Origin of the sequence: Nocardiopsis sp. NPDC006139, assembly GCF_040614155.1 — a bacterium.
GTDB classification, from domain to species: Bacteria; Actinomycetota; Actinomycetes; order Streptosporangiales; family Streptosporangiaceae; genus Nocardiopsis; species Nocardiopsis changdeensis.
Map to the genome: position 1 here is coordinate 115,006 of NZ_JBEXTT010000007.1, position 57,671 is coordinate 172,676.

At 72.2% G+C, this 57,671-nt stretch carries 50 protein-coding genes and 1 tRNA gene (2 of these 51 only partly in view); 23 read left to right on the plus strand and 28 right to left on the minus strand.

The features are described 5' to 3' along the window. The 4 genes from recF to dnaA all read right to left on the minus strand — a co-directional run. Positions 1-815, minus strand: the 5' portion of a protein-coding gene (gene recF / locus ABZ249_RS11265) for a DNA replication/repair protein RecF (protein ID WP_355260515.1). It extends 334 nt beyond the left edge of the window; 815 of the gene's 1,149 nt are visible here — the first part of the coding sequence; the start codon lies at positions 813-815; the stop codon falls past the left edge of the window. A gap of 127 nt (positions 816-942) precedes the next feature. Continuing rightward, on the minus strand, positions 943-1,842 hold the full coding sequence (gene gnd, locus ABZ249_RS11270; protein WP_355260518.1) for a phosphogluconate dehydrogenase (NAD(+)-dependent, decarboxylating): 900 nt from the start codon (positions 1,840-1,842) through the stop codon (positions 943-945). 118 nt (positions 1,843-1,960) lie between these two features. Then, positions 1,961-3,100 carry a DNA polymerase III subunit beta gene (gene dnaN, locus ABZ249_RS11275; protein ID WP_220563999.1) on the minus strand — a complete coding sequence of 380 codons (1,140 nt, stop codon included), beginning with the start codon at positions 3,098-3,100 and terminating at the stop codon, positions 1,961-1,963. Positions 3,101-4,494: 1,394 nt separating this feature from the next. Beyond that, positions 4,495-6,543 (minus strand): chromosomal replication initiator protein DnaA, encoded by a 2,049-nt coding sequence (dnaA, locus tag ABZ249_RS11280; protein ID WP_355260521.1) that lies wholly within the window; start codon positions 6,541-6,543, stop codon positions 4,495-4,497. A 728-nt stretch (positions 6,544-7,271) separates the two neighbouring features. Here dnaA and rpmH point away from each other — a divergent pair. From rpmH to ABZ249_RS11320, 8 genes are all read left to right on the plus strand, one after another. Beyond that, on the plus strand, positions 7,272-7,415 hold the full coding sequence (gene rpmH / locus ABZ249_RS11285; protein WP_014909187.1) for a 50S ribosomal protein L34: 144 nt from the start codon (positions 7,272-7,274) through the stop codon (positions 7,413-7,415). A gap of 74 nt (positions 7,416-7,489) precedes the next feature. Next, on the plus strand, positions 7,490-7,990 hold the full coding sequence (rnpA, locus tag ABZ249_RS11290) for a ribonuclease P protein component (RefSeq protein WP_355260524.1): 501 nt from the start codon (positions 7,490-7,492) through the stop codon (positions 7,988-7,990). Next, positions 7,987-8,298, plus strand: a complete 312-nt coding sequence (gene yidD, locus ABZ249_RS11295) for a membrane protein insertion efficiency factor YidD (protein ID WP_220563996.1) — start codon at positions 7,987-7,989, stop codon at positions 8,296-8,298. Before rnpA ends, yidD begins: the two co-directional genes overlap by 4 nt. A gap of 28 nt (positions 8,299-8,326) precedes the next feature. Next, positions 8,327-9,268: a membrane protein insertase YidC gene (gene yidC, locus ABZ249_RS11300; RefSeq protein ID WP_355260527.1), complete on the plus strand. Its 942-nt coding sequence runs from the start codon at positions 8,327-8,329 to the stop codon at positions 9,266-9,268. A 77-nt stretch (positions 9,269-9,345) separates the two neighbouring features. Further along, positions 9,346-9,825 carry a R3H domain-containing nucleic acid-binding protein gene (locus tag ABZ249_RS11305; RefSeq protein ID WP_220563994.1) on the plus strand — a complete coding sequence of 160 codons (480 nt, stop codon included), beginning with the start codon at positions 9,346-9,348 and terminating at the stop codon, positions 9,823-9,825. Between the two features lie 786 nt (positions 9,826-10,611). Then, positions 10,612-11,328: a 16S rRNA (guanine(527)-N(7))-methyltransferase RsmG gene (gene rsmG / locus ABZ249_RS11310; protein ID WP_355260530.1), complete on the plus strand. Its 717-nt coding sequence runs from the start codon at positions 10,612-10,614 to the stop codon at positions 11,326-11,328. A 128-nt stretch (positions 11,329-11,456) separates the two neighbouring features. Beyond that, the gene (locus tag ABZ249_RS11315) at positions 11,457-12,272 is read left to right on the plus strand and encodes an AAA family ATPase (RefSeq protein WP_355260532.1); all 816 of its coding nucleotides are present in this window, start codon (positions 11,457-11,459) and stop codon (positions 12,270-12,272) included. 60 nt (positions 12,273-12,332) lie between these two features. Then, entirely contained in the window at positions 12,333-13,298 is a 966-nt protein-coding gene (locus ABZ249_RS11320; protein WP_355260535.1) for a ParB/RepB/Spo0J family partition protein, read from the plus strand. Between the two features lie 281 nt (positions 13,299-13,579). Here ABZ249_RS11320 and trxA read toward each other — a convergent pair whose 3' ends face one another. The 8 genes from trxA to ABZ249_RS11360 form a co-directional block, all read right to left on the minus strand. Then, the gene (trxA, locus tag ABZ249_RS11325; protein ID WP_220563990.1) at positions 13,580-13,903 is read right to left on the minus strand and encodes a thioredoxin; all 324 of its coding nucleotides are present in this window, start codon (positions 13,901-13,903) and stop codon (positions 13,580-13,582) included. Between the two features lie 74 nt (positions 13,904-13,977). Continuing rightward, positions 13,978-14,910, minus strand: a complete 933-nt coding sequence (gene trxB / locus ABZ249_RS11330; protein WP_355260539.1) for a thioredoxin-disulfide reductase — start codon at positions 14,908-14,910, stop codon at positions 13,978-13,980. Positions 14,911-15,097: 187 nt separating this feature from the next. After that, positions 15,098-15,940 carry a hypothetical protein gene (locus tag ABZ249_RS11335; protein ID WP_355260542.1) on the minus strand — a complete coding sequence of 281 codons (843 nt, stop codon included), beginning with the start codon at positions 15,938-15,940 and terminating at the stop codon, positions 15,098-15,100. Continuing rightward, the gene (sigM, locus tag ABZ249_RS11340) at positions 15,937-16,563 is read right to left on the minus strand and encodes an RNA polymerase sigma factor SigM (RefSeq protein ID WP_220563988.1); all 627 of its coding nucleotides are present in this window, start codon (positions 16,561-16,563) and stop codon (positions 15,937-15,939) included. Before sigM ends, ABZ249_RS11335 begins: the two co-directional genes overlap by 4 nt. 25 nt (positions 16,564-16,588) lie before the next feature. Beyond that, positions 16,589-18,193 carry a protein kinase family protein gene (locus tag ABZ249_RS11345; RefSeq protein ID WP_355260546.1) on the minus strand — a complete coding sequence of 535 codons (1,605 nt, stop codon included), beginning with the start codon at positions 18,191-18,193 and terminating at the stop codon, positions 16,589-16,591. Between the two features lie 275 nt (positions 18,194-18,468). Beyond that, positions 18,469-20,259 carry a murein biosynthesis integral membrane protein MurJ gene (gene murJ / locus ABZ249_RS11350; RefSeq protein WP_355261028.1) on the minus strand — a complete coding sequence of 597 codons (1,791 nt, stop codon included), beginning with the start codon at positions 20,257-20,259 and terminating at the stop codon, positions 18,469-18,471. Positions 20,260-20,415: 156 nt separating this feature from the next. After that, positions 20,416-22,254, minus strand: a complete 1,839-nt coding sequence (murJ, locus tag ABZ249_RS11355; protein ID WP_355260549.1) for a murein biosynthesis integral membrane protein MurJ — start codon at positions 22,252-22,254, stop codon at positions 20,416-20,418. Positions 22,255-22,422: 168 nt separating this feature from the next. Further along, a complete protein-coding gene (locus ABZ249_RS11360) occupies positions 22,423-24,957 on the minus strand; it encodes a DUF6049 family protein (protein WP_355260552.1) in 2,535 nt (844 codons plus the stop codon). Positions 24,958-25,348: 391 nt separating this feature from the next. On the opposite strand from ABZ249_RS11360, the gene ABZ249_RS11365 reads away from it, so the two are divergent. Continuing rightward, complete coding sequence (locus ABZ249_RS11365) at positions 25,349-26,797, plus strand: CCA tRNA nucleotidyltransferase (RefSeq protein ID WP_355261031.1); 1,449 nt, start codon at positions 25,349-25,351, stop codon at positions 26,795-26,797. An 18-nt stretch (positions 26,798-26,815) separates the two neighbouring features. On the opposite strand, the gene ABZ249_RS11370 is transcribed toward ABZ249_RS11365, so the two are convergent. Then, entirely contained in the window at positions 26,816-27,541 is a 726-nt protein-coding gene (locus tag ABZ249_RS11370) for a class I SAM-dependent methyltransferase (protein ID WP_355260555.1), read from the minus strand. 151 nt (positions 27,542-27,692) lie between these two features. Next, the gene (locus tag ABZ249_RS11375; RefSeq protein WP_355260558.1) at positions 27,693-28,142 is read right to left on the minus strand and encodes a rhodanese-like domain-containing protein; all 450 of its coding nucleotides are present in this window, start codon (positions 28,140-28,142) and stop codon (positions 27,693-27,695) included. Between the two features lie 93 nt (positions 28,143-28,235). On the opposite strand from ABZ249_RS11375, the gene ABZ249_RS11380 reads away from it, so the two are divergent. Further along, complete coding sequence (locus ABZ249_RS11380; RefSeq protein WP_355260561.1) at positions 28,236-28,727, plus strand: Lrp/AsnC family transcriptional regulator; 492 nt, start codon at positions 28,236-28,238, stop codon at positions 28,725-28,727. Between the two features lie 10 nt (positions 28,728-28,737). After that, positions 28,738-29,292 (plus strand): GNAT family N-acetyltransferase, encoded by a 555-nt coding sequence (locus ABZ249_RS11385; protein WP_355260564.1) that lies wholly within the window; start codon positions 28,738-28,740, stop codon positions 29,290-29,292. On the opposite strand, the gene ABZ249_RS11390 is transcribed toward ABZ249_RS11385, so the two are convergent. Beyond that, positions 29,289-30,575, minus strand: coding sequence for an MFS transporter (locus tag ABZ249_RS11390; protein ID WP_355260567.1), 1,287 nt, complete (start codon positions 30,573-30,575; stop codon positions 29,289-29,291). The genes ABZ249_RS11385 and ABZ249_RS11390 overlap by 4 nt on opposite strands. 58 nt (positions 30,576-30,633) lie before the next feature. Continuing rightward, on the minus strand, positions 30,634-31,704 hold the full coding sequence (locus tag ABZ249_RS11395; RefSeq protein WP_355260570.1) for an inositol-3-phosphate synthase: 1,071 nt from the start codon (positions 31,702-31,704) through the stop codon (positions 30,634-30,636). Between the two features lie 1,043 nt (positions 31,705-32,747). Here ABZ249_RS11395 and ABZ249_RS11400 point away from each other — a divergent pair. The 6 genes from ABZ249_RS11400 (at position 32,748) to ABZ249_RS11425 (ending at position 38,562) form a co-directional block, all read left to right on the plus strand. Beyond that, positions 32,748-35,468: a transglycosylase domain-containing protein gene (locus tag ABZ249_RS11400; protein WP_355260573.1), complete on the plus strand. Its 2,721-nt coding sequence runs from the start codon at positions 32,748-32,750 to the stop codon at positions 35,466-35,468. A gap of 241 nt (positions 35,469-35,709) precedes the next feature. After that, positions 35,710-36,000 (plus strand): 30S ribosomal protein S6, encoded by a 291-nt coding sequence (gene rpsF / locus ABZ249_RS11405; RefSeq protein WP_220563978.1) that lies wholly within the window; start codon positions 35,710-35,712, stop codon positions 35,998-36,000. Positions 36,001-36,126: 126 nt separating this feature from the next. Then, on the plus strand, positions 36,127-36,720 hold the full coding sequence (locus ABZ249_RS11410; RefSeq protein WP_220563977.1) for a single-stranded DNA-binding protein: 594 nt from the start codon (positions 36,127-36,129) through the stop codon (positions 36,718-36,720). Positions 36,721-36,854: 134 nt separating this feature from the next. Next, a complete protein-coding gene (rpsR, locus tag ABZ249_RS11415; protein WP_073381321.1) occupies positions 36,855-37,091 on the plus strand; it encodes a 30S ribosomal protein S18 in 237 nt (78 codons plus the stop codon). A 28-nt stretch (positions 37,092-37,119) separates the two neighbouring features. Continuing rightward, positions 37,120-37,566 (plus strand): 50S ribosomal protein L9, encoded by a 447-nt coding sequence (gene rplI / locus ABZ249_RS11420; protein ID WP_355260577.1) that lies wholly within the window; start codon positions 37,120-37,122, stop codon positions 37,564-37,566. A gap of 180 nt (positions 37,567-37,746) precedes the next feature. Further along, positions 37,747-38,562, plus strand: coding sequence for a peptidoglycan recognition family protein (locus ABZ249_RS11425; protein WP_355260580.1), 816 nt, complete (start codon positions 37,747-37,749; stop codon positions 38,560-38,562). 51 nt (positions 38,563-38,613) lie between these two features. On the opposite strand, the gene ABZ249_RS11430 is transcribed toward ABZ249_RS11425, so the two are convergent. Beyond that, positions 38,614-39,963, minus strand: a complete 1,350-nt coding sequence (locus tag ABZ249_RS11430; protein WP_355260587.1) for an MATE family efflux transporter — start codon at positions 39,961-39,963, stop codon at positions 38,614-38,616. A gap of 347 nt (positions 39,964-40,310) precedes the next feature. Here ABZ249_RS11430 and dnaB point away from each other — a divergent pair, with 347 nt between their 5' ends. After that, positions 40,311-42,896, plus strand: coding sequence for a replicative DNA helicase (gene dnaB, locus ABZ249_RS11435; protein WP_355260590.1), 2,586 nt, complete (start codon positions 40,311-40,313; stop codon positions 42,894-42,896). A gap of 28 nt (positions 42,897-42,924) precedes the next feature. Here dnaB and ABZ249_RS11440 read toward each other — a convergent pair whose 3' ends face one another. From ABZ249_RS11440 to upp, 8 genes are all read right to left on the minus strand, one after another. Beyond that, positions 42,925-43,926 carry an NADP-dependent oxidoreductase gene (locus ABZ249_RS11440; RefSeq protein WP_355260593.1) on the minus strand — a complete coding sequence of 334 codons (1,002 nt, stop codon included), beginning with the start codon at positions 43,924-43,926 and terminating at the stop codon, positions 42,925-42,927. Positions 43,927-43,976: 50 nt separating this feature from the next. Continuing rightward, entirely contained in the window at positions 43,977-45,035 is a 1,059-nt protein-coding gene (locus ABZ249_RS11445) for an AraC family transcriptional regulator ligand-binding domain-containing protein (RefSeq protein ID WP_355260595.1), read from the minus strand. A 142-nt stretch (positions 45,036-45,177) separates the two neighbouring features. Continuing rightward, positions 45,178-46,827, minus strand: coding sequence for a ribosomal protection-like ABC-F family protein (abc-f, locus tag ABZ249_RS11450; RefSeq protein ID WP_355260598.1), 1,650 nt, complete (start codon positions 46,825-46,827; stop codon positions 45,178-45,180). 718 nt (positions 46,828-47,545) lie between these two features. Then, on the minus strand, positions 47,546-47,776 hold the full coding sequence (locus tag ABZ249_RS11455) for a hypothetical protein (RefSeq protein ID WP_220563969.1): 231 nt from the start codon (positions 47,774-47,776) through the stop codon (positions 47,546-47,548). Between the two features lie 324 nt (positions 47,777-48,100). Further along, complete coding sequence (locus tag ABZ249_RS11460; protein ID WP_220563968.1) at positions 48,101-48,610, minus strand: PH domain-containing protein; 510 nt, start codon at positions 48,608-48,610, stop codon at positions 48,101-48,103. A gap of 18 nt (positions 48,611-48,628) precedes the next feature. Beyond that, complete coding sequence (locus ABZ249_RS11465) at positions 48,629-48,793, minus strand: hypothetical protein (RefSeq protein WP_211715575.1); 165 nt, start codon at positions 48,791-48,793, stop codon at positions 48,629-48,631. A 330-nt stretch (positions 48,794-49,123) separates the two neighbouring features. Continuing rightward, positions 49,124-49,357: a hypothetical protein gene (locus ABZ249_RS11470; protein ID WP_220563967.1), complete on the minus strand. Its 234-nt coding sequence runs from the start codon at positions 49,355-49,357 to the stop codon at positions 49,124-49,126. Positions 49,358-49,760: 403 nt separating this feature from the next. Continuing rightward, positions 49,761-50,414, minus strand: a complete 654-nt coding sequence (gene upp, locus ABZ249_RS11475) for a uracil phosphoribosyltransferase (RefSeq protein WP_355260603.1) — start codon at positions 50,412-50,414, stop codon at positions 49,761-49,763. 280 nt (positions 50,415-50,694) lie between these two features. Between upp and ABZ249_RS11480 the strand changes: the two genes are divergently transcribed. The 4 genes from ABZ249_RS11480 to ABZ249_RS11495 all read left to right on the plus strand — a co-directional run bounded on the left by ABZ249_RS11480 (position 50,695) and on the right by ABZ249_RS11495 (position 52,311). Further along, positions 50,695-51,192, plus strand: a complete 498-nt coding sequence (locus tag ABZ249_RS11480) for a tRNA adenosine deaminase-associated protein (RefSeq protein ID WP_220563965.1) — start codon at positions 50,695-50,697, stop codon at positions 51,190-51,192. A gap of 43 nt (positions 51,193-51,235) precedes the next feature. Next, positions 51,236-51,712: a tRNA adenosine deaminase-associated protein gene (locus ABZ249_RS11485; protein ID WP_355260606.1), complete on the plus strand. Its 477-nt coding sequence runs from the start codon at positions 51,236-51,238 to the stop codon at positions 51,710-51,712. Next, positions 51,709-52,182: a nucleoside deaminase gene (locus ABZ249_RS11490; protein ID WP_355260609.1), complete on the plus strand. Its 474-nt coding sequence runs from the start codon at positions 51,709-51,711 to the stop codon at positions 52,180-52,182. The genes ABZ249_RS11485 and ABZ249_RS11490 overlap by 4 nt, the downstream gene beginning before the upstream one ends. A gap of 41 nt (positions 52,183-52,223) precedes the next feature. Then, positions 52,224-52,311: transfer RNA gene (locus tag ABZ249_RS11495), tRNA-Ser, on the plus strand. Between the two features lie 194 nt (positions 52,312-52,505). Here ABZ249_RS11495 and ABZ249_RS11500 read toward each other — a convergent pair. Together ABZ249_RS11500 and ABZ249_RS11505 are read right to left on the minus strand one after the other, a co-directional pair. Further along, entirely contained in the window at positions 52,506-53,357 is an 852-nt protein-coding gene (locus ABZ249_RS11500) for a substrate-binding domain-containing protein (RefSeq protein ID WP_355260612.1), read from the minus strand. Further along, entirely contained in the window at positions 53,354-55,819 is a 2,466-nt protein-coding gene (locus ABZ249_RS11505; protein WP_355260615.1) for a glycoside hydrolase family 2 protein, read from the minus strand. Before ABZ249_RS11505 ends, ABZ249_RS11500 begins: the two co-directional genes overlap by 4 nt. A 120-nt stretch (positions 55,820-55,939) precedes the next feature. Here ABZ249_RS11505 and ABZ249_RS11510 point away from each other — a divergent pair, with 120 nt between their 5' ends. Further along, positions 55,940-57,136 (plus strand): ROK family transcriptional regulator, encoded by a 1,197-nt coding sequence (locus ABZ249_RS11510; RefSeq protein WP_355260618.1) that lies wholly within the window; start codon positions 55,940-55,942, stop codon positions 57,134-57,136. Here the strand turns inward: ABZ249_RS11510 and ABZ249_RS11515 are convergent. Continuing rightward, positions 57,113-57,671 carry the 3' portion of a PadR family transcriptional regulator gene (locus tag ABZ249_RS11515; protein WP_355260621.1) on the minus strand. Its footprint extends 17 nt past the window's final position, so 559 of the gene's 576 nt are visible here — the last part of the coding sequence; its start codon lies off the right edge, out of view — the gene reads right to left on this strand; its stop codon occupies positions 57,113-57,115. The two genes, ABZ249_RS11510 and ABZ249_RS11515, sit on opposite strands and share 24 nt — an antisense overlap.

The window sequence follows — 57,671 nt, forward strand, 5'->3', positions numbered from 1 at the left end:
ACCAGGCTCACCCCGCGCTGCAGCTCGCGGTCGCGCTGCCCGGCCATCGCCTCGCGCAGGGCCCGGGCCAGGTCCGCGCGCCCGCGCGGCGGCTCCCCGCCGTCCTCGGCCAGGGAGCTGCGGTAGGCGGGCACCGCCGGGCCGCCGGAGTCGGTGAGCCCCGCGTAGGAGGCGCCGACCAGCGGGCGCAGCGCCTCCACCAGGTCCAGCCGGGCGGCCAGCAGCTCCGCGCCGGCCTCCGCCAGGTGGGCGTCCCAGACCTCCAGCGTGCTCAGGTCGGGGGCCGAGCGCTGCCGGAACATCCTCCCCGACGCCGTCTTGAGCAGGGCGTTGCGCTGCTTGAGGACCCGGTCGTAGTCCGCGCGGACCCCCGCCATCCGCGGGGAGCGGGCCACCAGCAGGTCGTCGAGGAAGCGGCGGCGCTCCCCGGGATCGCCCTTGACCAGGGCCAGGTCCTCGGGGGCGAAGAGCACCGTGCGCAGGATCCCCAGCACGTCGCGCGGACGCCCGGCGGCGGCGCGGTTGATCCGGGCGCGGTTGGCGCGTCCCGGGTTGATCTCCAGGTCGACCAGCATGTCCCGTTCGTCGCGCACCACCCGGGCGCGCACGATGGCGCGGGCCGCCCCCTGGCGGACCAGCGGGGTGTCGGAGGAGACGCGGTGGCTGCCGAGGGTGGCGACGTAGCCGATCGCCTCGACCAGGTTGGTCTTGCCCTGGCCGTTGGACCCGACGAACACGCTCACGCCCGGGCCCAGTTCGACGAGGGCCTCCGGGTAGGAACGGAAGTCGGCCAGTTGCAGATGGGAAACGTACATCCGGCCTTCCTCCTGGTCAGGGGAACGGACGGTGGGAAGGGGAAAGGAGGGCGCGGCGGGGGAGCGCAGTGCGCCGCGGGGCGCGTCCCGGACCCGGGCGGGTCCGGGACGGACGGACGGGCCGGGGTCAGTCCCGGGCCGCGGTGGCGCCGTCGGCCTTGGTGACCGCGTGGCCGCCGAACTGGTTGCGCAGCGCGGCGACGACCTTCATCGCCGGGCTGTCGTCCTGGCGGGAGGCGAAGCGGGCGAAGAGCGAGGCGGTGATGGCCGGGGCCGGGACCGCCAGGTCCACGGCGGCCTGGACCGTCCAGCGGCCCTCGCCGGAGTCCTGGGCGTAGCCGCGCAGGCCCGACAGGTCCGGGTCCTCCTCCAGCGCCCGCGACAGCAGGTCGAGCAGCCAGGAGCGCACCACGGTGCCCTCGCGCCAGCTCTCGAAGGTGCCCGGGACGTCGTCCACGATGCCGGAGGCGGCCATGAGCTCGAAGCCCTCGCCGAAGGCCTGCATCATGCCGTACTCGATGCCGTTGTGGACCATCTTGACGAAGTGGCCCGCCCCGACCGCGCCGGCGTGCACGAAGCCGCCGCCCTCGTCGGGGGTGAGGGAGTCGAAGACCGGCCGGGCCCGCTCGACGTCGGCGGCCTCGCCGCCGACCATGATCCCGTAGCCGTTCCGGCGGCCCCAGACGCCGCCGCTGACCCCGGCGTCGATGTAGCCGATGCCCTTCGCGGCGAGGCGGTCGGCGCGGGGGCGGTCGTCCACGTAGTGGGTGTTGCCGCCCTCGATGACGAGGTCGCCCTCCTCCAGGAGGTCGGCCAGCGCGGAGACGGTGGACTCGGTGGGCTCCCCGGCCGGGACCATCACCCAGACGACCCGGGGGGCGGCCAGTCGGGCCACCAGGGTCTTCAGGTCGTCGACGTCGCGCTCGGGGGAGGCGACGTCGAAGCCGACCACCTCGTGCCCCTTCTCGCGGAGCCGGGCGGCCATGTTGCCGCCCATCTTCCCCAGGCCGACCATTCCGAGCTGCATGCTCTCGCTCCCCCTTGTACGCCGTCTGCGGGCGGGTTCTTGTGACCGTGGATGGTGACCGCGGGACGGCCCGGCCGGGCGTGTCGGGGACGCCGCCGGCCGGGCCGCAACGCCCGGATCAGTTCGGCTGTCGTACCGGCATGATCAGGTAGCGGTACTCGGGCTCGGCCCCCTCGGCGGCCGGCTTCCCGGTGAGGATCGACGGCCGGGTGGAGGTCGTGAAGTTCAGGCGGGCCACGTCGGTGCCGATGGCGCCGAGGCCGTCGAGCAGGTAGCCGGAGTTGAAGGCGATCTGGATGTCGTCGCCCTCGAGCTCGGCCTCCAGGACCTCGACCGCCTGGGCCTCCTCGCCGGTCCCGGCCTCCAGGACCAGCCGGCCCGGGGTGAAGGACAGGCGCAGCGGCGTGTTGCGCTCGGCGACCAGGGAGACGCGCTTGACGGCCTCGACGAACTCGGAGCGGGAGACCTCGGCGACGGAGTTGAAGGTGTCCGGCAGCAGGGCGCGGTACTTGGGGAACTCGCCGTCGAGCAGGCGGGTGGTGGTGCGGCGGCCGCCGCCCTCGAAACCGATCATGCCCTCGCCGGCGTCGCTGCCCGAGAGCGCGATGGAGACCTCGGCGCCGGAGGTGAGCGACTTGGCGGTGTCGTGCAGGGTCTTGGCCGGGACCAGGGCGACCGCGGACAGGCCCGGGTCCTCCGGCTTCCAGGTGAGCTCGCGCACCGCGAGGCGGTAGCGGTCGGTGGAGGCCAGGGTGATGGTCTCGCCCTCGATCTCGACGCGCACGCCGGTGAGCATCGGCAGGGTGTCGTCGCGCCCGGCGGCGACCGCCACCTGGCTGACCGCGGCGGCGAAGGCGTCGCTGCCGACGGTCCCGCTCACACCGGGCATCTCCGGGAGCGTGGGGTAGTCCTCCACCGGCATGGTGGTGAGCGTGAACTTGGCGCTGCCGCCGGTCACCACGACCTTCGAGCCGTCGGTGGAGATCTCCACAGGCTGTGCGGGAAGGTTGCGGGTGATCTCGGCCAGGAGCTTGCCGGTGACCAGGACCGTGCCCGGCTCCTCGACGTCGACGTCGACGACGGCCTGCGTGGAGACCTCGTAGTCGAAGCCGGACAGGCGCAGCTGCTGACGGCCGTCGAACTCGCCGGCCTCCAGCAGGACGCCGACGAGGACGGGGACCGAGGGGCGCGTCGGGAGTGTGCGCGCGGTCCAGGCGACCGCTTCGGCCAGTACGTCGCGTTCGACCCGGAACTTCACTTGCCGACTCACTTTCCGCCCCGGACGGGTCGCACCCGGCCGAAGGCCTCAACGTTGCAGCTGACGGATGTCTGTGGGGATCGGGCCGGCTCAACACTCATCGACAGGCTGTGGACGACGGGAGCGGGGCGGGCGCCGGGTGGGCGCTCCGACCTGCTGCGTCGCCGGATCCGTCGAGGCTGGCCGGGCCGCGGTCTCCTGCTAGGGGTCACCGCTCGGAGCCGGGCGGCGGAGGACAGGGGCGAGATCCCACGTTACCCGGATTCACCCGCTGCCGCTGACGCCTCGGCCGTCTCGGCGGTCACGGCGAGTTGTCCACAGATTTTCCGCGTTGCCGTTTCGAAGCCACCCTTGGGCTAATGAAGGTGCGCAGTAGTAGTAGGGCCTGTGGATACTGTGGATAACCCTCGTTTTACCAGGTCAGCACCGGAATTTTTATCCACAGGGCTTGTGGAGAACCCTGTGCACAACTTCGGGGTCCTGTGGATGAATCGGGTCGTCCCCAAGTTTTCCACAGTCCGTCCACAGGCCCGTCCACAGGTTTTCCTCAGGTTGTCCACAGCAGCCGGTGGTCCGGTGACCCGATGACCCCCATCCCTGTCCACAGGGCGACCCCGGGTTACCCACAGCCCCGGCGTAGTTGTCCACAGGTTATCCACAGGGTTGTCCACAGATTTGAGCCCTCCCCTGTGGATAACTCGGCCCGACTCGGCGAAAATTTTTTTTCGACCCCCTGCGCATTCCCGGCGAAGCCCGGCAAAAAGGCTGTGCACAGGGTTGTCCACAGGAAAGAGGCCATCGTTCGTTGGCGAGATCGGCCGTCCCCGCAGGTGTGGGCAGGGCAACAGCCCTTCCCCGGGCCGGGAAACCGGGACGACACCGCAGCTCCGGGCAGGGACGGGGATGTTCGGCCGCACACCTCGCCAGGCTCCCGAACCCGGGCGAGGGTGGGCATAAGCCTGTGGATAACCGTCTGTGGAGAGCCGCGGCCTGTGGATAACTTCCTGTGGACAACGTTCTCGGCCCTGATCCGGGCGGGTTGTGCACAGACGGGGCGGGTCTGTGGAGGAAGGGGCGCGTCCCGGCCCCCGAGGGGCGCGGGGGAGGAGCGGACCCCCGGGGAGCGGCCGGCGGGCGGGCGCCACGGGGGCGGGCGCCATGGAGGCGGGTCGAGAAGGGGACGGGTGGACGGAGCGACACGTCGACACGTCGACCGGGCGGCCCACCCGGGGCGGCGGCCCCCGGGCCCCCGACCGCTCCTCCTCCTTCCTCCACGGCTGTGGGAGCGGAGGACCCGGGGGCGGGGCACGGCGAGGGGAGAACGGCGGAGGGGCGACATGTCGACGTGTCCCTGTGGACGTGTCGACATGCCGCCCCGGGGCGCGCGGCCGGGATCAGGTCAGCGAGGACTGGTCCTTGATCCGGCTCGTCAGCTCGTGGACCTGGTTGTAGATGGAGCGGCGCTCGGCCATCAGCGCCCGGACCTTGCGGTCGGCGTGCATGACCGTGGTGTGGTCGCGGCCGAACTGCTGGCCGATCTTGGGCAGCGACAGGTCCGTCAGCTCCCGGCACAGGTACATGGCGATCTGCCGGGCCGTCACCAGCACCCGGGAGCGGGAGGTCCCGCACAGGTCCTCCACCGTCAGCCCGAAGTACGCCGCCGTCTGGGACATGATGGCGCCCGCCGTCACCTCGGGGACGTCGGCGCCGGGCACCAGGTCGCGCAGGACCTGGCTGGTGAGGTCCAGGTCCACCGACTGCCGGTTCAGGCTGGCGAACGCGGTCACACGGATCAGCGCGCCCTCCAGCTCCCGGATGTTGGTGGAGATCTTGCTGGCTATGAACTCCAGCACCTCCGGCGGGGCGGCCAGGCCCTCCTGCACCGCCTTCTTGCGCAGGATCGCGATGCGGGTCTCCAGCTCGGGCGGCTGGACGTCGGTGAGCAGGCCCCACTCGAACCGGCTGCGCATCCGGTCCTCCAGCGTGGTCAGCTGCTTGGGCGGCCGGTCGCTGGAGATGACGATCTGCTTGTCGGAGTTGTGGAGCGTGTTGAAGGTGTGGAAGAACTCCTCCTGCGTCTGCTCCTTGTTCTCCAGGAACTGGATGTCGTCCACCAGGAGCACGTCGATGTCCCGGTACCGGCGCCGGAAGCCGTCGGCCTTGCCGTCGCGGATCGAGTTGATGAACTCGTTGGTGAACTCCTCCGAGCTGACGTACCGCACCCGGGAGCCCTCGTAGAGCCGGTGCGTGTAGTGCCCGATGGCGTGCAGCAGGTGGGTCTTGCCCAGGCCGGAGCCGCCGTGGATGAACAGCGGGTTGTACGCCTTGGCCGGCGCCTCGGCGGCGGCCACCGAGGCCGCGTGGGCGAACCGGTTGCTGGAGCCGATGACGAAGGTGTCGAAGGTGTACTTGGGGTTGAGGCGCGCGTGCTCGCCCGGCGGCACCTCGGGGGAGCGCCCGGGCGGGGCGGCCGGGGCGGGTTTCGCGGCCTCCGGTTTCGGAGCCGGTGCCGGTGCCGGGGGGGCCTGCGGCTCGGGCGCGCCGGCGGCGCCGTCGTCCTCGGGGGGCGGCGGCAGGTCGGGGTCCGGGCCGGGCTCGGGCTCCTCCGCGGCCGGGGCGGCGGGCGCCTGCGGCTCGGGCGTCTCCCAGCGGTTGGGGCGCTCCCAGCCCTGGTCCTCGGCGGGCCAGGCCGAGCGCCCCCAGGAGGAGTCCTCCGGGGAGGGGGCGGAGTGGACGGGCTGCTCCCACAGCGGGGGAGTGGTGGACTGCCGGGGCTGCTGCCGCGGCTGCCGCCGGGGCGGAGCGGCCGCGGCGGCCCAGGGGGCCGGCTCGCCGTACTGGAGCTCCTCCTGGGTGAAGGAGTCGTTCCGCGGGGGAGCGGTGTCGGCGGGGTGCCCGGGCGCGCCCGGGTGCGAGTAGGCGTCGGGGCCCGAACCGAGCAGGTCGGCCTCGGGGGGCAGGGCGGCGTGCCGGCCGTAGGCGCGCTCGGGCGCGGTGGGACGGTGGTGTCCGCCCCGCGGCTCCCGCGGGGGCTCGGGCACGGAGCCCTGGTCGAACAGGGCGGGGGCGCCGCCGTGCTGCGCCGGGGGCTCGGAGCGGGTCTCGGGCGCCCCGTCGGTGTCGCGCGGGGAAGGGGGATAGGGGTGCGCAGCCGCGGGCGGGGGCGGCGGGGTGGGCACCGCGGTGGGGTCGACCGTCACCGCGACCCGGATGTCCCGTCCCAGATGGGCGGAGAGCGCCTTGCTGATGGCCGGGTAGAGGCGGCTCTCCAGCACCTTCTTGGTGAACTCGTTGGGCGCCGCGATCAGCGCCGTGTCCTCGATCAGACCCAGGGGCCGGGTCTGGGGCAGCCAGGCGCGCTGGTGCGCGGGCAGGGAGTCGTTGTCGATCCCGTCCAGCACGCTGGACCAGACAGCTGCGAGGTTGACCTGTGCGTCAGCCAAGGCGACCTGCCATGTTGCTGTCCCTTCGGTACGGGTCTGTTCGTGCGGGTGGAGGAGGGGACGGGGGCGTACGCGGGTGCCCGCGCCGGCTCGGAGGCGGCGCAGGGCGGCTCTCCATTGTCCTCCCCCCGTGGTACTGCCGGGGCAGGGTGGGCGGAATGTCCGGTGTGAAGGTCGGCACGGGCCTGTGGAAAACTTCGGGGCCCGCCGGTCGGCGGGGTGTCGGCCGCCTCCCGGTATCCACAGCCCGCGCCGGTTGTCCACAGGTTGTCCACAGGGTTATCCACAGGATGGCAGATCTGTGGGCTCCTCGCAGAGTTATCCACAATATGCAGGTCAGGCCGTGTGCAAGGCGATGCCGTCCAGGGCGCCGGGGTGGTGGCGCCGGTCGTGGGGAGAGTTATCCACAGGCTGAGGTTATCCACAGGGGTGGGGGGTTGTGGAAGTCTCACACGCCTGTGGACGACGATCTGTCCACAGGTCTCCCTGTCGACTTGTCCCCCCGCCCCCCCGGGCCCTCCGCGAGGGGGCGAGAGCGAGGACACACCCCCCGCGACCCCGCCTGATTTGACCGCGCCCGGACCGGGTCGTATCTTCTTTATGCTTATGCCGACGATTCTGCCCACGCCTGTCCAGGTGACGGCGTGCACGCGGCCATGGCACTCTGCGGCCCCGCATATCCTGGGGTCCTGTCGTAGTACTTTCCTGACACGCCCCTGGAGCCAGTAGTGAGCAAGCGTACGTTTCAGCCGAACAACCGGCGTCGCGCGAAGGTCCACGGCTTCCGGCTGCGCATGCGTACGCGCGCCGGTCGCGCCATCATCGCCTCGCGTCGCCGCAAGGGACGCGCCGCGCTGACCGTGAGCCACTAGGCCACGCACAGCCCCACGTTCTTCGGGACCGTCCGGCCTTGCGCCGGCCGGTCCCTTTGTCATGGGAGGCACCGATGTTGTCGCCGGAGAACCGGATGCGCCACAGCACCGAGTTCGGCTCCGCCATGCGCTCCGGACGCCGTTCGTCCCGCGACGACCTCGCCGTGGTCTACCTCCCACCGCCGAGGGCCGGGGGAACCACCGCCGGACCGGAGGCGTTGCCGGTAGGGGAACCCCCGCGCGTCGGATTCATCGTGAGCAAGGCGGTCGGCGGGGCCGTGGTGCGCAAGCGCGTCCAGCGACGGCTGCGGCACCTGATGCGGCCACGGCTGTCCGAACTGCCAAACGGTAGCCTGCTGGTAGTGCGTGCCAAACCCTCCGCCGCCACCGCGCGGTACGAGGACCTGGGCGCGCAGCTGGACGGCGCCATCGCCTCGGCGATGCGGCCCCGGCCCAAGGGGTCGGCGCGCCGTCGACGAGGACGCGGTGGCCCCTCGGCGCCGGAACCGGCGAAGAGCGACACGGAAGGCGGCCGCCCGGCCACAGAGGGCGGAGAACGGTGGACGGACCGATGACCCAGCACGAACCGACGGTGTTCGCGCGTGCGCTGATCCTCCCCATCCGGGGATACCAGCGCTTCATCAGTCCGCTCCTGCCGCCCGTCTGCCGCTTCTACCCTTCGTGCAGCGCGTACGCCGTCGAGGCCCTGCGCACGCACGGTGCCTTGTACGGGCTGTGGCTGGGCATCCGGCGCATCGCCCGCTGCCACCCCTTCACCAGGGGTGGCTACGACCCGGTCCCCCCACCGCGGGGACGGGTCCAGGAGTCCGAGGAGTCTGCGGGCGGCGCCGGGTCCACCGGCCACGCTCCCGGGGACCAGTAGCTGAACCGAAGCACATAGGAGTTGGCCGGTGCTGGACTGGCTTTACAACATCGTCGGCTGGATTCTGGTCCAGATCCACGCGGGTCTGGGCCTGATCGGCCTGAACCCCGACAGCGGGTGGGCGTGGGGCCTGTCCATCGTGCTGCTCACCATGCTGATGCGCCTGCTGATGGTGCCGCTGTTCGTCAAGCAGATGAACACGCAGCGCAAGATGCAGGAGATCCAGCCCAAGCTGCGCAAGCTCCAGGAGCGCTACAAGCACGACAAGGAGCGGCTCCAGCGGGAGTCGATGGAGCTGTACCGGGAGAGCGGCACCAACCCGCTCATGGGCTGTCTGCCCCTGCTGCTGCAGATGCCGGTCTTCTTCGCCCTGTTCAACGTGCTCCGCAGCGTGGCCGAGGGCAACGTCCGCTACAACTTCACCGAAGAGCTGGTGGAGAGCGCCCGCCAGGCCCTGGTCTTCGGGACCCCCATCGCCGCCCACTTCAACAGCTCCTCGGAGGAGCTGCTGGCCCTGGGGGCCACCAACGCCATCATGGCGAAGGTCGTCATCGCGATCTCCTGTGTCGTCATGGGCACCACGACGTTCCTCACCATGCGCCAGAGCATGAAGCGCAGCGTCGCGCAGATGCCCGACAACCCGATGATGCAGACCCAGAAGATCATGATGTACATGGCGCCCCTCTTCGGGCTCTTCGGCCTCATGATGCCCGTGGGCGTGCTGATCTACTGGGTCACCTCCAACGTGTGGACGATGGTGCAGCAGCACTTCCTGTACCGCAACCAGCCCGCGCCGGGGGAGGTCGTGGACGCCAAGGCCGGCAACACGAACGGTTCGGCCAAGGGGATGCTGGGGCGCAAGAAGAAGCAGCCCGAATCCGCGCCGCAGCCCGTGGAACAGCCTAAGATCGAACGCAAGCAGCCCAAGAAGCAGTCTCGCTCCAAGCGCACCGGTGGCGGGCCCCGCTAGCGAGCTGCGTACCGAACGCGGGAACAGGAGACGGGAACGCCGTGACAGCGAGCCAGGAAGGAAGCGGTGGAGTAGCGGTGGCTGAGGCGCCTATCGACATCGAGGCCCTGGAGAACGAGGGCGACATCGCCGCGGACTACATCGAGGGACTTCTCGACATCGCGGACTTCGACGGCGACATCGACATGGACGTCGAGGGCGACCGTGCGATGGTCTCCGTGGTCGGGGCCACCCTCGACGAGCTGATCGGCGAGGACGGCGAGGTCCTGGAGGCCCTCCAGGAGCTGACCCGGCTGGCGGTGCACCGGGCGACCGGTGAGCGCAGCCGCCTGATGCTGGACATCGGCGGGTACCGGGAGGGGCGCCGCAAGGAGCTCTTCCAGGTCGGCGCCGACGCCGCGCAGAAGGTCAAGGAGACCGGCGACGCGTACGAGCTGGAGCCGATGACCCCGTTCGAGCGCAAGGTCGTCCACGACGCGGTCGCGGCCGCGGGCCTGCGCAGCGAGTCCGAGGGCGAGGAGCCCAACCGCTACGTGGTGGTCCACCCGGTCCCGTAGACCGCGCGAGCCGAAGCAGGGGCGGTGTTTCACGTGAAACACCGCCCCTTTCGCATGCCCGTGTTTCACGTGAAACCACGAATCCCCTAACCCGCATGTCGACAAGTCCCCGCCCCCGACCCCAGTCCGGGGAAAGCGCCCCTATGTCACCGGCGCTCGTCGCCCATGGGCCCGTGCTTCCTGCCGCGCACATCCGCGCAGGGAAGCCCACCGTGAGACCGGGCGCCCCCGCAGTCCCTGCCCGGCCGCGGCTGCCCGCCGCAGAGTGTCCGCGATTCGGGGGAGGGGTGCTCCCGTGAGGGCGCGCGTCCAAGCGTCCCCCTCGACTCCAACGCGGTGGGCGGCGGGGGTGTGCGCGCACGGGGTTCCGCCACCGCCGACGGGAGAACCGTGTCCTCCGGCGCCAGGGGAGAAAGCGGGCGGCCCCGCGTCCCAGACCCCCGGGGCGGGTGCTCCGGAGGAAGAAGCAGAGACCGAGGGCGGGGGTCATCCATGGGTCGAGGTGTCGACAAGTCCCCTTGGGGATTCGGTGTTTCACGTGAAACGGCCGATCCCTCGGCGAGGCGCCCGCCGTCCACGCCTCCGGCGGGACGCGAGGTTTCACGTGAAACGGCGGCGCCGCCATGTTTCACGTGAAACTCCGGGGCGGTGGACGCGTAGGATCGGTGGGGGTCTTTCCCTCCGCTGTCTGCATCCGTCGGGTGCGGCTACGACCTCTTGCGGTCTCTTGCGGTCTCTTGGAAGTGGCGATGACGATGGACGATGAAAGATGGGCGGTGGTGACCGATGACCGCGGGCGCTGAGGAGTCCGGTGCCGTGTTGCCGGAACCCCCGGCCGGGGCGGCGGAGATCTTCGGCGACGCCCTGCCGAAGGCCCGCCGTTATGCCGAGCTGCTCGCCGACGACGGTGTGCGGCGCGGACTGATCGGCCCGCGCGAGGTGCCCCGCCTGTGGGAGCGGCACGTCATCAACTGCGCGGTGGTCGAGGAGCTCCTCCCCGAGGGGGCGGAGGTCGTGGACATCGGTTCCGGCGCGGGCCTGCCCGGCCTGGTGCTGGCCCTGGTCCGGCCGGACATCCGCATGACCCTGCTGGAGCCGCTGCTGCGCCGGACGGTCTTCCTGAACGAGGCCGTGGAGATCCTGGACCTGCCCAACGTCGAGGTGCGGCGGGGGAGGGCGGAGGAGGCGCACGGCGAGCTCCTCACCGACTTCGTCACCGCGCGGGCGGTCGCCCCGCTGCCGCGGCTGGCCGGCTGGTCGCTGCCGCTGCTGCGCAAGGGCGGCAGCCTGCTGGCGCTCAAGGGCGAGCAGGCGGAGGCCGAGCTGGCCGCCGCCGAACAAGACGTTTCAAAACTGCGGCCCAGTGTTAGCGATGTGATCCGGGTGGGCCGGGGTAAAGTCGATCCCGCTACCACGGTCGTTCGCGTCACGGTGACATCCGACGGTGGTTCGCCCCCGTCGAAGACGCGGGGCGGCAAGAAGAAGCGCGGACGGAAGAGGTGAACTCATTCGTGCCCCACAATGACCCCGATGTTTCACGTGAAACATCCCTCTACGGCGACCTGCTCGATGTTTCACGTGAAACGTCGGAGACCCACACGACCCCCCTCGCCCGTGCCGCCCAGGCCGCCATGGCCTCGCGGGGGCAGGATGAGATCTGGCCCCGCCCGGCATCCTGCCGGGTGATCAGCGTCGCCAACCAGAAGGGCGGCGTCGGCAAGACCACCACGACGGTCAACATCGCCGCGGCCCTGGCGATGCACGGACAGCGCGTCCTGGTCGTCGACCTCGACCCGCAGGGCAACGCCTCCACCGCCCTGAGCATGGAGCGCGACAACCAGACCCGCTCGATCTACCACTGCCTGGTCGAGGACGAGGAGATCCGCAAGCTGGCCCAGCCGGTCCCGGACATCCCCGGCCTGCTGTGCGCCCCGGCCACCATCGACCTGGCGGGCGCGGAGATCGAACTCGTCTCCCTGGTGGCCCGCGAGGCGCGCCTCAAGCGCGCGTTCGCGGCGTACGACACCTCGGACCTCGACTACATCCTCATCGACTGCCCGCCCTCGCTCGGCCTGCTCACGGTCAACGCGATGGTGGCCTGCGACGAGGTCATGATCCCCATCCAGTGCGAGTACTACGCCCTGGAGGGCCTGGGCCAGCTGCTCCGGAACGTGGACCTGGTGAAGTCGCACCTCAACCCCGGCCTGGCGGTCAGCACCATCCTGCTGACGATGTACGACGGCCGCACCCGCCTCTCCCAGCAGGTGGCCGACGAGGTGCGCTCGCACTTCCAGGACACCGTCCTGGACACCGTCATCCCGCGGAGCGTCCGCGTCTCCGAGGCGCCGAGCTACGGCCAGTCGGTGATGACGTACGACCCGTCGTCGAGCGGTGCCGTCGCCTATCTGGACGCGGCCCGGGAGATCGCCCACCGGGCGAAGCGCTAACCGCGAACCTGGACCCGGCCCCCGCCGGGCGTGAACCGAGAAGTGTGGAGGGAAGTACCGGTGAGTCAGCGACCGCGCGGACTGGGCAAGGGATTGGGGGCGCTCATCCCGTCGGGGCCGCCGGCGGCTCCCACGGTGTCCGAGAGCGTTCCCGAATCGGTGAACGGTGGGTCCGCCCCCGTGGTGCCGGTGGCCATTCCGGACGGCACGTACCTGAAGGAGATCGAGCTCACCGACATCCGGCCCAACCCCAAGCAGCCGCGCAAGCACTTCGACGACGAGGCGCTGGAGGAGCTGCGCGACTCCATCGTCGAGGTGGGCGTGCTGCAGCCGGTGGTGGTGCGCGAGCTGCCGCCGGGGGAGTCCCACCCCTACGAGCTGATCATGGGGGAGCGCCGCTTCCGGGCCAGCGGGCTGGCGGAGCGGAAGGTCATCCCGGCCCTGGTCCGCAAGACCAAGGACGAGGAGCTGCTGCGCGAGGCGCTGCTGGAGAACCTCCAGCGGCAGCAGCTGAACCCCCTGGAGGAGGCGGCGGCCTACCGGCAGATGCTGGAGGACTTCGACACCACCCAGGAGGAGCTGGCCCAGCGGGTGGGCAAGTCGCGGGCGCACGTCACCAACACGCTGCGGCTGCTCCAGCTGCCCGCGACGCTCCACGCCAAGGTGGCCTCCGGGGTGATCAGCGCCGGGCACGCCCGCGCGCTGCTGGGCCTGGAGGGGCCGGAGGAGATGGAGCGCTTCGCCGAGCGCGTCGTCCAGGAGGGCCTTTCGGTCCGCTCCCTGGAGGAGATCGTCGCGCTGCGGAAGAACGGCCACGACGTCGAGAAGGCGGCGAAGGCCCGCCGCGCCTCGCTCAAGGCGGTCACCCCGCCGCACGTCGAGGAGTGGGCGACCGCGCTGGCCGACCGGCTGGACACGACGGTCAAGGTGGACGTGGGCAAGCGCAAGGGCAAGATCGTGGTGGAGTTCGCATCGGTCGAGGACCTGGAGCGCATCATCGCGCAGATGGGCGCGACCCGCGCCTAGGGAGTGTCCGGCGGGTCCTCCCGGGCCGCGGTACCCGGCGCGAGCGCCGGGCCGCGCGAAGGCGCCCACCGGACACGCTCCGGGGTGCTCCGTGCGGGACGCCGTGCTCCGGCGCTCCCGCGGACCGGATGTTTCACGTGGAACATCGCGGGCCGCCCAGGTGCTCCTGGGCGGCCCGGCGGGGGAGGGGCCACAGCGGACTCCCCTGAGACGGCGGAAGGCCCCCAGAGGTGATCTGGGGGCCTTCCGTGCTCGCTGCCGTCGGCGGCCGTGCGTCCGGGTTACAGGAACTCGGCCAGCTGCTCCTCCAGCTTGCGCTTGGGGAGTGCGCCGCGGATCTCCTTGACGACCTCGCCGCCCTTGAACACCTTGAAGGTCGGCAGGGCCAGCACGTCGTAGGCCCGCGGGGTCTCGGGGTTCTGGTCGGTGTTGATCTTGGCGACCGTGATCTTCTCGCCGTGCTCCGCGGCGAACTTGTCCAGGACCGGGGCCATCTGCTTGCAGGGGCCGCACCAGTCGGCCCAGAAGTCCACCAGGACGGGCTGCTCGCTCTTGAGGACCTCGGCCTCGAAGGTGTCGTCGGTGACGTTCTTGACGGCGGACATGGTTCTCCTTGTTCGGACGGGTACTGCGGGCCGACCGTCTCGGGCGGTCGGCCCCGGGTGGCCGCTGGCCGCCGTTAGTTGCCGCGCTCGGCGAGGAAGCGCTCGGCGTCCAGGGCGGCGGCGCAGCCGGTTCCGGCTGCGGTGATGGCCTGGCGGTAGCTGTGGTCGACGACGTCGCCCGCGGCGAACACGCCCTCCAGGTTGGTCCGGGTCGAGGGGGAGTCCACCTGGACGTAGCCCTCCTCGTCGAGGTCGACCTGGCCGCGGATCAGGTCGACCCGCGGGTCGTGGCCGATGGCGACGAACACGCCGGTGACGTCGAGGGTGCTCTCCTCGCCGGTCTTGTTGTTGCGGACCTTGAGGCCGCTCACCCGGTCCTCGCCCAGGACCTCGACCACCTCGGTGTCCCACACGAACGAGATCTTCTCGTTGGCGAAGGCGCGCTCGGCCATGATGCGGCTGGCGCGCAGCTCGTCCCTGCGGTGGACCACGGTGACGGACTTGGCGAAGCGGGTGAGGAAGAGGGCCTCCTCCATGGCGGTGTCGCCGCCGCCGATGACCGCGATGTCCTGGTCGCGGAAGAAGAAGCCGTCGCAGGTGGCGCACCAGGAGGTGCCGCGGCCGGACAGCTCCTTCTCGCCCGGGACGCCGAGCTCGCGGTAGCCGGAGCCGGTGGCGAGGATGACCGTGTGCGCAAGGAAGGTCTCGCCGCCGGCGGTGACCTCCTTGACGGGCTTGGTCAGGTCCACGGAGGTGACGTCCTCGGGCACCAGCTCGGCGCCGAACCGCTCGGCCTGCTTGCGCAGGTTGTCCATCAGGTCCGGGCCCATGATGCCGTCGGGGAAACCGGGGAAGTTCTCGACGTCGGTGGTGTTCATGAGGGCGCCGCCGGCGGTGATGGAGCCCTCGAACACCAGGGGCTTCAGCTCGGCGCGGGCCGCGTAGACGGCGGCGGTGTACCCCGCCGGTCCGGAACCGATGATGATGACATTGCGGACGTCACTCACGCTCGTAGGCCCTTCACACGATCAGATGCCCCCGCCACGGGATGGTGACCTCGGGGGAGAGTCGGTATAGCACAACCGATGGTAGGCGCACCTGATTCCCAAGGGGACATCCGCCCCGGTTACCGGGGTGGGGTATGCCGCGAAAGGGCCTTCGCCGACATGTCGGCACGGCGCTTCGGCGACATCCTCAGGGGGTGTCGACGGTCTCCTGGGCGAGGACCCCGCCGCAGTCCGCCGGGTCGACCACGTACACCTCGGTGGTGTCGTCCTCGGAGGGGGCGAACAGCACCATGGCGGGGTCGCCGTCGAACACGGCCTCGTCCACCAGGGTGATCCGGACGCCCGTCCGCTCGGAGAACACCGTCGCGCACTCCTCCGCGGCGACCGTGGAGCCCTCCTCGGCGGTGGCCGGCGGGGCCTGGGACCCCGAGAGCACCTCGGCGGCCTGCCCGGCCAGCCCGTCGGCGGTGTACTCGGTCCCGGTGGCCACGATCCCGGGCTTGTACGGCTGCACGGCCTCAGGCTCGAACTCGGCGCCCTCGTCCTGCATCATCGGCTGCTGGGCGGCGGCACCGCCGCTCGCGTCCTGCTGTGAGGAGAGCACCGTGTTGAGCACGGCCCCGCCGCCGCCCAGGACGACGGCGCCAGCGGCGGCCACCATCATGAGCCGGGGCAGGTTCATGCCGTTGAACCCGCGCCGGGAGCCGCCGCGCGCACGCGTGATGGGGACCACGGGGGCCGCCGCGTCCGCGGGGCCGGTGCCGGCGTCGCCGGAGAGCGCCGCGGGCCGGGCGGCGCGCTCGCGCACCGCCTCGTCGATGCGCCGGTCGAGGAGGGCGGCGACGTCCTGCGGCATGGGCGGGACCGGCGGCGCGTCGGCGAGCGCGCCGCCGACGGCGGTGAGCTCGTCCAGGGTCGCCGCGCAGGTCGCGCAGGTCTCTAGGTGGTGGGCAACGGTGCGCTCCTCGTCGGGCTCCAACAGCTCCTCGGCGAAGAAGGCGAGTGCCTCCACGTCAGGGTGGGACGTCACGATGGGTCGGCACCTCCTCTCCCAGTTGTGACGTCTCGGGGGGGACGAGGGTTCCTCAGGTGGGCGAGAGACGGAAGAAGTTTGGCGCGACCTCGCGCACACCGGCTCTTGACCGTCCCGGTGGCGACGTCGAGGATCTGCGCGGCCTCCTCCACCCGGTAGCCGAGCATGTCGACCAGGGTGAGGGCCATGCGCTGGTCCAGGGGGAGGGTGTCCAGGGCCGCGTGGACGTCCAGCCGCGACTCGGTCTGGGAGGCGTGGTCGGGGGCGCCGCCGGTGCGGCCCAGCCGCTCGTTGGAGAGCACGTCGAGGGTGTCGACCTCGGTGGGGGTGGCCGGGCGGACCTTGCGCCGGCGCAGCCGGTCGTGGCAGGCGTTGACGACGATGCGGTGCAGCCAGGTGGTGACCTGGGACTCGCCGCGGAAGCGGTCGGCGGAGCGGAACGCGGACAGGAACGCGTCCTGGAGGGCGTCGGAGGCCTCCTCGGGGTCGCCCATCATGCGCACGGCGACGGCCCAGAGGCGATCGCGGTGGCGGCGCACGAGCACCGCGAACGCCTGATCGTCCCCCTGGGTGTGCCTGGTGAGCAGTTCCCGGTCAGGAAGCTCTTGGACCGCGTCCATCAGTGCCGATCACATATCCCCGCAACTAGACACCGTGTACCTCTACCTCGTAGATGCTCCCACGGTACTTGCCGCCGTCGGTGGGCAGATCGGTGAACCAGACGAGGACGTACCTGCCGGTGGTGGGCTCGTCCAGTTCGATGGTCTGGTGGCCGCTCGCGGAGCCCTGCCAGGCGACGGGCAGGGCGGCGTCCACGGCGGACATCTCGCTGGGGTGCGAGGCCGGGCTGTCGCCGATCCGCACCTCGATGCCGTACTGGGCCTCGGGCACGTACAGCTCCAGGGAGTGGACCTCGCGGGCGGAGCCCAGGTCGACCAGGAGCCCCACGCCCTCCTTGGTCGTGCCCATGGGGTCGTTGTAGCCCTCGGTGTTCCACGGGTCCCCGCCGGTGTCGCCGTTGTGGGCCCGTGAGGCGTGGTCGGAGTGCTCGTCGCCGTCGCCGTCGGGCAGGGGGTCGTACCCCTGGGCGGACTGGATCGGCAGGACCTCGGTCTCGACGACCTCCGCGCCGCCGTCCGGCTCCCCACCGCCGCCGGCGGTGCCGGGGTCCGCCTCGTCGGCGCGCATCGACGCACCGAAGATCCAGGCCCCGGTGACCACCGCGGCGAAGAGCACCACGGCCAGCACGCCGACGAGGATGCGCTGCGGTGAGGTCCTGCGCTCGGCGGCCCGGCGGTCCATCCGCGAGGGCGGCCGCTCGCCGCGGGCGGAGGTGCGCGGGCCGGTCCCGCCGCCGCTGCCGCCGTTCGTGTTGCGGGAGGAGCGGCGCGGGCCGGTGGACCCGAACTCGCCGGTGCGCCGGGAGGTCCCGGGCTCGGGCGGCGGGGTGGTCTCGGCCGGGGCGACGGGCAGCGGGATGAGCCGCGGCACGTCGGCCATGGCGGCGCAGAACTCGCCCGGCGAGCCGATCACCGGGCCGGGCACGACCTGGCCCACCAGGTGGGGCAGGGCGGCGCGGGTGGTGATGGAGGCCAGGGGCTCGCCGACGCCCTGGCGGATCTGGTCGGCGGGGTAGGGCCCGGCGGGGCCCTGCGGGGCCGGGGGCAGGCCGCTCTGCGGGCCGCTCGGCCAGGTGCCGGTGAGGGCCGCGTACAGCAGGTTGCCCAGGCCCTGGGCGTCGGCGGCGCCCGGGTCGGCGACGTTGACGCCCAGCAGGGCGGCGTCCACGCCGATACCGGTGACCTTGACCGCTCCGCCGCTGCTCCACATGAGCTTGCTCGGGGTGAGGCACAGGTGGTACAGGCCGCCGTTGTGCGCGGCGGCGATGGCCTCGGCCGCCTCGGCGACCAGGCCCGCGGCGCGCTCGGGCTCCAGGGGGCCCTGGGCCAGCAGGTCGGCCAGCGAGTGGCCGACCACCCACTCCTCGACCACGTAGGGCACGGGGGTGGTGTCGTCGGCGTCGAAGACCTGGGTGACGCGCGCGTCGGGGATACGGCTGGTGGCGCGGGCCGCGCGGACCACATCGGATGTGCGGGGGAACCCCTCGGCGAAGGTCCACACGGCGACGGGCCGTGCGAGGGTCTCGTCGGTGGCCTTCCAGCGGGTCGCCCCGCCGGTCTCGCTCACCACCTGGTCAAGGCGGTACCGGTTGGCCAGCTTCGCCCCGGGCTCGATCAGGAAGGTGCTCATGATGGGAGTGACGGGTGCCAGTGCCGTCGCCCCGCACGGGCCGCGGCGGCGCGGTCCTGGGCGGACCGGTGCGTCGCGGGGTGTGCGCAGGGGGTTCGGGCTCTGCTGCTGTCCCCAGCCTCCCTTCGGGCAGCTCGGATGAACAATGTGGTGGCGGTCAAGCGGTGCCTGTCCATGCTAGGACGCCTGAACAGCATCTTCGGAGGACATCGGGTATCCGTTCACCTTCCGGGACGTAGCGGTTCGGGACCGCCCAACTCGTCCATTCATGGTGATCAGCGACGTCGCAGTCGGGTTCTGAGCAATTCGAGGAAGGATGTGACTTCAGTCACATTGAGGAACTTGGCGCTGATCACGAACAGTACGCCACCCACGACCCCTCCGACGACCATCGCCGCGAATCCGGGCCAGAACTCGCCCGGCAGTCCGCGGAACACGTGGATCATCGCGAGGCCGAACACGGCCGCCGGCAGCGTCGCCAGGTGCAGCTTGAACAGGGTGGCCGCGGTGTGCCGCCCGTCCAGGCCGTTCAGCCGCTTGTGCAGCATGTACCACATGATGACCGAACCCACGACGTAGTACAGCCCGTAGGGGACCGGGAGCCACACCACGACGTGCTGGGGCGGCACCACGAACAGCAGCGCGATCGCCGTGACGGCGTGCGCGGCCTCCGACGGGATGGCGACCAGCGCCGGGGTGCGGGTGTCGCCGAGCGCGTAGAACACGCGCATCTGGAGCTGGAACAGCGTGAACGGGATCAGCATCACGCAGAACACCATGAGGATGCGGCCGATGGCGGCGGCGTCCTCGGGGCTCGTGCTGCCCTGCGCGTAGATCATCACGCAGAACGGGATCGCGAACACGATCATCGCCACCGAGATCGGCACGATCAGCACCGACGAGAGCCGGAAGCCCCGCGAGAAGTCGCTGCGCACCTGGTCCTTGCGCCCGGCCGCCACGTGCTCGCTCATGCGCGGCAGCAGCGCGGTGATCACCGAGACCGCGATGATCGCGTACGGGAGCTGGAAGAGCATCGACGCGAACTTGTAGGCCGCGATGCCCGAGCCCGACTCGAAGCCCAGCTCGGCCGCGCGCGTGCCGGCGCGGGAGGCGACGTTGGTGGAGACGAGGGCGCCCAGCTGGGCCACCACGATGTAGAGCATCATCCACGAGGCCGCCTGGGCCGCCTCGCCCAGCCCGGCGCCCCGCAGGTCCAGCCGGGGCCGCCAGCGGAAGCCCGCCGCGGCCAGCGCCCACACCAGCACCAGGGCCTGGACGATCTGCCCGGCGGCGGTGCCCAGTCCCAGCAGCATCAGCTCGCCGGAGGTCACCGTGTCGGGGGTGCGCCCGGTCCCGGCGATGTTCAGGAACCACAGGCCGATGCCGATGATCACCAGGTTGTTCAGCACCGGCGCCCACATCGGCGCCCCGAACCTCCCGCGCGCGTTCAGCATCGCGCTGGCCAGGCCGCTGGCCCCGATGAAGAAGATCTGGGTGGTCAGGTAGCGCGCCAGGACCACCGACACCTCGAACTGCGCGCCGGTGAACTCGCCCGCGTAGATGCGGATGAACCACTCCGACAGCAGCATCGAGAGTGCGGTGATCACCAGCAGCGCCGACAGCATCAGCGTGACGAGCCGCTGCTCGGTCCTGTCGCCGCCGTCGGAGTCCAGCCTGCGCCGCTTGACCAGGAACGGCACGAACACACTGGCCAGCAGACCGCCGATGAGCAGGTCGTAGACCATGTACGGGACCATGCCCGCCACCTGGTAGGCGTCGCCCAGCATCTGGGTGCCGATCGCCGCCGCCAGCACGATCGTGCGGACGAAGCCGGTGACGCGGGAGAACACGGTGCCCAGCGCCATGATCGCGCTGGACTTGGCGAGGTTGCCCGGGGCGGTGTGGGAGGAGCCGCCGATCTCGTCGCCGTCCTCCATGCCGGCGCGGTCGGCGGTGCCCAGGTCGCCGATGTCGCTCGGGTCGCGGCGGGTGGTGAGCCCGGTCTCGGGCTCGGTCGCCGGCTCCTCGCGCTCGTAGGCGTCCAGGACGTCCTCGGGCATCACCATGGCGCGGCGCTGCCGGCCTGCCGTGGCGGGCCCGTGCGTTCCTGCTCCGGAATCCTGCTCGCGGGGGTCTTCGCTGGACACCGTGTCCTCAGTCCTTGTACTCGTCGAGCGGTCGTTCCTCCGGCCGGGGCCAGGGCCGGAAGCGTCGGTGCGGCATCAACGACGCAGGCGGCCGCGGATCAGTTCCACCGCGGCGCTCAATTCGGGGACCCGCAGCAGCCGTGCGGCCGCGAGGAAGAACAACGCGCCGAGAAGGCACCCGGCCACGGGTGCGCCGATGTAGGTGAGCAGACCCGGGCCGACGAAGGTCTCGAAGGCCCAGAGCACACCGAAACCGGCCGCGACGCTCGGGACGACGGCCAGGTGCAGGCGCAACAATGTGCCAATGATGTGCTTTCCGTCAAGCCCCCCGATCCGCCGGCTGAGCACCAGACCTGCGATGACGAGTCCGCTGAGGAACGAGAACATGAAGCCCGCGGCCACGCCCACGACGACCGTCTCCGGCGGCAGGAGCAGGTAGGACACCAGCGCCAGAGCGCTGTGAACAGCCAGGTTGGCGATGGCGATCAGCGCCGGGGTGCGGGTGTCGCCCATGGCGAAGAACACGCGCAGCATGAGCTGGAACACGGTGAACGGCACCAGCCCGAGCGACATCACGGCCAGGATCTGGCCGATGTTGGCCGCGTCGGCCGGGGAGATCGACCCGCGGGCGAACGCCAGGATCGACAGCGGCTCGGCGAACAGGGCGATCGCGAACGCCATGGGGACGAGCACGAACGCGGAGATCCGCAGGGTGCGGGAGAAGTCCGACCGGACCGCGTCCCAGTCGTGGTCGTCGGCGTGCGCGCTCATCCGGGGGAGCAGCACCGTGATGAGGGAGACCGCGATGATCGCGTACGGCAGCTGGAACAGCTGGTAGGCGAGGTTGTAGGCGGTGATGCCCGCGCCGACGGAGCGGCCCTCCTCGATGGCGGCGACGTTGGCGGCGTTGGCGATGTTGGTGGTGATCCACAGGCCCGCCTGGGTGAGCAGGGTGTACATCATCATCCAGCCGGCCGTCTTGACGGCCTCGCCCAGCCCGGAACCGCGCAGGTCCAGGCGCGGGCGCCAGCGGTAGCCGGTCCGGGCCAGCGCGACGAACAGCACCAGGGCCTGCAGCGCCATGCCGGCGGCGGTGCCCGCGCCCAGCAGGGTCAGCTGGCCCTCGGTGACGGTGTCCGGCGTCCGACCGGGGCCCGCGACCCACAGGAACAGGCCCGCCACGGTCATGATCACCAGGTTGTTGAGCACCGGCGCCCACACCCCGGCGCCGAAGTACCCGCGGGTGTTGAGCATGGCGGTGAGCAGGCCGCTCAGCCCCACGAAGAAGATCTGGGACAGCAGGTAGCGGGCCAGGTGCACCGAGGCCTCGAACTGCGCGTCGGTGAACCGGGACCCGTACAGCCAGATCAGGAACTCGGCGGCCGCGATCGCCACGGCGGTGAGCAGGAACAGCGCCACGAACGTCGTGGTGAACAGCCGGTCCTCGGTGGCCTTGCCGCCGTCGGCGTCGCGCTTGCGCCGCTTGACCAGGAACGGCACGACGACACTGGCCATCAGGCCGCCGATGAGCAGGTCGTTGAGGATGAACGGGATCGTGTGGGCCGTGTGGTAGGCGTCACCGAGCAGGTGGGTGCCGATGGCGGCGCCCAGCACGATGGTGCGGACGAAGCCGGTGATCCGGGAGGCCATGGTGCCGACCGCCATGATGGCGCTGGAGCGCATCATGCCGCCGCCCGCCGGGGCGTCGCCGGAACCGCCGGGGGCCGCGGGCTCCTCGGCCCCCTCGGCCGCCCGGCGGGTCCCGGGGACGGCGGGCTCGGGCAGTTCGCCCTCCTCGAAGGAGGGGACGGGGCCGCCGGAGGGGCGCAGCGGGCTCTCACCCGGGAGGGGGCCTTCGGGCTGAGAGGAACGACGGCGGTGCTTTCCGCCTTCGTTCGGGGAGTCGGTGACCACCGTGGATCAGGCTTCCTTTCGTCCGACCGGGAGGGACCCGGCGCGGGTGGGAGCCCGCGGCCGGGTCGGGCCGTGTCCGTGCGCCCGGGGCGCGCCGACACGGCGATGTGCGGATGTGTCGACACGGCGCCTTGTCGGCAGGGCGCCGTGTCGACGGGGGAGCGGGGCTCACGCCCCTTCGCCGCGCGCGGACGGTGCGTCCCCGGCGGCCGTCGTGGTGTCGTCGGGCTCCCCGTCGTTCTGAGAGGGCGCTCCGGGACCGTCGGTTCCGGCGTCCCCCGGCCCGGCGGGCGTCCCGGGTCCCGCGGGCTTCTCGGGCCCTTCGGACGCGCCGGTCCCCTCGGACCGCCCGGTGTCCTCCGTGTCCTCGGCCTCCGCGGGGCCGCCCGCGGCCTCCTCCGCCGCGGCGGCCCGGCTCCGGCGGGCCACCCACTTGCGCAGGGCGCGCGGGGCCAGCGCGGCGACGAGGATCAGGGCGCCCACACCGCTGATCAGCAGCGCCTGGGTCCCCAGGCCGGTGGCGTTCACCGGCAGCTGGACGTCCTGGCTGTTGATCGGCTCGCCGGCGGAGTTGTGCAGGCTCGCGTGCACCACCGTGCGCCCGTTGATCCGGGCCGACAGCGGTACGTACACCGTCGTCTTGGCGCCGGGGTCGATCTCGAAGTGGGTGTTGTACTCGCCGATGCTCAACCGCTCGGCGTTCTCGGAGTACACCGAGAGGTGCACGTAGACGGCCTCGTCCTCCAGGTCGTTGGCGACGAGGATGCCGGTGATCCCGGTCCGGCTGGCCAGCGTGACGTCCTCGCCGGGGATGATGCGCACCGCTGACAGGCCGTCGTCGACCTCGTCCATGACCAGCCCGCGGGTGGCGCCCGCCAGGGCCTCCTCCTCGCGCCAGTACACGGACTCCAGGCGGATCAGGGCCGGGCGGAACGGGTCGGAGTCCTCCACCAGGACGCTGTTGAACATCCGCACGTCCCGGCTGACGTCCTCGACCAGGCCGAGGTAGGTGGAGCCGAGCTCGGCCTCGGCCGCGGAGTCCGGGTAGTCGAGCGGGGCGCGGGTGTCCTCCCGCTCGCCGGAGGCGGGCAGCTCGACGTCCTCCAGGCGCTCCGGGGACAGCCAGGGCAGGTCGTCGCTGGCGGCCAGCACGCCGTCGGCGAACTCGCGGGACGGGTCCCAGCCGGGCTCGGGGGAGGCGACCACGACGCGGTCGCCCCCGGCGTTCTCGCCCGCGATCATCGCGGTCTCGGCGGCGAACCGCTGGAGCGCCAGGGCGGTGCCGCCCGGGGTGTCGGTGGGCATGGACAGCACGTCGGTGATGCCCTCGTCGGCCACCAGGGCGAAGGGCTCCTCGTCGGAGTCCCCGCCCCCGGACAGCGGCGCCTGGGCGGTGGGGGTCGTCTGGAGCCAGGTCTGCGGGGGCATCGCGTCCTCCGACAGGAGGAAGCGGGTGGCGCCCTGCTCGGCGAGCAGCTCGCGCACGGGGCCGTCCATCAGGCCTCCGGCGGGCAGGGCGAAGCGCTCGTCCGCGGACAGCCCCAGCGCCGTCTCCACCGCCTCGCGGCCGATCCCGACCGACGCCTCGGCGTCGCCGTCCATCTCGTTGCGGAGCAGCGCGGCCAGGTCGGGGGAGGCGTAGGGGGTGGCCACCACGGTGTCCAGGGCCAGCGCCGCGCGGGCCTCGCGCAGCCACACCTGCGCGGCCACGTTCGCCTGGGCGGTCTCCCGCGCGGGCCCGGACTCGGCGGGCACCGCCAGCGGGTCGGTGACGACCTCGTGCTCCTCGGCGGCCAGGCGCAGGATGTCGTCGAGGGTGCCGGGGTCGACGGCCCAGGTGACGGGGACCCCCTCGGTGCGGGTCGGGGCCGGCTCCTCGGCCTCGGCCTCCTCCGGCTCCTCCTCGTTCTCGCCCGTCCCGGCGTCGTCCTCCTCCGAGGCGGAGGCCTCGGGCACGGTCTCGGCGGTCTCCTCGGCGGTCGCCTCCGGCGGGGTCTCCGGGGCCGGGGTGTCGGGGTCCAGGCCGAGCAGCTCGACGAGGTCCTCGTCGCCCGGCTCGAAGGACAGGGGGGCCTGGGCTCCGGCCGCCAGCAGCCGGCCCAGCCGGCCGTTCTCGGTGACGGTCGCCGCCAGCCCGTCGCCGAGGAAGGTGTCGTCGTCCGCCCGCTGGGGCGGGGCCATCAGCGGCCACACCCAGGCGATGTCGACGGAGGGGACGTCCTCCCCGTCGCCGACGTAGGGGAGGAAGGTGTACTGGGTGCCGATCACGGTGCCGTCGCCGTCGACCGCCTCGATCACCAGCGGGTAGACGCCGTACGAGCCCAGGTTCAGGTCCTCCGCCGGCACGCTCAGCGTGTAGGTCTGGCTGGTGCCGGGCGGCAGCTCCGCGGTGATCTCGTCGTCGGGCCCGGGCGCGTCGGGCCGCCAGTCGCCGTCGGGGCCGAACGCGTCCATGGCCGCGCGGTCCGCGAACGGGTGGCTCGAGTAGCGCATGCGGACGGTGACGTCGTGCAGGCTGTCCGACGTGGTGTTGACCACCTCGCCCGAGACGCGGAGGGTGGCGTCCTCGTCGAGGGCGTCCGGCGTGATCCGCTCGACGACGAGCGGCTCGGTGTCATCGGCCGGTTCGGCCGGGGCCGAGGCCTGCGCGGACATGGCCGGGAACGGAAGCAGCGCGGTGGCCAGGGCCATGACCACCGGCACGGAGGTGATTCGACGCAACGCTTGACCGGTTTCCTGATTCGGGTCCAGGTGGCCGTTCCGCCGGGGATCGACAAGGGGCGGGAACGGTCGGGGTGCCCGCACGGCGCGCACGGCGTTCGCGGGTCGGGCGGGCGCGGAGAAGGCAAGGGCGTCCCACCACTGCACCTGAAGATACCGTCTCCCTCACACCCCGGCTCTGGCGAGGACCTCCGCGCGACGTGTCGCGGCGGGGACGACACCCGCCGAACGGGCGCGTACACCGCGTTCGGCGGCCGTTCCGCACCCCGCGCGGCCTCCCCCGGTACGCCCGCAAACGATTCGCGGTTTGCCCGCGGGGCCGCCTAACCTGCGTTGTGTGCCGAACACAGAGTCTTCGAGTGAGAACGACGCCATGCCGACCGCGGCGGGTGCGCCGACCCCTGCGCAGCTGTCCGCCATAGCCGCGCTGGTCGAGTCGGCCCGACCCGTCTCCGACGAACTCGGCGGGCGGTTCGCCGAGCACGGGCGGGAGCTGGCCCTGGTCGGCGGCCCGGTCCGGGACGCGCTCCTCGGCAGACCCTCCCACGACATCGACCTCACCACCGACGCGGTGCCCCAGCGGGTGCTGGAGCTGGTCGACGGCTGGGCCGACTCCGTGTGGACCGTCGGCATCGACTTCGGCACCGTCGGCGTGCGCAAGAAGAACCTCCAGCTGGAGATCACCACCTACCGCAGCGAGTCGTACTCCCCCAAGTCCCGCAAGCCCGACGTGGCCTACGGCACGGACATCGAGGGCGACCTGCTGCGCCGCGACTTCACGGTCAACGCCATGGCGGTGCGCCTGCCCGCCGGGGAGTTCGTCGACCCCTTCGGCGGCCTCGCCGACCTGCGGGCCGGGGTGCTGCGCACCCCGGGCAAGCCGGAGGACTCCTTCAGCGACGACCCGCTGCGCATCATGCGCGCGGTGCGGTTCGCCGCCCAGCTCGGCTTCGACCTCGCCCCGGAGGTCGCCGACGCGGCCCGGGACATGGCCGAGCGGCTGACCATCGTCTCCGCCGAGCGCGTCCGCGACGAGCTGACCAAGCTGATGCTCAGCCCGGACCCGCGCCGGGGCCTGGGGCTGATGGTCGACCTGGGCATCGCGCCCCACGTACTGCCCGAGCTGCCCAAGCTGCGGCTGGAGATCGACGAGCACCACCGGCACAAGGACGTCTACGAGCACTCGCTCACCGTGCTGGACCAGGCCATCGAGCTGGAGCACGCCCGCGGGCACGAGCCCGACCTGGTGCTGCGCCTGGCGGCGCTGCTGCACGACATCGGCAAGCCCAAGACACGGGCCTTCGAGGGGGCCGGCCGGGTGACCTTCCACCACCACGAGGTGGTGGGGGCGTCCATGAGCCGCAAGCGCCTCACCGCGCTGCGCTTCCCCAAGGACGTCGTGTCCGACGTGTCGTCCCTGGTCGCCCTGCACCTGCGCTTCCACGGGTACGGCAAGGGCGAGTGGACCGACTCCGCGGTGCGCCGCTACGCCCGCGACGCCGGGCCGCTGCTGGAGCGGCTGCACATCCTCACCCGGGCCGACTGCACCACCCGCAACCGGCGCAAGGCGGCGGCGCTGGCCCGCTCCTACGACGACATCGAGCGGCGCATCGCCGCCCTCGCCGAACAGGAGGAGCTGGACCGCATCCGGCCCGACCTGGACGGCAACGAGATCCAGGAGATCCTCGGCCTCAAGCCGGGGCCGGAGATCGGCAAGGCCTACCGCTACCTCCTGGAACTGCGCCTGGAGAACGGCCCGATGGAGAAGGAGGCCGCGACCGAGGCGCTGCGCGCCTGGGCCGCCGAGCACCTGTCGTCCTGAGGGCGCCCGGCGCCGGGGTCAGCGGCCGGGTTTGACCGCGGTGACGGCCATGGCCATCCCGAACACGCGCAGCGGCGTTCCCTCCAGGCCGTCCGAGACGGACTGGAGGGGGCGCGGGCGGCGGTCGAAGGGCGGCATCAGGTAGTCGATCGCCCGCACCCGCAGGCCGGCGCCGCGCAGCAGCCGCCCCATCTCCTGGGTGGTGAACGCGCGCGCGTCGGACATCCGCTCGTGCAGCGGGCGCACCCAGGGCAGGAACGGCGCGGTCAGCGCCGACCGGCGGTGCCCGCCCCACAGCACCCCGTGGGTCTCGAAGGGGAACCACCGGTTGGGGGTGGTGAGCGAGAACGCCCCGCCCGGCTTGAGGACCCGGTGGATCTCCGCCAGCGCCCCCTCCAGGTCCTCGACGTGCTCGACCACCTCGAACGCGGTGACGCGGTCGAAGGTGTTGGGGTCGAACGCCAGCGAGTCCGCCGACATCTTGTGGACGCCGATCCGGTCCTCCAGCGGGCTCCCGGCGATCCGCTCGGCGAACATGTCCAGCCGCTGCGGCTCCAGGTCGATCGCGTCGACCCGGACGTACCCCTCGGCCAGCTCGACGGTGTAGGTCCCGTCACCGCAGCCGACGTCGAGCAGCCGGTCCCCGCGGACGGGCAGGTGCCGCGAGACGGCCCCGATCCGCTTGGCCACTCCGCGCCGGCCGAAGGCGCTGGAGGGGGCTCCGATCCCCAGAGCACCGTTCATGGCACACCATCTCTCCGTGACTAGACATCCTTGGCCCGGACACTACAGCAAGTAGTGAGATGGTCACTGATCGATCAGTCTCTGTGGGGACATGTCGACACGCCTCCCGCTCGGAGCCCCGCGGTGCCGCGGACCGGCGGCGGGTCGCGGGTCAGCAGGCGCAGACGGGGGAGTGGACCGGGGCGGTGAGCGGGTCGACCGGGGAGCGCTCGACACCGGACGCGGTCTCGACCTCGAACCCCTCGCGGATCCAGTACTCGATGCCGCCCACCATCTCCTTGACCCGGCGGCCCAGGCGGGCGAACTCCAGCGCGCCCTTGGCGGCGCCGTCGCAGCCCGGCCCCCAGCAGTACACGACCACCGGCAGGTCCGGGTCGACCAGCGCCGCGGCCCGCTCGGCGATCTCCGCGCGGGGCAGGTGCACCGCCCCCGGGACGTGCCCCTGGTCCCAGGCGACGCGGGCGCGGGTGTCGACGAGGGTGAAGCCGGGCTCGCCCGAGGCCAGTGCCGCCCGCACGTCGGACACGTCGGTGTACAGGCCCAGGCGGGCGGAGAAGTGGGCCACGGCCGACTCGGGGTCGGCGAAGCGTGAAGTCGTCATGTCGACAAGGCTAGATCCGGGCGCCCCGCCCGGACAGGCGCGATCCACGGCCCCTCCTTGTCCTCACCGTGGATCGCACGGTATATCCCTCCCATGACCGACGTATCACTGGACGAGACCGACCTGCGCCTGCTCGCCGCCCTCCAGGCCGACGGCCGGGCCGGGTACGCCGAGCTGGCCCGGGCGGTGTCCATGTCCGCCAGCGCCGTCGCCGAGCGGGTGCGCCGGCTGGAGGCCGCCGGGGTGGTCTCCGGCTACTCCGCGGTCGTCGACCCCGAGCGGCTGGGGTTCGCCGTGACCGCCTTCATCCGGCTGGCCTACCCCAACGGCAACTACCGGCCCTTCCACGACCTGCTGGCCACCACCCCCGAGATCCTGGAGGCCCACCACATCACCGGGGAGGACTGCTTCCTGCTCAAGACCGTGGCCCGGTCGATGCGCCACCTGGAGGAGGTCGTCGCCCGCGTCGCGGTGATGGGGTCCGTCACCACCAACGTCGTCTACTCCAGCCCGCTCAGGGGCCGGCCGGCCACGGACGCCCTGGGGGTGACGCCCGTCATTGCGGGGGCGGAGGACCGGGCCTGACACTGGCCCGATGAGCCTGACCACCTGGTACCTGGAGACGACCGACCCCGGCGGGCTGCGCCCCGCGCGGGACCCCGGCGGCGACGTACGGTTCGACCGGGTCGGGATCCCCAGCCCCGCGTTCAACCGCTTCCTGTACGAGCGGGTCGGCGGCGACTGGCAGTGGACCGACCGCCTGCCCTGGACCGACCGGCAGTGGCGGGACTGGGTGGACCGCCCCGGCCTGGAGACCTGGGTGCTCTACCTCGACGGCGCCCCCGCCGGGTACACGGAGCTGGAGGCCCAGCCCGACGGCGCGGTCGAGGTCGTGTACTTCGGCCTGCTGCCCGGGTTCCTCGGCCGCGGCCTGGGCGGCCACATGCTCACGCTCACCCTGCGCCGCGCCTGGGACCTGGCCGACCGGCTGCCCGGCCGCGAGCCCACCCGCCGGGTGTGGCTGCACACCTGCTCCCTGGACGGCGAGCACGCGCTCGCCAACTACCGCTCCCGAGGCCTGTCCGTCTACAGGACGACACGGGAACAGGTCGACACGTCGACCAAGGGACGCCACCCCGTGACCCCTTAGGAGGCGGGGGCGGGGGAGGCGGCCCGGCGCTCCCGGAGCACCCAGGCCAGACCGGCGGCCAGGTAGACGGCGACCATGCCGACAACCACCGCGGTCCCCAGGCCCGAGGGCGGCACCAGTGCGGCGGCCAGCCCCGCGCCCAGCACGAACGTCGCGTTGAAAAGCACGTCGTACACGGAGAACACGCGCCCGCGGAAGGCGTCGTCGACATATCGCTGTACCTGCGTGTCGACGGTGACCTTCACGCCCTGGGACACGAACCCCAGCACGAACGCCGCCACCGGGAACAGCGCGGACGAGAACGGCAGCGCGAACACCGCCAGCACCACCGCCGCCACCAGCAGCTGGAGCCCGATCCACGCCCCCGGCGACATCCGCTCCGTCGCCCACGGCGTGGCCACCGCGCCCAGGAAGAACCCGACCGCCAGCACCCCGGCGGACACCGAGAACCCGGCCAGGCCCGCCACCCCGCCGCCGGTGAACGTGTTGTTGTACAGCAGCAGCGTCATCAGCGAGGAGATCCCGAACAGCACCCGGTGCAGGCCGATGGTGCCCAGCGCGTCCCGGGCGGGCGGCCGCGACCAGATGTGCCGCACCCCGGCGACCATCCCGCGCACCACGCTCCCCACCGCGGCGCGCACCTCCTCGGGCTCGCGCTCCAAATGCGGTCCCAGCTCCCGGCGGCCCAGGGAGAGGGAGACCAGCCCGGCGGCGGCGAACCCCGCCGCGGCCGCCACCAGGATCGCGGCGGCCCCGGCCGAGCCGGTGCCGCCCAGCACCCCCAGGCCCAGCCCGACCCCGGTGCCCAGCGAACTGGCCACGGTCCCGCAGGTGGGGGTGACGGCGTTGGCCATCATGAGCTGCTCGCGCGGCACCACGTACGGCAGGCCCGCGGACAGCCCGGACAGGAAGAAGCGGTTGACGCTCAGCACCAGCAGCGCCGCGACGAAGAAGGCCGGGCTCTCGCCCCCGGCCACGACCACCGCGCTGACCACCGCCAGCGCGGCCTTGGCCAGGGCGGACAGCAGCAGGACCTGGCGCCTGGGCCACCGGTCGATGAGCACCCCGGCGAACGGCGCCACCACCGAGAACGGCAGGAGCAGCACCGCGAAGGCCGCCGCCACGGCGGCCGCCCCCGTGTGCTGCTCGGGGTTGAAGAAGACGAAGCCGGCCAGGCCCGCCTGGTAGACCCCGTCGGAGAACTGCGAGACCAGTCGCGTGCCGAAGAGCCGTCGGAACCGGGAGCCCCGCAGCACGGTGCGCAGATCGCCGAAGAAGGACACGCCACCAGGGTAGGGCGTGCCCGGGGCCGGGCCGGCCCCGGGCGGACCCCGGCCGGGGCTACTCGCCCGCGATGAAGCGCTCGACCGCGTCGTGCGCCTCGGAGTCGCTGTACTGCACGGGAGGCGACTTCATGAAGTAGGAGGAGGGGGCGTCGATCGGGCCGCCGATGCCGCGGTCCTTGGCGATCTTGGCCGCGCGCACCGCGTCGATGATGATCCCGGCGGAGTTGGGGGAGTCCCAGACCTCCAGCTTGTACTCCAGGTTCAGCGGCACGTCGCCGAAGGCGCGGCCCTCCAGGCGCACGTACGCCCACTTGCGGTCGTCCAGCCACGGCACGTGGTCCGAGGGGCCGATGTGCACGGCGCCCGCGTTGAGCTCGTGCGGGATCTGGGAGGTGACCGACTGGGTCTTGGAGATCTTCTTGGACTCCAGGCGCTCGCGCTCGAGCATGTTCTTGAAGTCCATGTTGCCGCCGAAGTTCAGCTGGTAGGTGCGGTCGACGATGACGCCGCGGTCCTCGAACAGCTTGGACAGCACCCGGTGGGTGATGGTGGCACCCACCTGCGACTTGATGTCGTCGCCGATGATCGGCACCCCGGCCTCGGTGAACTTGGCCGCCCACTCGGGGTCGGAGGCGATGAACACGGGCAGGGCGTTGACGAAGGCCACGCCGGCGTCGATCGCGCACTGGGCGTAGAACTTGTCGGCCTCCTCCGACCCCACGGGGAGGTAGGAGACGAGGACGTCGGCCTTGCTGTGCTTGAGGGCGGCGACGACGTCCACGGCGTCCTCGGGGGACTCCTGGATCATCTCGCGGTAGTACTTGCCCAGCCCGTCGTAGGTGGGTCCGCGCATGACGGTGACGCCGGTGGGCGGCACGTCGCAGATCTTGACCGTGTTGTTCTCGCTGGCGACGATGGCGTCGGCCAGGTCGTGGCCGACCTTCTTGGCGTCCACGTCGAAGGCGGCGACGAACTCGATGTCGCGCACGTGGTACGGGCCGAACTGGACGTGCATCAGGCCAGGTACCCGAGAGCCGGGGTCGGCGTCCTTGTAGTAGTGCACGCCCTGGACGAGCGACGCCGCGCAATTGCCGACGCCCACGACGGCTACACGTACCGAACCCATTGGTCCTTGCTCCTTCTTGCTCGCGAACATGGATGCCACGGCGCACGACGGCACCCCCGTTTCCGTGGCCGGCGGGGGTGGCGGCGTTCCGCGTTCGTTCTCCGTAAGTGCTCAGCGGCTCGCACGGTGTTTCTGTTCCCGCCCGGACGCCGGACGGGCGATGGAACGTGTGGCTCCGACTGTTTTGTTCGTGTATGACTCTATCTTCGGTCATCTGGAGAACCGCATGTCACCCAAGGTGACACGGTCGTTCCGGATTCGCCCGTGACCCTCCGTGCCGTCGGCCGCACCCGCGCACCGCGCGCGAAATGTCACACATCCGCCCTGCCTGCGCCGTCGCCCCCCGCCCCTGCGCGCAGAAAGGCCACCGGTGTTCGGTTTCCGCGCGTTGAGCAGTCACGACGGAGGGCGATCCACCGCCGGTGACGGAGTGTTCTGTCGCACGGGGTACCCTCGCGCGTGGGTTGTGCTATACCGTCCCATCGCTTTAACGTGACCTGTGATTTGCGCGTGAAAGCCGGTAGAGCCCCCGACCCGGCCAGGGACGGGCGTCCACGCCGGTCGCCTCCGAAGGGACCGGAGTCCCTACGGGCCAACGACCAGGAGGATGCAGCGGCCAACGTCTTCGCGACCTGTTGAAAACCTTCGCCCCCGGCGGGGCGTCCCTTTATCAAGCCTTGAAGCACAGGCGACAGTGGCGGGGCCGGACCACCGGCCCGACCCCGCGCCGGTCACCGCGGAACAGGTCGCGGACCACCGATCCCCCAGGGGGACCGCCCCCCGTTCCACCAAGGAATCGTCAGGCCGACCGGCCGTGAAAGGCAATCGAGGACCACGTGAGTACCGAACGACGACGGGATGCCGGCGGCGGCCGTCGCCGGGCCGAGGGCCCGGCGAGCGGCGCCGGGGGCAACGGCGGGAGGCGGAGGGCCGACGGCCCGCCGCCCAGGGAACAACGTGCCGGAGGGCGCCGATCCCCGGAAGCGGACAACGGTTTCTGGGGGGAGGAGGAGCGCCCCCGGCGCCGCCCCCCGGCCGATGACATGGGATCCGAAGGCCGCGGCGGCCGCCGGAGGGCCGAGGGCGAGCGCCCGCGGCGCCCCGAGGGCGGACAGCGCCGCAGGCCCCCGGAGGACGACCCGCGCGGCCGCGAGGGCGGCCGGCGCGGCGCTCCGGAGGGGCAGCGGCGCCGCCCGCCCGCCGACGGCGAGCGCCCCCGCCGCCGTCCCGAGGACGCCGAGCACGGCGCCCGGGCCGAGGGCCAGCGGCGGCGCCGTCCGCCCGAGGACGCGTCCCGCCCCGGCGGCCGGCGCCGTCCCGACGGCCCGCGCGACCCGCGCGAGCGCGAGCACGGCGCCCGCTCCGAGGGCGGCCGCCGCCGTGCGGCCGCCGGCGGTGGCGGACGCGGCGGATCCGGCGGAGGACGCCGGCGCCGCGGCGGCGAGGACGAGCCGGACGACCGCCCCTGGTGGAAGCGGTTCTTCGCCAAGGCGTGGAAGCCCGCGCTGGCCGCGTTCGGCCTGATGATCATCGGCGGCGTGGCGGTCTTCGCGTTCCTGTACGCGCAGGCTCCCGACCCGGGGGACCTCGATGCCAAGGCCGACGCGGAGATGTCGGCCACCCAGATCTTCTGGGAGACCGGCGACGTCGCGGTCACCACGGGCGAGGTCCGTCGCATCGAGGTCTCGTACGATGAGATCCCGCCGCACGTCATCGACGGCATCCTCGCCGCCGAGCAGCACACGTTCTTCGAGGACCCGGGCATCAGCATCACGGGTATCGGACGCGCCCTGTTCTACCGGGGCGAGGTCGGCGGCGGTTCCACCATCACCCAGCAGATGGCCCGCAACTACTACAGCGACCTCGAGGGCTACGGCACCATCGAGCGCAAGATCCGCGAGATCTTCATCTCCATCAAGCTCGGCCAGCGGATGGAGAAGGAGGAGATCCTCGAGCGCTACGTCAACACGATCTACTTCGGCCGCCAGGCCATGGGGATCGAGATGGCGGCCCGCCAGTACTTCGACAAGAGCGTGTCGGAGCTCGACCCGGCCGAGGGCGCCTACCTGGGGATCATCATCCAGATGCCCTCCAACTTCGAGAACTCGGAGCTGGGGCCCTGGACCGAGACGTACCTCAAAGAGGAGCGCTGGCCCTACGTGCAGAGGCAGCTGGCGGCCATGTACGAGGAGAACCCCGACCGCGGCATGCCCAAGAGCGAGGCCGACGCCCTGGCGATCCCCGACACGACCCAGTGGGGCCCCAGCGCCGAAGGCGAGGAGGAAGAGGCCGAGGAGGAAGGGACCGAGGAGGAGTTCGACCCCAAGCCCGGCTACGTCCGCGACGCCGTCGTCACCGAGCTCGTCGAGCGCTACGACCTCACCGCCGACAAGATCGCCACCCAGGGGTACCGGGTGGAGACCTCCCTCAACCCCGAGCTCATGGACGCGGCCTACACCGCGTTCGACACCCTGCCCGGACACCCGGAGGACACCCGCAAGGGCCTGACCGCGATCAACCCCGCCACCGGCGAGATCGTCGCCTTCCGCGGCGGCGAGGACGTGGGCGTCCAGCTCAACCAGTCCCTGGTGGAGCGCACCCAGGCGGGCTCGTCGTACAAGCCCTACGTGCTCGCCACGGCGCTCAGCCAGAACATCAGCCTCCGCACGCTGATGAACGGCGACTCGCCGCAGGAGTTCGAAGGGCTGGCCAGCCCGGTCCAGAACGCCGACCTGCAGGACCACGGCGCGGTCGACCTCGTCGAGTCCACCGCGAACTCCTACAACACCCCGTACGTGCAGCTCGCCGTCGAGGTGACGCCGGCCGCCGTGGACCAGATGGCCGTCGCCGCCGGTGTGGACGAGGAGCAGACCACGACCTCCACCCAGGGGCCGCTGATCGCGCTGGGCACCCACCAGGTCAGCGCCCTGGACCAGGCCACCGGTTACGCGACCTTCGCCGCGGACGGGGTGCACCGGCCGGCGCACATGGTCACCAAGGTGACCACCAGCGACGGTACCGAGATCTTCCCCAACGACCAGGACCTGATCGAGACCGGGACCCGGGCCATGTCCGCCGAGGTCGCGGCCGACGTCACCTTCGCCCTGACCCAGGTCGTCACCAACGGCGGTGGCACCAACGCCGCGCTGCCCGACGGCCGCCCGGTCGCGGGCAAGACCGGTACCTCCTCGGGCGCCATCTCGGCCTGGTTCGTCGGCTACGTGCCCCAGCTGTCGGTGGCGGTCGGCCTCAGCCGGGCGGACGCCAATACGGGACTGGAGTTCGAGGGCATCTCCAACAGCGAGGTCTTCGGTGGCAGCACCTCGGCCACCGTGTGGCGCGAGTTCATGGTCCAGGCCGTGGACATCATGGAGCTGGAGCCGCAGAACTTCCCGCCGGCCGCGAACGTGGGCACGGACCAGAACTTCGCGCCCACGCCCAGCCCGGACCCCTCGCCCTCGGAGGAGCCCAGCGAGGAGCCCAGCGAGGAGCCGAGCGAGGAGCCCAGCGACGTCCCGTGCGACCCGAACAACATCGATCCGAACAACCCCAACTGCGAGGGCTTCGAGACGCCTCCCGACTGCACCTTCCCCTGGGACTGTGACGACGAGACGGGCGAACCGACTCCGCCGGACGACTGCGCGAGCCGTCCGATCACCGACCCCTGCCACACGGAGGGGGAAGAGGACAACGGCGGCTGGCGTCCCGGACAGGGCCAGGACAACAACGGCCGGGTGACCATCCTGGGCACCCGCGACGACTGACCCTTCCGGGGACCCGGAGGTGGGGGGCCGGTGCGCATCGCGCACCGGCCCCTCCGCGCGTCCGGCGGGGGCCGCGGCCGGGGAAGCGGCCGCCGATTCCGGTCCCGTGCTGCTGGTAGCCTTGGTTCCCGTATGGCTCTGAGCCCGCGCCCCCGCCGCCACGAGCGGGACACCGCGGGCTCCTGCCCTCCTGCCATGGAGATTCCATGGCCGCGACAGTCCAGAGGAGGAACGTACGCCGATGCGTCGTTACGAAATCATGGTCATCCTCGACCCCAACCTCGACGAGCGCACCGTCGCCCCGTCGCTGGAGAACTTCCTGTCCGTCGTGCGCAACGACGGCGGCTCGGTCGAGAAGGTCGACATCTGGGGCAAGCGTCGGCTCGCCTACGACATCGAGAAGAACCCCGAGGGCATCTACGCCGTGATCGACCTGACGGCCACGCCCGCCACGGTCAAGGAGCTCGACCGCCAGCTCGGCATCGCCGAGGCCGTGCTCCGCACCAAGGTCATCCGGCCCGAGGTCCACTAGCGGCCCCCCGGCCGCGGCCCCCTTCCCCGGATCGCCCGATTCCGCTGATTTCTGTCGGTGGAAGGACGGATGATCAGGGGAGCAGGCGAAACCGCCTGACCCGATCTACCCCGAACCGGAGCCCTCATGGCAGGCGAAACCCAGATCACGCTCGTCGGCAACCTGGTCGACGATCCTGAGATGCGCTTCACGGCGAGTGGAGCCGCTGTCGCCAACTTCCGCGTGGCCTCGACGCCGCGCACCTTCGACCGCGCGTCGGGGGAGTGGAAGGACGGCGAGTCCATGTTCCTCACCTGCACCGTGTGGCGGCAGTACGCGGAGAACGTCGCGGAGAGCCTCCAGCGCGGTATGCGCGTGATCGTCCAGGGGCGCCTCAAGCAGCGCTCCTACGACACCCAGCAGGGTGAGAAGCGCACCGTCTTCGAGGTCGACGTCGACGAGGTCGGCCCGGCCCTGCGCAGCGCCACCGCCAAGGTGACCAAGACGCAGCGCCAGGGCGGCGGGGGCGGCGGCTTCGGCGGGGGCGGCGGCGGTGGTTTCGGTGGCGGCCAGCCCCAGCAGGGTGGCGGCGGCTACGGGAACCAGGGCGGCGGCTTCGGCGGCGGCCAGCAGGGCAACCGCGGCGGCGGCCCCGCCAACGACGACCCGTGGGCCAACAACGGCGGCGGTGGCGGAGGCGGCGGCTTCGGCGGCGGTTTCTCCGACGACCCGCCGTTCTAGCCGAGCGTCCGCGCCGCGGCCCCGTGCCGTAGGCGCGACACCCCGACCCGGCGCCCCAGGGCGCCGAGTCACTGTTCACATGTCCTCAGACCATCCCCGGGAGGAACCCGGGGCTCTTGCGAAGGAGCACCACGATGGCGAAGCCGGCAGCGCGCAAGCCCAAGAAGAAGGTTTGCTTTTTCTGCCAGGAGAAGCAGTCCTACATCGACTACAAGGACACCACGCTTCTCCGCAAGTTCATCTCCGAGCGCGGCAAGATCCGCGCCCGCCGCGTGACGGGTAACTGCACCCAGCACCAGCGCGACGTCGCCACCGCGATCAAGAACGCGCGCGAGGTCGCCCTGCTGCCCTACACCAGCACCGCTCGCTAGCGGGGATTCTCCGAGGGAGGTTTTTGTCGTGAAGCTGATCCTGACCCACGAGGTCAACGGTCTCGGAGCCCCCGGCGATGTCGTCGAGGTGAAGAACGGCTACGGCCGCAACTACCTGCTTCCCCGCGGGTTCGCCATCCGGTGGACGCGCGGCGGCCAGAAGCAGATCGACCTGATCCAGCGCGCCCGCGCCGCGCGCGACATCCGGACCCTGGACGAGGCCAAGCAGGTCGCCGGCCAGGTCAACGCGCTCACCGTGCGCCTCAAGCAGCGCGCCGGCGAGGGTGGCCGCCTCTTCGGCTCGGTCACCCCGGCGGACATCGCCGAGGCCGTCCAGGCCTCCGGCGGCCCGCAGCTGGACAAGCGCCGCATCGAGGTCAAGACCCCGATCAAGTCGGCCGGCGCCCACAAGGTCCAGGTCCGCCTGCACCCCGAGGTCGTCGCCACGATCAAGCTGGACGTCGTCGGCGTCTGAGCCGAGGCGTTCGCGCTCGTGCGAACCGGCCCCGCACCTCCTTCGAGGTGCGGGGCCGGTCCCGTTCGGGGGCAACACGCCGGTGGTCACCGAAAGCCACCCTTTGGCTACTCTTTGTAATCTATCGTGTTCTCTGTGTCGGTGTCGCGTGACGCCCAGGACAGAGAGGACGACGGGCCGATGAACGGACGACCGGAGCACCTACCCGACCGCAGGACGGTCCTGAGGGGCACCGCACTGGCCGCCGGGGGCGTGCTGCTCGGCGGGCTGGCCGGGCTCACCCCCGCCACAGGCGCGCTGGTCGCGGCCAGGCCCAAGGTGTACACCCGCACGGACTGGAAGGCCAGGGCCCCCAAGAACCGCATCGAGGTCCTGGGGAAGGGGCCGACCCACATCGTCGTGCACCACACCGCCACCGGGAACGTCTCCGACACCTCCACCGCCCACGCGGCCTCGCTGTCCCGCTCCATCCAGCGATACCACATGGACCACAACGGGTGGAGCGACACCGGGCAGCAGCTCACCATCAGCCGCGGCGGGCACATCATGGAGGGCCGCGACCGCACCCTCCAGGCCATCGGCGACGGCCACCACGTGATCGGCGCGCACACGGCCGACCACAACTCGCACACCATCGGCATCGAGAACGAGGGCACCTACAGCACGGCGACCCCGCCGGCCGCGCTCATGCGCTCCCTGGTGGACACCTGCGCCTGGCTGTGCCTGGTCTACCGGCTGGACCCGCAGGAGGCCATCGTCGGCCACCGCGACTACAACTCCACCAACTGCCCGGGGGACAAGCTCTACTCCATGCTCCCGGACCTGCGCAGGGACGTCGCCTCCCGGCTCCGGGAACAGCTCTCCCACCTGGGCCGGGTCACCGGGGTCGAGATCTCCCTGGAACAGCTGCCGACCTTCCCGGACACCCCGTCCTCGGAGCGGGTGGCCACCTTCTACCACGGTCCGGCGGTCGGCGAGCTCGACGTCTCCCTCTGACCCCGGCGCCCCGGGACTTCCGCCCCGCCGGAACTCCCGGGCAGGGCCGGGTCAGGGCCTGGACGCGCCGGTGACCAGCCAGGCCGTGCCCCGGGCCCGGTGCCCCAGGGCGACCGCACGGGCCAGGATCCAGATCCCGTAGGCGACCCACAGGGCCACGATCCCCCCGGTGGCGGACAGCCCGAGCGGCGGCACCACCAGGGCGAACGGCAGGAAGGCCAGCATCGTCCACAGGGAGGCCCAGGCCAGGTAGCGCTGGTCCCCGGCGCCCATCAGCACTCCGTCGAGCACCATGGTCACCCCGCTCAGCGGCTGCAGCAGGGCCACCACGACCAGGGACGCGGTGATGAGCACGCGCACCTGCGGGTCCGAGGTGAACGGGATCCACGCCCACGGCAGGACCAGCAGCACCAGCAGGGTGAAGGCCGTGCCCAGCATCACGCCCCACTCGACCATGCGGCGGGTGGCGTCCCGGGTCCCGCGGACGTCGCCCGCCCCCAGGTAGCGGCCGACGATCGCCTGCCCGGCGATCGCGATCGCGTCCATGGCGAACACCAGCAGCGCCCAGATGTTGTGCGAGACCTGGTGGGCGGCCACCGACGCGTCGCCGAGCCGGGCCGCCACCGCCACGGTCACCAGCGCCACCACGCGCATCGAGACGCTGCGCAGGAACAGCGCGAACCCGGCCGAGGCCGAGGCGCGCAGGCCCGCCGCCGACGGCGCGAGCGACACCCCCTCGCTCCGGGCGCGGCGCACCATCACCGCCACGTACCAGAACGCCCCGCCGCCCTGGGCGATCACCGTCGCCCACGCCGAACCGGCGATGCCCCAGTCCAGGACCAGCACGAACACCGCGCACAGCAGCGCGTTGCCCAGGAAGGACGCGACCGCGACGGCCAGCGGGGTGCGGGCGTCCTGGAGGCCGCGCAGCACACCGGTGCCCGCCATGACGATGAGCAGGAACGGCGTGCTCAGCAGGCTGACGCGCAGGTAGACCAGGGCGTAGGGGGCGACCTCGGGAGAGGCCCCCAGCAGGTCCACCATGGCGGGCCCGAGCGGCCAGCCGATCGCGATCGCCGCGGCGCCGAGCAGCACGGCGAGCCACAGGCCGTCGATCCCGTCCCGGATGCCCCCGGGTACGTCCCCCGCGCCGAACTTGCGGGCGACGGCCGCGGTGGTGCCGTAGGCGAGGAAGATGCAGACGGCCACCAGGGTGAGCAGCACCTGGCCGGCGATGCCCAGCCCGGCCAGGGCCGAGGTGCCCAGGGTGCCGACGATCGCGGAGTCGGTCAGCAGGAACAGGGGTTCGCTGACGAGGGCGAAGAACGTGGGGATCGCCAGGGCGAAGATCTCGCGGTCGTGGCGGTGCCGGAACGGGGCGGCGGAGAGCGGTCTGGGCATGACCGGTCCACGCTATCGGACAGGCGTTCCCCTGGGAGGGTGAAGTTGTCCACAGGTCTCGGGATGCCTGTGGATAACTTGTGGAAATCGGCTCTGTGAGACATCTTGCACACCCCGTATCGAAGCGTGTTTTCGCAGGTCAACACTGGTGACAGGGGTCGTGCGCAAAGTTATCCACAGGTTATGTGCACAACGGGTCGGTGAAACCCCTGCGGACTCGGGCGAACGGGTGCTATCGAGCCTGTGGACGGCTCCGCCCGCGGCCTCCCCGGCGCGTTCCATGAGGCATCCTGGAAGGGTCGGTCCCGACCCGGGGCCGGTGGAGCACGGCCCAGGGGAGATTGTTCGTGAGCGTCGCTGAGCAGCCACCCGAAGAAGGCGGATACGAGCGCACGCCACCCCACGACATCCAGGCCGAGCAGGGCGTCCTGGGCGGCATGCTCATCTCCAAGGACGCCATCACCCAGGTCGTGGAGATCATCCGCTCCGCGGACTTCTACCGGCCGGCGCACCAGATCATCTACGACGCCATCGTCGACCTGTTCTCCCGCGGCGAGCCGGTCGACATCGTCTCCGTCAACGCCGAGCTGACCAAGCGCGGCGAGTCCGCCCGCGTCGGCGGCGCGCTCTACCTGACCACCCTCACCAACGCCATCCCCACCGCGGCGAACGCCGGCTACTACGCCAAGATCGTCTCCGACCGCGCCGTGCTGCGCCGCCTGGTCGAGGTCGGCACCCGCATCGCGCAGATCGGCTACGCGGGCGACGGCGAGGTCGACGACCTCGTCGACCACGCCCAGGCCGAGATCTACAAGGTCGCCGAGAAGCGCACCGGCGAGGACTACGTCCCCCTCGCCGACATCATGCCCGGCGCCCTGGACGAGATCGAGGCCATCTCCTCCCACGACGGCACCCTCACCGGCGTCCCCACCGGGTTCGCCGACTTCGACGCCCTCACCAACGGCCTCCACCCCGGCCAGATGATCATCATCGCCGCCCGCCCCGCCGTCGGGAAGGCCCTGGCCCTGGACACCCCGCTGCCCACCCCCCAGGGGTGGACGACCATGGGCGCGGTCCGGGTGGGAGACGAACTGCTGGCCGCGGACGGGACACCCACCCGTGTGGTGGCGGCGACCGAGGTGATGACCGGGCGCCCCTGCTACGAGGTGGTGTTCGACGACGGGACCACCGTTGTCGCCGACGCCGAGCACCAGTGGCTCACCCACACCCGGGCATCGCGCCGCGCCGCCCGAGAGGCCGCCCGCTCGGGGGGCGCCCCGCGGACCCTTCCCGAGGTGCGGACCACCAGGGAGATCGCCCGCACCCTGCGGCTGTCCACCGCCGACGCCCGCCTCAACCACTCGGTCGCCAACGCCGGACCACTGGAGCTGCCCGAGCGGGAACTGCCGCTCCCGCCCTACTTCCTCGGCGTCTGGCTGGGTGACGGGGCCACCGACGCCGCCCGGATCACGACCGCCGACCCGGAGGTCCTCCTCAATATCGAGGCCGAAGGGCTGGTGACCAAGCCGGCGGGCCGTCTCGCCTACAGCGTCCGCCTCCCCCAGGAGGACCCCGAGGCGCGGGCCTGCGTGGTGTGCGGGCAGGAATTCGTCCCCGCCCTTCCGCACGTGCGCAGTTGCGGGCGGTCCTGCGGCGGAAGGGCGAGGTTCGTCTCCGACCCGGTCCCGGAGTCCCCCTGCCCGGACTGCGGGAGCCCCATGAGCGGGCGCCTGCGCTGCCGTGAGTGCACCCGGCACCGCGGGAGCGTCCAGGCGCTTTTGAGGACCCTGGGGGTGCTCGGGAACAAGCACATCCCCATGGAGTACCTGCGGGCCTCGGTGGAGCAGCGGCGGGCGCTCTTGGCCGGGCTGCTGGACTCCGACGGCACGGTCAACGCCAGCGGGTCGATCCAGTTCGCGGTGACCGACGAACGGCTGGCGAACGACTTCCGCGAGCTGGCGCACGGGCTCGGGTACCGCACCGGTATGTCGACACGACGGGTCAAGGGGCGCACCGAGGCCTCCTCCACCTGCTACACGGTCACCTTCGGGTCCGAACGCGAGGTCTTCCGCCTCTCACGCAAGCAGGAGGCGCACCGCACCCGCGGGGCCGGGCGCGGCTACGCGCGGATCGGCTCCAGGTTCGTCACGCAGGTACGTCCCATCGACAGCGTTCCGGTCCGTTGCGTCCAGGTGGACCATCCCGACCACCTGTTCCTGGCCACGAAGGCCATGGTGCCCACGCACAACTCCACCCTGGCTCTGGATTTCGCGCGGGCGGCGTCGATCAAGCACGACATGACCGCGGTCTTCTTCAGCCTGGAGATGGGGCGCAACGAGATCGTCATGCGCCTGCTCTCGGCGGAGGCTCGGGTGCCGCTGCACACCATGCGGTCGGGCCTGATGACCGACGACGACTGGGCGCGCCTGGCCCGGCGGATGGGCGAGGTGGCCAACGCGCCCCTGTTCATCGACGACTCGCCCAACATGTCGATGATGGAGATCCGGGCCAAGTGCCGGCGGCTCAAGCAGCAGCACGACCTCAAGCTGGTCATCGTCGACTACCTCCAGCTGATGAGCTCGCCCGGCCGGGTGGAGAGCCGCCAGCAGGAGGTCTCGGAGATGTCCCGGTCGCTCAAGCTGCTGGCCAAGGAGCTGGAGGTGCCCGTGGTGGCGCTCTCCCAGCTCAACCGAGGCCCCGAACAGCGCACCGACAAACGCCCACAAGTATCGGACCTTCGCGAATCGGGCAGCATCGAGCAGGACGCGGACATGGTGATCCTGCTGTACCGCGAGGACGTGCACGACAAGGAGTCTCCGCGCGCGGGCGAGGCGGACATCATCGTCGCCAAGCACCGCAACGGCCCCACCGCGGACGTCACCGTGGCCTTCCAGGGCCACTACAGCCGCTTCGTCGACATGGCGCCCGGATAGGCCCGGGACGCCCGCGGCGGGGCCGCGTTCACAGGCGGACCAGCATCTTGCCGGTGTTGGCGCCCTCCAGGACCCCGCGCAGGGCCTCCGGGGCCTTCTCCAGGCCGTCCAGGACGGTCTCGCGGGTGCGCAGGGTGCCGTCGAGCAGCCACGGCACCGCCTTGGCGTGGAACTCGGGGAACCGGTGCAGGTGGTTGCTCACCAGCATGCCGCGCAGGGTGACCTCCCGGGTGGCGGCCCGGTACAGGTTCGGCCCCGGGGCGGGTTCGGCGTCGTTGTAGTCGCCGACCGCGCCGATCAGCGCCACCCGGCCCCCCTGGTTCATCACCGACAGGGCGGCCTCCAGGTGGTCGCCGCCGACCGAGTCCAGGTAGACGTCGACCCCGTCGGGTGCGGCCTCGGCCAGGCGTGCGGCCAGGTCGCCGCCCCGGCGGTCGAAGGCGGCGTCGTAGCCGAACTCCTCCAGCAGCAGCCGGGTCTTGTCCGGGCCGCCCGCGGAGCCGACGATCCGGGCCGCGCCCAGGTCGCGGGCGATCCGCGCGGCCACGCTCCCCACGGCCCCCGCGGCCGCCGAGACGTACACGGTGTCCCCCGGGCGGACCGGGGCGGTGTCGGTGAGCGCGAGGTGGGCGGTGAGGCCGGTGGTCCCCAGGGGGCCGAGGTAGGCGGAGGCCGGGATCCGGGTGGCGTCCAGGACCGTGACCCCGGCGGCGTCGAGCAGCGAGTGCTCCCGCCAGCCCAGGAAGTGGGAGACGGTCGAGCCCACCGGGACCCCCTCGGCCCGGGAGGCGACGACCTCGCCGACCGCGCTCCCCTCCAGGGGGCGGCCGATCTCGAAGGGCGGGATGTAGGAGGGCGCGTCGTTCATCCGGCCGCGCATGTAGGGGTCGACGGACATCCAGGTGTTGCGGACCAGGACCTGGCCCGGGGCGGGCTCGGGGAGGTCGGTCTCCACCAGGGCGAAGTGCTCGGGGCCCGGCTCGGCGGTCGGGCGGGCGGCCAGGTGGATCTCGCGGGTGCGGACGGTCATGGGGTGCCTCGTTCCGGTGGGCCGGGCCTGTCCCGGCGACACCTCCGAACCTAGGGACGGGCGGCCCCGGTCCCCAGGTCCGCACGCGCCGCGTACCGGTCCTGGCGCGCCAGCGCGCGGCGCTCCTGTGCCGGGGTGTGCCCCGACCAGCGGTGGAACGCCTTGCGCAGGGCGCGGTCGTCGGAGAAGCCCAGGCGGGCGGCGACGGCCTCGGCGGTCAGTCCCGAGGACAGCAGTCGCCGGGCCCGCGCGTGGCGGGCGCGGTCGACCTCCGCGCGCCAGGTGGTCCCGTGTTCGCCGAGCCGGCGCTGGAGGGTGCGCGGGCTCGATGCCAGTCGGCCGGCGACGGCGCCCAGGGCGGGCGCCCCGTGGTCGAGTTCGGCGTCCAGGGCGGTGCGGAAGAGGTCCAGCCAGCCCGGGAGGGGGTGGGCGGCGGACAGCAGCATCCCGGCGTGGCCGCGCAGGAGCTCGGCCAGGCGCGGGTCGCCGGAGGGCAGGGGCGCGTGGGCGTCCTCGGCCCGGAACACGAGCTCGTTCACCCCGGCGTCGAACTCCAGGGCGGCGGTGCCGAAGGCGCGGGCGAGGGCGGAGCGGTCGGCGGGGGCCGGGTGGGAGAAGGCCACCCGCCGGGGGGTGAGGTCGGTGCGGGTGGCCTCGCGGGCCCGGCGCAGGTAGTAGGCGAGGACGTACTCGTGGACGGCGGCGGTGGTGCGGGGGTCCCCCTCGCCGGTGTGGTAGCGCACCGCGAGGTCGTCGCCCCGGGTGTGCACGGCGAGCTCCTTCTCGGAGGCGGTGACGACCTGGTGGTAGGGGGCGCTGTGGGTGAGGGCGTCGGTGAGGGTGGTGCCGTTGACGATCAGGTAGTCCCAGGCGGGGAGGGAGCCCAGGGCCGCGGTGTGGGCGACGTGGGTTCCGGCCCGGCCGGGCGGGAGGGCGTGGGCGAGGTGCTCCCACAGGCGGATCAGGGAGGGCAGGGGGGCGCGGGCGGCCTCGTCGGCGGTGGCGGCGGGCCCGGTCTCGGCGCGGACGAGGTGCTCGGGGACGCCCGCGGTGCGCGCGGCCTCGCCGAGCAGGAGGAGCAGGGGGATGGAAACGGTCCCGTCGAGCATGGGGCCAGCTTATGCTTGGGGTGTCCGGGCTTTTCGGACACCGTGTCGGGGGTGTGCCGGTGTCCGACACACCCCCCTGTTTCGGTCAGTGGATTTAGCCATTTATGGTCAAGCCAATTTGTCGACAAAGCGACTTCGCCGATCACGGGGTGTCAGCGGTGATCATCCCCTCCCGCATCTCCAGTCTCCGCCCCCGGAACCCCGCGCGCATGGTGCGGTCGTGGGTGACGATCACCAGGGCACCGGTGTAGCGCTCCAGCGCCGCCTCCAGTTCCTCCACGAGACCGGGGGAGAGGTGGTTGGTCGGCTCGTCCAAGAGCAGCAGGTCGTAGACCCCCGAGGTCAATCCGGCCACTTCGATCCGGCGGCGCTGGCCGACCGAAAGTGACTCCACGGGCTGGTCCATCTCCCGCGCCCGGAACAGCCCCAGCGAGGCCAGCTCGTCCCGGTACTCCTCGGCCGGCCCCGGCCGCCCGGCCGCGTAGGCCTGGAGCACGGTCCGGCCCGGGACGACCGCCCCGTCCTCCTGGCGGAGGTGGCCGACCCGCCCGCGCCGCAGCACCTCGCCGGCGTCGGGCGCCAGCTCCCCGGCGATGACCCGCAGCAGCGTGCTCTTGCCCGCCCCGTTGGGACCGGTGACCATGATCCGCTCGCCCGGGGCGACGGTCAGCGCCGGAACGTCGAGCCGGTGCCCCACGCGCACCCCCGCCAGCTCCACCGGCGGCACGGGGCCGCCGTCGGCGGCGGTGAACGACGCGGTCATCTTCAGGGGGACCGGCGGCGGCGCGACAGGGTTATCGACCAGCCGCTCCGCCCGCTCCTTGGCCTGCCGGATCCGGCTCATCGCGCCGTGGGCGCGCGAGCGCATCCGGAAGTTCCCGTGCCCGAAGGCCGCCTTGTCCACCATGCGCGGGATGGCCTGGAGCGCGGCGACGTTGTTCTCGGCCAGCCGACGCTGCCGGGCCAGCTCCTCCTTCCACTCCTCGTACTCGCGGATCCACCGGGCCCGGGCCGCGGCACGGGCGCGCAGGAACCCGTCGTACCCGTTGCCGTACCGGTGGACCCGGTGCAGCTCGTGGTCCACCTCCAGGACGGTGTCGGTGATCCGGGCCAGGAAGGCCCGGTCGTGGGTGACGGCGACGACGGTGCCCCGGTGGGTGCGCAGCCGCTGCTCCAGCCAGGCGGCCGCGCTGTCGTCGAGGTCGTTGGTGGGCTCGTCGAGCAGCAGCAGCTCGGGGTCGGCGGCCAGCACCGCGGCCAGGGCCAGCCGCGATCGCTCCCCGCCGGAGAGCGTGTGCAGCGGGCGGTCGCGGTCCAGGCCGGGCAGGCCCAGGCCGTGCAGCCCGGCGTCGACCCGGGCGTCGGCCTCGTAGCCGCCCCGCGCCTCGAACTCGGACAGCAGGTCGCCGTAGGCGGCCAGCTCCGCGGGTCCGGCGGTGCCGAGCGACGCCTCGGACCGGTGCAGGCGGGCCTCCATCTCCCGCAGGTCGGCCAGGGCGTGGTCGACCGCGTCGCCGACGGTGCCGGTCATGACGCCGACCCGTTCCAGGGTCTGGGGCAGGTATCCGACGCCTCCGGGGGCGGCGACGAGGACCTCGCCGTTGTCGGGCGCCTCCTCCCCGGCCAGCAGCCGGAGCAGGGTGCTCTTGCCGGATCCGTTGTCACCGATGACGCCGACCCGTTCGCCGGGGGCGATGGTCAGGTCCACTCCGTCCAGGACGGTGTGGTCGCCGTAGTGCTTGGCGACCCCGGTGAGGGTGATCTGGGAGCGGATGCGTGTCGCGGCGCGCATGTGCGTTCCTCCTCGGGTGGTCTCGGCGGCGGACAGGGCGGGGTGTGGCGGGGCGGTGCGCAAGGATGCGTCTCCTCGGGTGGTCTCGGTGTCGGGGAGTGCGGTGCGCATGTGCGCGCCTCCTCGTGCGGTCTCGGCGGCGGGGGCTGCGGGTCGGTCTCGTGGGGTGCGCAGGGGTGTGCCTCTCTGCTGCGGTGGGGCCGGTGGAGCGGGCCGCGGGCCGTCGGAGGGCGTTCCGCCGTGCGGGCACCCGGAGGGCGGACGCGCGCGGGGCGCGGGCTCGGGGTGCGGGAACGACGAGGAGGCCGTACCGGATCGACCGCGGGACGGTGGCGCCGGTGGAGCCGCGCGGGCCCGCCGGGGTGCGGCGGGTGCGCGTCGTGCTCTGACACGGGCGTCGGACGCGGGATCACAGGAAGGATTACAGCCTCATGTGCAAGACGGTACGTCTCGTTTCGTTGAGAGTCAAGGCGGAACCTTGTGAGACGCGGATCACTCTCAGTGGGCGTCTTTGGGGATGTCTGAAACAGCGATATTGCTTCAAGCCGATAAGTCGACAAGGCGAGGGGCCGCCGGGGCCGGCCCGGCCCCGGGAGCAGCGAAGGGCCGCCCCGCTGTGCGGGACGGCCCTTCGGACTCGCTCTCTCGCGTCCGGTGCGAACACCGGTCGCCCCCTGTCCGGCGCTGCCGGAAGGGGGCGGGCGTCGTTGATGCCCTGCTACAGCCAGCGGGCCTCGGGACGGGTGCGGCCGGTCTCGTCGGCGACCAGCACCCAGTGCATGATCGGGTGCCCGGAGCTGATGGCGTCGGCGTCCTCGCGCGGCCGGGGAACGCTCACGGCGTCCGGCGCGAGGCCGGACATGCGGAGGGTCTCTTCGGCGGAACGCGTGCGTCGACGGGCGTCGACGGAGCGAGTCGGGTGCGGTGCACGGTCTGTCCTGCGCGCCATGGTGCCCTCCTCGTTTCCGTATCAGATGACCCTAGTTAACCCTATGTTCACCTTTGGGTCAATTCATTTTCCGTAGGGGCTCCGTCACAGGGGATTCTCCCGCCGTCATCGTGTATCGAAACGCCTGGTGGCGGGCGTTCTTCGCGAGGACTCCCGAGAGAGCGCGGGAGGGCTCCGCGCCAAGGTGAACGAAAGGTGAACGAGAGGGGAACCGGGCAACCCCGCGGGGGGCCTGCGAGGCGGGGCCGGAGCGGCCGGGAACGCGGGGGAAAAACAAGAAGCACCCGTCCTGTGGACGGGTGCCCTGTCGGACTGCGCGCCGGGCTACTCCTTGAAGATGAGCCCCACGACCTCCAGGTACAGCTGCTCCGGGTACGGGATGAAGTCGATCCTGCTCAGGGCCTGGTCCTGACCGGCGGACTCCATCACGAAGGTCCCGTATCCGAGGAACCGGCCCAGCAGGCTGCGCTCGAACCTCATGTCGGTGACCTTGCCCAGCGGCATCATGTTGACCTGCCGGGTGATCAGCCCCGTCGTCAGCAGCAGGCGCGCGGAGGTGATGACGAAGTAGTCGACCGACCACTCCGCGACCTGCCACACGAACCACACCAACACCAGCAGCCACAGCCACCAGATGATGGCCAGGGCGGCCGGGGTGTCCGCGATCTGCGTGTTGCTGAGGATCCCGGCCACGATCAGAGCACCCAGGACCGCGCCCACCGGTCCGATCAGGACCGCGGGATGCCTCCGGATGGTGACCACGTCCTGCTCGTGCGGGAGCAGGTAGCGGTTGACCGACGCCGGGGCGCTGTTACTCGACGCTACGAGGCGCATGGCACCCGACCATCCCCACTACGGCAGCAGTGCGTTGACGAAGCGCGACATCGACTCGGCGCCGCCCATCAGTCCCCCGAGTGCGCTCTGGATCACGCCCGCCGCGCTTTCGGGCTGCGTGAGCAGATAAAACGCCACGAAAAAGATGAGAGCGTAGCCGCCCCATTTCTTCAACTTCGCCACGACCGACTCCCCTTGGAATCCACCTGACCCACCGACCCAGCAGCGATTGTCGCATTGGGGGTCCTGCCCGTAAAGCCTGGGGCGCACCCTCGGCGTGGCGGTATGTCGGACCTTCCTTGCTTGCGGGCTGTGTCCGGTTCCGGTGCGGTTGTGCACCAGGTGACACGGGGGCCGAAAATCGGCCGCCTACCGGTGCAGGTCAGGAGGTTTGGGTTGGCATTTCTGGCGAAGCCGGACGGGATGGTCAGGTCCGAAACCCCGCGTGAGTGTCGGCCGGCCCGAAAACCGGTCTCCGTGCAGCGCGGATTTCTCCGAAGGAGGGGAGGGGCGTCAGCGCTGTTCCGCGAACGCCAGGGCGAGCACCTGGAGGTGCTGCCGTGCGATCCGCTCGACGAGGTCCGGAGTGGCGCTGCCGGTGACCTCTTCGGCCCCGTGCCGGGCCGCGTCCACGCACCGGGTCACGGTGGACTCGTGGTGCACGCCGGAGAACTCCGACGAGAGGAGGTCCACCACGGAGGCGAAGCGCTGGTCGGTGGTCGTGGGGGCGGAGGTGGTCTCGGGCATCTCTCTCCTTGAGGGCTCGGGAGACGGATGGCTCAGCGTGCGCGCACGGGGGCGTTGCGTAGTCGCCCGGGGGTCACCTGAAGGCCGCGCCCGAGGGGGCGAGGCGTTCGGTTTCGGGTGGACTACGTCCTGGGGTGGTTTCGGGCCGTGGGGGTTCCTGGTTACGGGCGACCAAGAACCATGATCACTGCTGTCGGTTACGTTCCCGTCTCAAAATGAATTCGGATAATGCGGTTCGGTGTGTCGCCCTTGGGTGCGGCCCGCCCTGCGGCCTCACGGCCTGGGGCGATGGCGGGTCGTAGCAGCACTGTGCCCCGTTTTCGGCCATTCATTCATCCGGATCTGAAAACAGCCGAAAAAGCGCCCGACCGGAGGACCGGGCGGGCGCTCGGGGCGGGGGGAGTCAGGCGCAGCCGTACAGCCGGTCGCCCGCGTCGCCCAGCCCCGGAAGGATGAAGCCGTTCTCGTTGAGCCGCTCGTCCACCGCCGCCGTCACCACGCGCAGCGTCGCGCCGTGGTCCGCCGCCAGGGTTTCGGTCAGCTTCCGCTCCACCGCGACCAGGCCCTCGGGTGCGGCCAGCAGGCAGATCGCCGTGATGTGGTCGGCGCCCCGGTCCACCAGCAGCTTGAGCGCGGCGGCCAGGGTGCCGCCGGTGGCCAGCATCGGGTCGAGCACATAGCACTGGCGGCCCGACAGGTCCTGCGGCAGCCGGTCGGCGTACGTCGCGGGCTGCAGGGTCTCCTCGTCGCGGGCCATCCCCAGGAACCCGACCTCGGCGGTGGGCAGCAGGCGCGTCATCCCGTCGAGCATGCCCAGCCCGGCGCGCAGGATCGGCACCACCAGCGGGGTGGGCCGGCTCAGCTGCGCCCCCGTGGTCTCCACCAGGGGCGTCTCGATGGTGACCTCCGTCACGCGGACGTCCCGGGTCGCCTCGTAGGCGAGCAGGGTCACCAGCTCGTCGGTCAGGCGCCGGAAGGTCGGGGAGTCGGTCCGCACATCGCGCAGGGTGGTCAGTTTGTGCGCGACCAAGGGGTGGTCGACGACCAGGGTTTCCAAGGTGGTCTCCGGGTGAGCTGGGATGACGGGACGGTGGCCGGGGAGCTGAGCCAGGCAGAGTCTAACCGTGCGCACCCACCCGGAAGGGTGCGCGAACAGGCCCGCCGGGCCCCCGCGGAAGCCCCCGATGGGACCGCGCCCCCCGAAGTCGTGAGAGCGTTGTCGGACTGAAGCGGACAAGGGCCACAGCGGGCGCGGAGTGATCGTTACCATGTCACTCGCACGGGCGATCCGGGGTTCCTTCGTCCGGACTGATGGCACCGGCCGGGTTGGGGTGACGATGACAGTGCTCGATCATGATGACGACTCGGGCGACTTCGCGGCCGTGGCGTTCCGGGAGGAGGAGTACTGGGAGGTCGACCTCCTGCCGGTCGCCCTGGTGCACGACCTCAAGGGACTGATCCACGCCCTGCGCCAGCAACCCAGTATCAGCGGGACCATCGGTCTGGTCTCGGTGGGCGACGACTTCTTCATCCTCGTGCGCGTGTACGGCGGGGAGGTGTCCCTGTTCCTGTCCGACGTGACCGCGTCCGTCGACTGGCAGGTGGCGCGGGACGTCCTCGACCACCTGGACATCGACCAGCCCGACGACGATGATCTCGATCAGGTCCTGCCCGCGGGGGACCTGTCGATCGTCGCGGACCTGGGTCTGGACGAGATGGAGCTGGGCGCGCTGGCCGGCGATCTCGACCTGTACCCGGACGAGGTGCTGGCCAGCATCTCCGAACGCCTCGGATTCGCGCAGGCCTTCCAGCGTGTCCTCGACGCGATGGGGTAAGGGACCCCACGAAGTACAGCCCGGAGAGCTAGGAGAGCACGCGGTGTCGACCTTCGCAGCCGTCTTCGCACCCGACGGCGGGACATGGCGGGGAACCGAGCTCGAACTCGGCGAGGTGGACGTCGTCGACGACGTCACCGAACTGACGCTCGACTTCGCCGCGGACACGGGTGCCCCGTCCGCCGTCCTCCTCGTGGAGGTCGACGACGAGTGGTTCGCCATCGTGCGCGCGTACGAGGACGGGGAGCCCCGGGTGTACCTGTCCGACGCCCGTGCCGTGGAGGAGTACCCGCTGGCCGAGGTGCTGGCCGAGGCCGGCACGCTGGTGGGCGCGGGCGCCCCCGACACCTCCCGGGGCGCGGCCCCGGGGGGCGACGCCGGGCTGCTGGAGGACTTCGGGGTCCCGGCCGACGAGCTGCGCTCGCTGTCCGTCGGCAGCGGCGTCCTGCCCAGCGACGTCCTGGCGGTCGTGGCCGACCGCGCCGGGTTCGGCGAACTCCTGGACGGCATGCGCCTGTGAACACGGCCCTGGACGCCGCGCTGCGCGCGGCCCTGGCCGAGGCCGAACTGGCCCTGGCCACGGGGGACGTCCCGGTGGGCGCGGTGGTGCTCGACCCCGACGGAGAGGTGATCGGCCGCGGGCACAACGAGCGCGAGGCCACCGGGGACCCGACCGGGCACGCCGAGATCCTGGCCCTGCGCGCCGCCGCCCGGCACCGCGGCGAGTGGCGGCTGTCCGGCTGCACGCTGGCGGTCACCCTGGAACCCTGCGTCATGTGCGCGGGCGCCACGGTGCTGTCCCGGGTGGACCGGCTGGTGTACGGCGCCCGCGACCCCAAGGCGGGCGCCGCGGGATCGCTGTGGGACCTGGTCCGCGACCCGCGCCTGAACCACCGGCCCGAGGTGATCCCGTCCGACCTGGTGGGCGAGGACGTCGCCGCCGCCTGCTCCGACCTGCTCACCCGGTTCTTCGCGCGGCGCCGGGGGTAACCGGTTTTCCGCACCCTCTCCGATCCGGTAGAGTTACCCGCGGTGGAGTCGCCTAGTGGCCGATGGCGCCCGCCTCGAAAGCGGGTAAGGGGCAACCCTTCGAGGGTTCAAATCCCTCCTCCACCGCCACCAGCCGCCCCCGGCACCGCCGGGGGCGGTTCTTTTGTGCCCGGACCGCGTGCCCGGTGCGGGAGCCGGGCCGGGGGCGCGGTCGGGGGTCGACAGGGCGGTATGGCGGTGAAGGGGCATGTCGGGATGTCGACGTGTCGACGGGTCCGCAGGGGGATCCGTCGACAGGACCGCTCGTCGACACGTCGACACCCCTACTCCGGGGCGGGGCCCGTGCTGCCGCGGGCGGTGAAGCGGGCGGCGGGCGACCAGCGTTCGGGGACGGGCAGGCCCCGGGCCGCCTCCAGGGCGGCCTCGGCGACCAGGGTGCCGTACCGGTGCACGTCGACGGTCATCGCGCTCAGCTCGGGGGAGACCAGGCGGCAGCGGGTGGAGTCGTCCCAGGCGACCAGGCTCAGCCGGGAGGGGACGTCCACGCCCAGCGAGCGGGCCGCCTCCAGGCCGCCGACCGCCATCACGTCGTTGTCGTACAGGATCGCGGTGGGCGGCCGCTCGGCCGACAGCAGCTCCGCGGTGAGCCGCGCGCCCGCCTCGTGCGAGTAGTCGCCCTCGGCGGTCACCGGCGCGGGCAGGCCCGCTTCGGCGCAGACCGCGGTGAGGGCGTCCGTGCGGGCGCGGGTGTGCAGCAGCCGTGCCGGGCCGCCGACCCGGGCGATGCGGCGGTGCCCGAGCCCGTGCAGCCGCTCCACCGCCTCCCGTACGGGGGAGGCGTGGTCGGAGAGGACCCCGGGCAGGCCCGCGCCCTCGGGCGCGCCGGCCACCACGAACGGCAGCCCCAGCCCGCGCAGCAGTTCCGGGCGCGGGTCGTCGAGCGTGGGGTTGACCACCGCGACGGCGTCCACCACCCCCCGCTCGGCCCAGCGGCGGTGGGCGGCGGCCTCCTCCTCGGCGGTGGACACCAGGTGCAGCATCACCCACATGTCGTGTGCGGCCAGCCGCTCCTCGATGCCGCCGATGAACTCCATGAAGAACGGCTCGGCGCTCAGCAGACGGCGCGGCCGGGCCAGGACCAGCCCGACCGCGCCTGCGCGCTCCGGCGCGCTCATCGCTTCCCGCGGGGGTGCAGGGAGGCCGCGCTGCGCAGCACCGGCTCCCGGGTGAACTCCGCCGGGTCGACCTCGGCCGCGGTGCGCACCAGGAAGGTATGCGACTCGCCCGGCAGCAGGTCGACGAGCATGTCGTCCACCTCGGCGTCGGGGGCGACCCGGTCGGCGAGCACGGACACGCCGCGGGCCAGCGACGCGGCGCTCACCCGGACCCGGTACCCGCCGGGGGCGGGCTCGGCCTCGGCGGTGAGGGCGTCGGGGTCGTAGGCCAGGTGGACGTCCTCGCGGAAGGGGTGCACCAGGCGGGTGTCGCCGGCGGTGGCCACCAGCACCTCCCGGGTGTCGTCGGCGGTCGCCAGCAGCGACCGGGGCGGTTCGTACTCGGCCGTGGACCGCGGCGGCACGGCCAGCGCGGTCTCGGTGCCGTCCAGTATCCCGCCCCCGAAGTGCCGGCGCTCCACCCGCAGCGGCGCCTCCCACGGCTCGTCGGTGTCGTTGACGGCGATGAGGACGAGCCGCCCGTCGCGGGGCTGGAGGGTGAGCAGGCGCGGGGCGTGGGCGGCGCGCAGCGCGTACCAGAGGGGCTTGCGCCGCCCCTGCCCGTCCACGGCCGCCCACGAGGTGACCGGCCAGCAGTCGTTGAGCTGCCAGACCAGGGACCCGGCGGTCCGCGGCCACCAGGACCGGTAGTGCTCCACCCCGAGCGCCACGGCGCGGGCCTGGTTGAGCTGGGTGGCCCAGTGCCAGTCGGCGAAGGTGGTGGGCGTGGGCAGGTGCAGGGTCAGGCCGCGGGCGAGCTTGCCGTTGCCGTCCTCGGCCTTCTGGTGGAGGAGGAAGACGGGGGACTCGGGCGTGAGCGGCTCGTCGTGGATCCACTCGGTGAGGGTGGACCAGGTGGGCGGCCCCTGGAACCCGAACTCGGAGCAGAACCGGGGCACGATGTCCCGGTAGGCGCGGTGGTCGGTGCGGTTCCACACGTCCCACTCGTGGCGGGTGCCGTGCGCCTCGGCGTTGGGGTGGGACTCCTCGGGGGTGAGGCCGGGGGAGTAGGGGCTGCCGTCGGAGTAGAACCGGGTGGGGTCGAGTTCGGCGACGATGCGGGGGAACAGCTCGGTGTAGTACCGGTGGCCCCAGGTGAGGTCGCCCAACTGCTCCTTCCAGCCCCAGTCCTCGTGGCCCCACAGGTTCTCGTTGCCGCCGTTCCACAGGGCGAGGGAGGGGTGGGAGGCCAGGCGGGCGACGTTCTCCCGGGCCTCGGCCTCGAACTCGCCCCACAGCGGTTCCTCTTCGGGGTAGGCCGCGCAGGCCAGCAGGAAGTCCTGCCAGACGAGGACGCCGCGCTCGTCGCAGACGTCGTAGAAGTCCTCGGTCTCGTAGATGCCGCCGCCCCAGACGCGCAGCATGTTCATGTGCGCGTCGACGGCCTGGCCGACGCGCTGTTCGAGCCGCTCGCGGGTGATCCGGGTGAGGAAGTGGTCGTCGGGGATCCAGTTGGCGCCCTTGGCGAAGATCGGGCGGCCGTTGACGGTCACGGTGAAGGGGGTGCCGTGGGCGTCGGGCTCGGTGTCCACGGTGACGGTGCGGAAGCCGATGCGGCGGTGCGCGGTGTCCGGCTCCGCCCCGTCCCGGCCCAGCGTGACGTCGAGGTCGTACAGCGGCTGGTCGCCGTAGCCGACGGGCCACCACAGGTCGGCGTCCGGCACCTCGACGGTGACGGTCCCCGACGCCGCGTCGGCGGCCAGGGCGGCGGTGGCGGTGCGCCCCGCGACCGTGGCGGTGAGGACGAGGGGGGTGTCCTCCCCGGCGCGTTCGATGTCGGCGTGGACCTCGACCCGGCCGGTGCCGTCGGGGTCGACGGTCACCAGGGGGCGGACGCCGGCCAGGCGGGCGGTGGTCCAGCGCTCCAGGCGGACCGGCTTCCAGATGCCCGCGGTCTGGAGGTCGGGTCCCCAGTCCCAGCCGAAGGAGCAGGCCATCTTGCGGACCATGTTGTAGGGGTGCGCGTTGACGTGGGGGCGGGCGCCCAGGCGTTCGCGCTGCTCCTCGGCGTAGGCCAGCGCGGAGCGCAGGTCGACGGTCAGCTCGTTGGACCCGGCGCGCAGGGCGGCGCGGGCGTCGAAGCGGTGGGAGCGGTGCATGTTGGCGGAGGTGCCGAGCACGTGCCCGTTGAGGGTGACGGTGGCGATGGTGTCCAGGCCGTCGAAGACGAGGTCGACGCGCTCACCGTCGGCGGGGGCGTCGGCGTCGAAGGTGAGGGTGTAGCGCCAGTCGGTGCGGTGCGCCCAGGCGAGCTCCGCCTCGGCCGCGTCCAGGTAGGGGTCGGGGATAAGGCCGGCGGCCAGCAGGTCGAGGTGGGTGCTCCCGGGCACCGCCGCGGGGATCTCCCGGCCGGCGATGTTCTCGGGGACGGGGCCGGCGGTGGCGGTCAGGCGCCATCCGTCGTGGAGGGTGTGGCTGGGCATCGTGCTCCTCGGATGCGGGCTGTGGTGCGAGGATTCTTTCTTCAATGAACTAAGTAAGTCAAGGGAGGGGTGGCGGCTACCCTGGGGCGCACCGAACACGCGGTACAGCCGGAGGTTCCCTTGGGACGGGCCATTCCCCACACGTCGAGCCGGGCCACGGTCCTCGACGTCATCCGGGCGGCCGGGACCATCAGCCGGTCCGGGCTGGCGGGCGCCACCGGGCTGACCCCGGCCACGGTCTCCACCGTTGTGCGCGGGCTGCTCGCCGACGGCCTGGTGACCGAGGTCGGCCGGGCCGAGTCCACCGGCGGCAAGCCCCGGGTGCTGCTGCGCCTGGCCCCCGCCTCCCGGTTCGCCGTCGGCGTGCACCTGGACGCGGGCGGCACCACCTACGCGCTCACCGACCTGACCGGCGCCGTCGTCTCCCGGATGTCCCACCCCGGGCCCCGGGACGCCGACCCCGGGGGAGAGCCCGAGAGCACGGCCCGCCGGGTGGACGCCCTGGTCGAGGGGGCCGGAGTGGACCGCGCGCGGCTGCTGGGCATCGGCCTGGTGTCCGCCTCCGGCGGCGCGGACGGGGGCCGGGAGCTGGAGCGGGCCTCCGGCCTGCCGGTGGTCACCGGCGACGACGCGACCGCGGCCGCCCTGGGCGAGTACTGGTCGGGCTCGGCCGGGCGCTCCTCGGTCCTGGTGGCGGTGCACACCGGTGCGTCCCTGGGGGCGGGGGTGCTGGTCGACGGCGTCCCCTACCGCGGCGCGCACGGCCGCGCGGGCGGGCTGGGGCACGTGTGCGTGGACATCGGGGGGCCGCCCTGCGCCTGCGGGGCCCGGGGCTGCCTGGAGGCGGTGGCGGGCCCCGCCGCCGTGGTCGCGGCCGCCCGTGACGCGGGGGTCGCCGGGGTACCCGGAGCGGACGGCGCCGCGGCCTCGGTGACCGCGGGGTTCGCGGCGGTGGTCCGGGCCTCCCGGGGTGGGGACGCGGCGGCGCGGGCCCTGCTGGAGCGGTCCGCCCGGTACACGGCGGTGGCGGTGCGCACCCTCGTCGGCGTGCTGGACCCGGACCTGGTGGTGCTCACCGGAACGGGGCAGGCGGTCGCGGGCGCGACCTACCTCCCGGCGGTGCGGCGGGAGCTGGAGGGCGCGTTCGCGGGCCGGCCGGGGGACCCGGTGCGGGTGCGGCTGTCGGAGTTCGCCGACACCGCCCCGGCGATCGGCGCGGCGGCGATGGTGCTCGGCTCGGCGCTGACCCCGCTGCGCACACCCGGGCTGCGGCTGCCCGAGGACCTGTCGGAGTCAGGCCCCGTTCCGGTCGGCTGAGGCCGCGGCGGCCGCGGGTGCGGTCGCGGAGAGCTCCTCCACGGCGCGGCTGAGCCAGGAGACCCAGCCGGTCTCCATGTCGATACCGCCGCGCAGCACCAGCAGCTGGATGCGCTCCTGTTCGGTGCGCGGGCCGTTCGGGTAGTCCCGGCGCTCGAACCGCCGGTACTCCTCCAGCCGGGCGCGGTGCAGGTCGCGGTGGCGGACCAGCTCGGGGAGCAGGTCGCCCACGCCCACCACCCCGGCGGCGCGCAGGCGCAGCGGCAGCGGGTCCCGGGACACCTTGGGGTCCTCCCGGCGGTCCACCCAGGCGCGCAGTTCCTCGCGGCCCTCGGGCAGGACCTCGTACTCCTTCTTCTGCCCCCGCGTGGGGACCGGCGAGGGCAGCGCGCGGATCAGCCCGGCCTGTTCGAGTTTGCCCAGCTCCCGGTAGATCTGCTGGTGGGTCGCCGACCAGAAGTACCCGATCGACCTGTCGAACCGCCGGGTCAGCTCGGACCCGGAGGAGGGCTTCTCCAGCAGGGCGGTCAGGATG

Bases quoted from the DNA above. Each gene is read 5' to 3' on its own strand.
- gnd (WP_355260518.1), bottom strand. From the start codon at position 1,842: ATGCAGCTCGGAATGGTCGGCCTGGGGAAGATGGGCGGCAACATGGCC.
- rnpA (WP_355260524.1), top strand. From the start codon at position 7,490: ATGTTGTCGCCGGAGAACCGGATGCGCCACAGCACCGAGTTCGGCTCC.
- yidD (WP_220563996.1), top strand. From the start codon at position 7,987: ATGACCCAGCACGAACCGACGGTGTTCGCGCGTGCGCTGATCCTCCCC.
- rsmG (WP_355260530.1), top strand. From the start codon at position 10,612: ATGACCGCGGGCGCTGAGGAGTCCGGTGCCGTGTTGCCGGAACCCCCG.
- ABZ249_RS11315 (WP_355260532.1), top strand. From the start codon at position 11,457: ATGGCCTCGCGGGGGCAGGATGAGATCTGGCCCCGCCCGGCATCCTGC.
- trxA (WP_220563990.1), bottom strand. From the start codon at position 13,903: ATGTCCGCCGTCAAGAACGTCACCGACGACACCTTCGAGGCCGAGGTC.
- sigM (WP_220563988.1), bottom strand. From the start codon at position 16,563: ATGGACGCGGTCCAAGAGCTTCCTGACCGGGAACTGCTCACCAGGCAC.
- ABZ249_RS11345 (WP_355260546.1), bottom strand. From the start codon at position 18,193: ATGAGCACCTTCCTGATCGAGCCCGGGGCGAAGCTGGCCAACCGGTAC.
- murJ (WP_355261028.1), bottom strand. From the start codon at position 20,259: ATGGTGATGCCCGAGGACGTCCTGGACGCCTACGAGCGCGAGGAGCCG.
- ABZ249_RS11365 (WP_355261031.1), top strand. From the start codon at position 25,349: ATGCCGACCGCGGCGGGTGCGCCGACCCCTGCGCAGCTGTCCGCCATA.
- ABZ249_RS11370 (WP_355260555.1), bottom strand. From the start codon at position 27,541: ATGAACGGTGCTCTGGGGATCGGAGCCCCCTCCAGCGCCTTCGGCCGG.
- ABZ249_RS11375 (WP_355260558.1), bottom strand. From the start codon at position 28,142: ATGACGACTTCACGCTTCGCCGACCCCGAGTCGGCCGTGGCCCACTTC.
- ABZ249_RS11380 (WP_355260561.1), top strand. From the start codon at position 28,236: ATGACCGACGTATCACTGGACGAGACCGACCTGCGCCTGCTCGCCGCC.
- ABZ249_RS11385 (WP_355260564.1), top strand. From the start codon at position 28,738: ATGAGCCTGACCACCTGGTACCTGGAGACGACCGACCCCGGCGGGCTG.
- ABZ249_RS11395 (WP_355260570.1), bottom strand. From the start codon at position 31,704: ATGGGTTCGGTACGTGTAGCCGTCGTGGGCGTCGGCAATTGCGCGGCG.
- ABZ249_RS11400 (WP_355260573.1), top strand. From the start codon at position 32,748: ATGGGATCCGAAGGCCGCGGCGGCCGCCGGAGGGCCGAGGGCGAGCGC.
- rpsF (WP_220563978.1), top strand. From the start codon at position 35,710: ATGCGTCGTTACGAAATCATGGTCATCCTCGACCCCAACCTCGACGAG.
- ABZ249_RS11410 (WP_220563977.1), top strand. From the start codon at position 36,127: ATGGCAGGCGAAACCCAGATCACGCTCGTCGGCAACCTGGTCGACGAT.
- rpsR (WP_073381321.1), top strand. From the start codon at position 36,855: ATGGCGAAGCCGGCAGCGCGCAAGCCCAAGAAGAAGGTTTGCTTTTTC.
- ABZ249_RS11425 (WP_355260580.1), top strand. From the start codon at position 37,747: ATGAACGGACGACCGGAGCACCTACCCGACCGCAGGACGGTCCTGAGG.
- ABZ249_RS11430 (WP_355260587.1), bottom strand. From the start codon at position 39,963: ATGCCCAGACCGCTCTCCGCCGCCCCGTTCCGGCACCGCCACGACCGC.
- ABZ249_RS11440 (WP_355260593.1), bottom strand. From the start codon at position 43,926: ATGACCGTCCGCACCCGCGAGATCCACCTGGCCGCCCGCCCGACCGCC.
- ABZ249_RS11445 (WP_355260595.1), bottom strand. From the start codon at position 45,035: ATGCTCGACGGGACCGTTTCCATCCCCCTGCTCCTCCTGCTCGGCGAG.
- abc-f (WP_355260598.1), bottom strand. From the start codon at position 46,827: ATGCGCGCCGCGACACGCATCCGCTCCCAGATCACCCTCACCGGGGTC.
- ABZ249_RS11455 (WP_220563969.1), bottom strand. From the start codon at position 47,776: ATGGCGCGCAGGACAGACCGTGCACCGCACCCGACTCGCTCCGTCGAC.
- ABZ249_RS11460 (WP_220563968.1), bottom strand. From the start codon at position 48,610: ATGCGCCTCGTAGCGTCGAGTAACAGCGCCCCGGCGTCGGTCAACCGC.
- ABZ249_RS11470 (WP_220563967.1), bottom strand. From the start codon at position 49,357: ATGCCCGAGACCACCTCCGCCCCCACGACCACCGACCAGCGCTTCGCC.
- ABZ249_RS11480 (WP_220563965.1), top strand. From the start codon at position 50,695: ATGACAGTGCTCGATCATGATGACGACTCGGGCGACTTCGCGGCCGTG.
- ABZ249_RS11500 (WP_355260612.1), bottom strand. From the start codon at position 53,357: ATGAGCGCGCCGGAGCGCGCAGGCGCGGTCGGGCTGGTCCTGGCCCGG.
- ABZ249_RS11505 (WP_355260615.1), bottom strand. From the start codon at position 55,819: ATGCCCAGCCACACCCTCCACGACGGATGGCGCCTGACCGCCACCGCC.